General features: G+C 66.9%; 51 protein-coding genes, 2 pseudogenes and 1 riboswitch (2 of these 54 cut by a window edge). Of the genes and pseudogenes, 34 read left to right on the forward strand and 19 right to left on the reverse strand.

Annotated elements, in window-relative coordinates; genetic code table 11:
- Both mprF and KDW55_RS04475 read left to right on the forward strand, forming a co-directional pair.
- Positions 1–1,074: the end of a bifunctional lysylphosphatidylglycerol flippase/synthetase MprF gene (gene mprF / locus KDW55_RS04470; RefSeq protein WP_040139961.1), read on the forward strand. It extends 1,521 nt beyond the left edge of the window; the window shows 1,074 of its 2,595 coding nt (coding positions 1,522–2,595); its start codon lies off the left edge, out of view; its stop codon occupies positions 1,072–1,074.
- Positions 1,071–2,348, forward strand: coding sequence for an AcvB/VirJ family lysyl-phosphatidylglycerol hydrolase (locus KDW55_RS04475; protein WP_040139959.1), 1,278 nt, complete (start codon positions 1,071–1,073; stop codon positions 2,346–2,348). The genes mprF and KDW55_RS04475 overlap by 4 nt, the downstream gene beginning before the upstream one ends.
- A 368-nt stretch (positions 2,349–2,716) precedes the next feature.
- Here the strand turns inward: KDW55_RS04475 and KDW55_RS04480 are convergent, their stop codons facing one another.
- A complete protein-coding gene (locus KDW55_RS04480; RefSeq protein ID WP_059547081.1) occupies positions 2,717–3,106 on the reverse strand; it encodes a hypothetical protein in 390 nt (129 codons plus the stop codon).
- A gap of 298 nt (positions 3,107–3,404) precedes the next feature.
- On the opposite strand from KDW55_RS04480, the gene KDW55_RS04485 reads away from it, so the two are divergent.
- Positions 3,405–4,529 carry an extracellular solute-binding protein gene (locus KDW55_RS04485; RefSeq protein WP_069243036.1) on the forward strand — a complete coding sequence of 375 codons (1,125 nt, stop codon included), beginning with the start codon at positions 3,405–3,407 and terminating at the stop codon, positions 4,527–4,529.
- The gene (locus KDW55_RS04490) at positions 4,526–6,301 is read left to right on the forward strand and encodes a sensor domain-containing diguanylate cyclase (RefSeq protein ID WP_212160099.1); all 1,776 of its coding nucleotides are present in this window, start codon (positions 4,526–4,528) and stop codon (positions 6,299–6,301) included. Before KDW55_RS04485 ends, KDW55_RS04490 begins: the two co-directional genes overlap by 4 nt.
- A gap of 96 nt (positions 6,302–6,397) precedes the next feature.
- Here KDW55_RS04490 and KDW55_RS04495 read toward each other — a convergent pair whose 3' ends face one another.
- Positions 6,398–6,697 (reverse strand): DUF4148 domain-containing protein, encoded by a 300-nt coding sequence (locus KDW55_RS04495; RefSeq protein WP_069243034.1) that lies wholly within the window; start codon positions 6,695–6,697, stop codon positions 6,398–6,400.
- Positions 6,698–6,945: 248 nt separating this feature from the next.
- Entirely contained in the window at positions 6,946–7,206 is a 261-nt protein-coding gene (locus tag KDW55_RS04500; protein ID WP_006760082.1) for a hypothetical protein, read from the reverse strand.
- Between the two features lie 219 nt (positions 7,207–7,425).
- On the opposite strand from KDW55_RS04500, the gene KDW55_RS04505 reads away from it, so the two are divergent.
- Together KDW55_RS04505 and KDW55_RS04510 are read left to right on the forward strand one after the other, a co-directional pair.
- Positions 7,426–8,322, forward strand: coding sequence for a LysR family transcriptional regulator (locus KDW55_RS04505; protein WP_212197882.1), 897 nt, complete (start codon positions 7,426–7,428; stop codon positions 8,320–8,322).
- 131 nt (positions 8,323–8,453) lie between these two features.
- On the forward strand, positions 8,454–9,086 hold the full coding sequence (locus tag KDW55_RS04510; RefSeq protein ID WP_059547068.1) for a LysE family translocator: 633 nt from the start codon (positions 8,454–8,456) through the stop codon (positions 9,084–9,086).
- 95 nt (positions 9,087–9,181) lie between these two features.
- On the opposite strand, the gene KDW55_RS04515 is transcribed toward KDW55_RS04510, so the two are convergent.
- Positions 9,182–10,867, reverse strand: coding sequence for a metallophosphoesterase family protein (locus KDW55_RS04515; protein WP_069243033.1), 1,686 nt, complete (start codon positions 10,865–10,867; stop codon positions 9,182–9,184).
- A 320-nt stretch (positions 10,868–11,187) separates the two neighbouring features.
- On the opposite strand from KDW55_RS04515, the gene KDW55_RS04520 reads away from it, so the two are divergent.
- The 8 genes from KDW55_RS04520 (at position 11,188) to KDW55_RS04555 (ending at position 17,380) form a co-directional block, all read left to right on the forward strand.
- Positions 11,188–11,487: a YXWGXW repeat-containing protein gene (locus KDW55_RS04520; RefSeq protein ID WP_069243032.1), complete on the forward strand. Its 300-nt coding sequence runs from the start codon at positions 11,188–11,190 to the stop codon at positions 11,485–11,487.
- A gap of 219 nt (positions 11,488–11,706) precedes the next feature.
- Positions 11,707–12,450, forward strand: a complete 744-nt coding sequence (locus tag KDW55_RS04525; protein ID WP_080294503.1) for an RNA polymerase sigma factor — start codon at positions 11,707–11,709, stop codon at positions 12,448–12,450.
- Positions 12,447–12,866, forward strand: coding sequence for a hypothetical protein (locus KDW55_RS04530; RefSeq protein WP_059547059.1), 420 nt, complete (start codon positions 12,447–12,449; stop codon positions 12,864–12,866). Before KDW55_RS04525 ends, KDW55_RS04530 begins: the two co-directional genes overlap by 4 nt.
- Entirely contained in the window at positions 12,863–13,366 is a 504-nt protein-coding gene (locus KDW55_RS04535) for a periplasmic heavy metal sensor (protein ID WP_212160095.1), read from the forward strand. Before KDW55_RS04530 ends, KDW55_RS04535 begins: the two co-directional genes overlap by 4 nt.
- A 168-nt stretch (positions 13,367–13,534) precedes the next feature.
- Positions 13,535–14,380, forward strand: coding sequence for a GNAT family N-acetyltransferase (locus KDW55_RS04540; protein WP_212160094.1), 846 nt, complete (start codon positions 13,535–13,537; stop codon positions 14,378–14,380).
- Positions 14,381–14,528: 148 nt separating this feature from the next.
- The gene (locus tag KDW55_RS04545) at positions 14,529–15,923 is read left to right on the forward strand and encodes a DUF1800 domain-containing protein (RefSeq protein WP_209825497.1); all 1,395 of its coding nucleotides are present in this window, start codon (positions 14,529–14,531) and stop codon (positions 15,921–15,923) included.
- Positions 15,924–15,925: 2 nt separating this feature from the next.
- Positions 15,926–17,089 (forward strand): DUF1501 domain-containing protein, encoded by a 1,164-nt coding sequence (locus tag KDW55_RS04550; protein ID WP_212160093.1) that lies wholly within the window; start codon positions 15,926–15,928, stop codon positions 17,087–17,089.
- A 72-nt stretch (positions 17,090–17,161) separates the two neighbouring features.
- Positions 17,162–17,380 carry a YXWGXW repeat-containing protein gene (locus KDW55_RS04555; RefSeq protein WP_040141154.1) on the forward strand — a complete coding sequence of 73 codons (219 nt, stop codon included), beginning with the start codon at positions 17,162–17,164 and terminating at the stop codon, positions 17,378–17,380.
- A gap of 94 nt (positions 17,381–17,474) precedes the next feature.
- On the opposite strand, the gene KDW55_RS04560 is transcribed toward KDW55_RS04555, so the two are convergent.
- Positions 17,475–18,668, reverse strand: a complete 1,194-nt coding sequence (locus tag KDW55_RS04560) for a tyrosine-type recombinase/integrase (protein ID WP_209825499.1) — start codon at positions 18,666–18,668, stop codon at positions 17,475–17,477.
- 267 nt (positions 18,669–18,935) lie between these two features.
- On the opposite strand from KDW55_RS04560, the gene KDW55_RS04565 reads away from it, so the two are divergent.
- Positions 18,936–19,316 carry a DUF4377 domain-containing protein gene (locus KDW55_RS04565; protein WP_069243026.1) on the forward strand — a complete coding sequence of 127 codons (381 nt, stop codon included), beginning with the start codon at positions 18,936–18,938 and terminating at the stop codon, positions 19,314–19,316.
- A gap of 28 nt (positions 19,317–19,344) precedes the next feature.
- Here KDW55_RS04565 and KDW55_RS04570 read toward each other — a convergent pair whose 3' ends face one another.
- The gene (locus KDW55_RS04570; protein ID WP_209825501.1) at positions 19,345–20,733 is read right to left on the reverse strand and encodes a DHA2 family efflux MFS transporter permease subunit; all 1,389 of its coding nucleotides are present in this window, start codon (positions 20,731–20,733) and stop codon (positions 19,345–19,347) included.
- A 181-nt stretch (positions 20,734–20,914) separates the two neighbouring features.
- On the opposite strand from KDW55_RS04570, the pseudogene KDW55_RS04575 reads away from it, so the two are divergent.
- Positions 20,915–21,055: pseudogene (locus KDW55_RS04575) on the forward strand (LysR family transcriptional regulator); the annotation flags it as partial.
- A 155-nt stretch (positions 21,056–21,210) separates the two neighbouring features.
- The gene (locus tag KDW55_RS04580; RefSeq protein WP_040139921.1) at positions 21,211–21,594 is read left to right on the forward strand and encodes a hypothetical protein; all 384 of its coding nucleotides are present in this window, start codon (positions 21,211–21,213) and stop codon (positions 21,592–21,594) included.
- 818 nt (positions 21,595–22,412) lie between these two features.
- On the opposite strand, the pseudogene KDW55_RS29715 reads toward KDW55_RS04580, so the two are convergent.
- A pseudogene (locus KDW55_RS29715) lies at positions 22,413–23,639 on the reverse strand (acyltransferase).
- Positions 23,640–23,863: 224 nt separating this feature from the next.
- Between KDW55_RS29715 and KDW55_RS04590 the strand changes: the two are divergent.
- From KDW55_RS04590 to KDW55_RS04620, 7 genes are all read left to right on the forward strand, one after another.
- Entirely contained in the window at positions 23,864–25,102 is a 1,239-nt protein-coding gene (locus KDW55_RS04590) for a glycosyltransferase family 87 protein (protein ID WP_212160129.1), read from the forward strand.
- Between the two features lie 220 nt (positions 25,103–25,322).
- Entirely contained in the window at positions 25,323–25,559 is a 237-nt protein-coding gene (locus KDW55_RS04595; RefSeq protein WP_212148158.1) for a DNA-binding protein, read from the forward strand.
- Positions 25,546–25,962: a type II toxin-antitoxin system VapC family toxin gene (locus KDW55_RS04600; protein WP_245163598.1), complete on the forward strand. Its 417-nt coding sequence runs from the start codon at positions 25,546–25,548 to the stop codon at positions 25,960–25,962. Before KDW55_RS04595 ends, KDW55_RS04600 begins: the two co-directional genes overlap by 14 nt.
- 405 nt (positions 25,963–26,367) lie before the next feature.
- Positions 26,368–26,571 (forward strand): cold-shock protein, encoded by a 204-nt coding sequence (locus tag KDW55_RS04605; protein WP_006483056.1) that lies wholly within the window; start codon positions 26,368–26,370, stop codon positions 26,569–26,571.
- Between the two features lie 459 nt (positions 26,572–27,030).
- Positions 27,031–27,294: a translation initiation factor IF-1 gene (gene infA, locus KDW55_RS04610; RefSeq protein ID WP_006483034.1), complete on the forward strand. Its 264-nt coding sequence runs from the start codon at positions 27,031–27,033 to the stop codon at positions 27,292–27,294.
- 430 nt (positions 27,295–27,724) lie between these two features.
- Positions 27,725–28,990, forward strand: coding sequence for an alkaline phosphatase family protein (locus tag KDW55_RS04615; RefSeq protein WP_069243021.1), 1,266 nt, complete (start codon positions 27,725–27,727; stop codon positions 28,988–28,990).
- On the forward strand, positions 28,987–29,235 hold the full coding sequence (locus tag KDW55_RS04620; RefSeq protein ID WP_069243020.1) for a hypothetical protein: 249 nt from the start codon (positions 28,987–28,989) through the stop codon (positions 29,233–29,235). The genes KDW55_RS04615 and KDW55_RS04620 overlap by 4 nt, the downstream gene beginning before the upstream one ends.
- A 110-nt stretch (positions 29,236–29,345) precedes the next feature.
- Here KDW55_RS04620 and KDW55_RS04625 read toward each other — a convergent pair whose 3' ends face one another.
- Positions 29,346–30,725 carry an MFS transporter gene (locus KDW55_RS04625; protein ID WP_212160091.1) on the reverse strand — a complete coding sequence of 460 codons (1,380 nt, stop codon included), beginning with the start codon at positions 30,723–30,725 and terminating at the stop codon, positions 29,346–29,348.
- A gap of 390 nt (positions 30,726–31,115) precedes the next feature.
- Here KDW55_RS04625 and KDW55_RS04630 point away from each other — a divergent pair, with 390 nt between their 5' ends.
- The 4 genes from KDW55_RS04630 (at position 31,116) to KDW55_RS04645 (ending at position 33,401) form a co-directional block, all read left to right on the forward strand.
- On the forward strand, positions 31,116–31,364 hold the full coding sequence (locus KDW55_RS04630) for a hypothetical protein (RefSeq protein WP_040139901.1): 249 nt from the start codon (positions 31,116–31,118) through the stop codon (positions 31,362–31,364).
- A 217-nt stretch (positions 31,365–31,581) separates the two neighbouring features.
- Positions 31,582–32,226: a DUF1326 domain-containing protein gene (locus KDW55_RS04635; protein ID WP_040139899.1), complete on the forward strand. Its 645-nt coding sequence runs from the start codon at positions 31,582–31,584 to the stop codon at positions 32,224–32,226.
- On the forward strand, positions 32,223–33,014 hold the full coding sequence (locus KDW55_RS04640) for a DUF2182 domain-containing protein (RefSeq protein WP_209822649.1): 792 nt from the start codon (positions 32,223–32,225) through the stop codon (positions 33,012–33,014). Before KDW55_RS04635 ends, KDW55_RS04640 begins: the two co-directional genes overlap by 4 nt.
- Positions 33,015–33,050: 36 nt before the next feature.
- Positions 33,051–33,401: a copper-binding protein gene (locus KDW55_RS04645; RefSeq protein WP_040139894.1), complete on the forward strand. Its 351-nt coding sequence runs from the start codon at positions 33,051–33,053 to the stop codon at positions 33,399–33,401.
- Positions 33,402–33,564: 163 nt separating this feature from the next.
- Here the strand turns inward: KDW55_RS04645 and KDW55_RS04650 are convergent, their stop codons facing one another.
- Together KDW55_RS04650 and KDW55_RS04655 are read right to left on the reverse strand one after the other, a co-directional pair.
- The gene (locus KDW55_RS04650) at positions 33,565–33,975 is read right to left on the reverse strand and encodes a VOC family protein (protein WP_209822787.1); all 411 of its coding nucleotides are present in this window, start codon (positions 33,973–33,975) and stop codon (positions 33,565–33,567) included.
- Between the two features lie 64 nt (positions 33,976–34,039).
- Positions 34,040–34,501 carry an Lrp/AsnC family transcriptional regulator gene (locus tag KDW55_RS04655; protein WP_040139890.1) on the reverse strand — a complete coding sequence of 154 codons (462 nt, stop codon included), beginning with the start codon at positions 34,499–34,501 and terminating at the stop codon, positions 34,040–34,042.
- A gap of 115 nt (positions 34,502–34,616) precedes the next feature.
- On the opposite strand from KDW55_RS04655, the gene KDW55_RS04660 reads away from it, so the two are divergent.
- The gene (locus KDW55_RS04660; RefSeq protein WP_212160090.1) at positions 34,617–35,249 is read left to right on the forward strand and encodes a LysE family transporter; all 633 of its coding nucleotides are present in this window, start codon (positions 34,617–34,619) and stop codon (positions 35,247–35,249) included.
- 58 nt (positions 35,250–35,307) lie between these two features.
- On the opposite strand, the gene KDW55_RS04665 is transcribed toward KDW55_RS04660, so the two are convergent.
- The 5 genes from KDW55_RS04665 to KDW55_RS04685 form a co-directional block, all read right to left on the reverse strand.
- Positions 35,308–37,236 (reverse strand): TonB-dependent receptor, encoded by a 1,929-nt coding sequence (locus tag KDW55_RS04665; RefSeq protein WP_209822645.1) that lies wholly within the window; start codon positions 37,234–37,236, stop codon positions 35,308–35,310.
- 330 nt (positions 37,237–37,566) lie between these two features.
- Positions 37,567–37,759, reverse strand: a riboswitch (cobalamin riboswitch).
- Between the two features lie 145 nt (positions 37,760–37,904).
- Complete coding sequence (locus KDW55_RS04670; protein WP_209822644.1) at positions 37,905–38,138, reverse strand: hypothetical protein; 234 nt, start codon at positions 38,136–38,138, stop codon at positions 37,905–37,907.
- A 130-nt stretch (positions 38,139–38,268) separates the two neighbouring features.
- The gene (locus tag KDW55_RS04675; protein WP_209822643.1) at positions 38,269–39,243 is read right to left on the reverse strand and encodes a threo-3-hydroxy-L-aspartate ammonia-lyase; all 975 of its coding nucleotides are present in this window, start codon (positions 39,241–39,243) and stop codon (positions 38,269–38,271) included.
- 56 nt (positions 39,244–39,299) lie between these two features.
- Positions 39,300–39,938, reverse strand: coding sequence for a PAS domain-containing protein (locus tag KDW55_RS04680; RefSeq protein ID WP_040139882.1), 639 nt, complete (start codon positions 39,936–39,938; stop codon positions 39,300–39,302).
- Positions 39,935–40,465 (reverse strand): YbaK/prolyl-tRNA synthetase associated domain-containing protein, encoded by a 531-nt coding sequence (locus KDW55_RS04685; RefSeq protein ID WP_040139880.1) that lies wholly within the window; start codon positions 40,463–40,465, stop codon positions 39,935–39,937. The genes KDW55_RS04680 and KDW55_RS04685 overlap by 4 nt, the downstream gene beginning before the upstream one ends.
- A 405-nt stretch (positions 40,466–40,870) precedes the next feature.
- Here KDW55_RS04685 and KDW55_RS04690 point away from each other — a divergent pair, with 405 nt between their 5' ends.
- The gene (locus tag KDW55_RS04690; RefSeq protein WP_040139878.1) at positions 40,871–42,457 is read left to right on the forward strand and encodes an isocitrate lyase; all 1,587 of its coding nucleotides are present in this window, start codon (positions 40,871–40,873) and stop codon (positions 42,455–42,457) included.
- Between the two features lie 745 nt (positions 42,458–43,202).
- Complete coding sequence (locus KDW55_RS04695) at positions 43,203–45,068, forward strand: phosphoenolpyruvate carboxykinase (GTP) (protein ID WP_212160088.1); 1,866 nt, start codon at positions 43,203–43,205, stop codon at positions 45,066–45,068.
- 159 nt (positions 45,069–45,227) lie between these two features.
- Here the strand turns inward: KDW55_RS04695 and KDW55_RS04700 are convergent, their stop codons facing one another.
- Positions 45,228–46,892: an acid phosphatase gene (locus KDW55_RS04700; protein WP_212160087.1), complete on the reverse strand. Its 1,665-nt coding sequence runs from the start codon at positions 46,890–46,892 to the stop codon at positions 45,228–45,230.
- A 404-nt stretch (positions 46,893–47,296) separates the two neighbouring features.
- Between KDW55_RS04700 and ftsH the strand changes: the two genes are divergently transcribed.
- Complete coding sequence (ftsH, locus tag KDW55_RS04705) at positions 47,297–49,264, forward strand: ATP-dependent zinc metalloprotease FtsH (RefSeq protein ID WP_040139871.1); 1,968 nt, start codon at positions 47,297–47,299, stop codon at positions 49,262–49,264.
- A gap of 145 nt (positions 49,265–49,409) precedes the next feature.
- A complete protein-coding gene (locus KDW55_RS04710; protein ID WP_069243011.1) occupies positions 49,410–49,877 on the forward strand; it encodes an OsmC family protein in 468 nt (155 codons plus the stop codon).
- Between the two features lie 28 nt (positions 49,878–49,905).
- On the opposite strand, the gene otsA is transcribed toward KDW55_RS04710, so the two are convergent.
- The 3 genes from otsA to KDW55_RS04725 all read right to left on the reverse strand — a co-directional run bounded on the left by otsA (position 49,906) and on the right by KDW55_RS04725 (position 55,738).
- On the reverse strand, positions 49,906–51,312 hold the full coding sequence (gene otsA, locus KDW55_RS04715) for an alpha,alpha-trehalose-phosphate synthase (UDP-forming) (protein ID WP_040139869.1): 1,407 nt from the start codon (positions 51,310–51,312) through the stop codon (positions 49,906–49,908).
- Positions 51,313–51,602: 290 nt separating this feature from the next.
- Positions 51,603–53,228 carry a methyl-accepting chemotaxis protein gene (locus KDW55_RS04720; RefSeq protein ID WP_212160128.1) on the reverse strand — a complete coding sequence of 542 codons (1,626 nt, stop codon included), beginning with the start codon at positions 53,226–53,228 and terminating at the stop codon, positions 51,603–51,605.
- Between the two features lie 431 nt (positions 53,229–53,659).
- On the reverse strand, positions 53,660–55,738 hold the full coding sequence (locus KDW55_RS04725; RefSeq protein ID WP_212197883.1) for a TonB-dependent receptor: 2,079 nt from the start codon (positions 55,736–55,738) through the stop codon (positions 53,660–53,662).
- A 409-nt stretch (positions 55,739–56,147) separates the two neighbouring features.
- Between KDW55_RS04725 and adhP the strand changes: the two genes are divergently transcribed.
- Positions 56,148–56,836, forward strand: the 5' portion of a protein-coding gene (adhP, locus tag KDW55_RS04730) for an alcohol dehydrogenase AdhP (RefSeq protein ID WP_069243009.1). 340 nt of this gene lie beyond the right edge of the window; only the first 689 of its 1,029 coding nucleotides appear in the window; it begins with the start codon at positions 56,148–56,150; the stop codon falls past the right edge of the window.

A 56,836-nucleotide genomic window follows, 5' to 3' on the forward strand; every position in this document is an offset into this window, starting at 1 on the left:
CCCCGCGCGTTGCGGGCGACGCTGGCAGCCGGCGTGTTCGTCGCGATGTTCGCGCTGTGGCAATTGCTGCGGCCGGCGCCCGGCCGCTTCGTGAAGCCGGCCGAGCAGGATCTGCTCGACGCGGAGCGGATCATCCGCGCGCAGGAATGCAGCGATGCGGGCCTCGCGCTGATGGGCGACAAGTCGTTCCTGTTCTCCGAATCGCGCCGCGCGTTCCTGATGTACGCGAAGAACGGCCGCACGTGGGCCGCGCTGCACGATCCGGTCGGACCGCGCGAGGAATGGCCGGCGCTGATCAGCAAGTTCATCGCGCTCGCGCACGCACACAGCGGGCGCGCGGCGTTCTATCAAGTGCGTGCGAACGCGCTGCCGCTGTATCTCGATGCCGGGCTCACGCTGATGAAGCTCGGCGAGGAAGCGCACATCGCGCTCGACCGGTTCGACCTGAAGGGCTCGAACCGGTCACATCTGCGTTATGCGCTGCGCCGCGGCGACAAGGATGCGCTGTCGGTCGAGGTGATCGCGCCGGCCGACGTGCCGGCCGCGCTGCCGGCGTTGCGCGACATCTCCGACGGCTGGCTCGACAGCCGCGACGCGCGCGAAAAGAGCTTCTCCGTGGCCGCCTTCCACGAGGGCTATCTCGCGACCCAGTCGGTGATGCTGGTGCGGCAAGCCGACAAACCGATCGCGTTCGTCACGTTCATGACGACCGACCTCAACACCGAGGCGACGGTCGGCGTGATGCGTCATCTGCCGGAAGCGTCGCCGTATGCGATGGAGTATTTGTTTACGCAGCTCGCGCTGCATCTGAAGGAAGCGGGATTCCGCAAGCTGAGCCTGGGCATCGCGCCGTTCTCGGGAATGGGGGCGGCGAAGATGCCGTCGCCGTGGCACCGGTTCGGGCTGATGGTCTGGCGCTTCGGCGGCCGCTTTTACAACTTCCGTGGCTTGCGTGCTTTCAAGAGCAAGTTCGAGCCGCACTGGGAGCCGCGCTATCTCGCGGCCTCCGGCTCGGTCGGCGTGTTCGTCACGCTCGCGGATCTGTCCCTGCTGGCTGGAGGTCGGCGCTCATGATGGTGAAGAAGGGTATCGCGCGGGCGGCAGTCGCCTGCGCGGGAATGATGCTGGCCGGCGCCGCGCTCGCCGCGCAGCCGGCGACGCAACCGGAAACGGTGTCGGGCGGCCGCTACGGCCCCGTGATCGTGACGAAGCCGAACGGCCCGCTGCGCGGTTTCGTCGTGCTGTTCTCGCGTGGACGCGGGTGGGGCGCGGCCGACCAGCAGGCGGCCGACACGCTCGCGAAGGCGGGTGCTATGACGGTCGGCGTGGATTCGGAGCGCTATGCGGCGAACCTCGCCGCGAAGCAGGAAACCTGTCACCACCTCGACGGCGACGCCGAGGCGGTCAGCCATCAGCTCGAACGGCTGATGCAATCGGCACGCTATTACACGCCGATCGTCGCGGGCGTGGGCCAGGGCGGTGCGATCGCGAAGCAGATCCTGTCGATGGCGCCGGAGAACACGATTGCCGGCGTCGTATCGGTCGATCCGGCCGCGAAGCTCGATGCGCGCTTCAAGCCGTGCCCGCCCGATCCGACGATCGTGCGCCGCGCGATGCCGGGCTTCGTCGAAACGGCCGCGGCCGGCGACGGCGCGAAGCTCGTGTCGCTCGTCACGTCGCATCTGCACGACACCAGCAGCAGCGACGAACTCGACGTGTCGGATCTGCCGCTCGTCGAACTGCCGGCGAAGGGCGGCACGGAGCGTCTTGCGATCGTGATCTCGGGCGACGGCGGCTGGCGCGATCTCGACAAGACGATCGCCGAGGCGCTGCAGCGCGACGGCGTGTCGGTTGTCGGCATCGACAGCCTGCGCTACTTCTGGAGCGAGAAGCCGCCGGCGCAGGTGAGCCGCGACCTCGCGCGCGTGATGCGCACGTACATGGCGCGCTGGCATGCGAACCGTGTCGCGCTCGTCGGCTACTCGTTCGGTGCGGACGTGATGCCGTTCGCGTACAACCGGCTGCCTGCCGACCTGCGCGACAAGGTTTCGGTGATGTCGCTGCTCGGCTTCGCGCCGGCCGCGGATTTCCAGATCCGCGTGACGGGCTGGCTCGGGATGCCGGCGAGCGACAACGCGCTGAAGGTCGCGCCGGAAATCGCGAAGGTGCCGCCGCAGCTCGTGCAGTGTTTCTACGGCGCGCAAGAGAAGGACACGATGTGCCCGGCACTCGCGAATACCGGCGCCGACGTGATCAGGACCGGAGGCGACCACCACTTCGGCCGCGACTACATCGCGCTCGAGAAGAAGATCCTCGGCGCGTTCGGCAAGTCCGTCGCGGCGCGCTGAGCGGTGGCGCCCGCGGCACGGCGGGCGCCGGATGTGCGATTCATCGGACGGGCGGCCCGGGTGACGGGTCGCCCGTTTTCATTTCTCGTCCGCGCGGTGTCCGGCCGCGTTGCGCTCGCGTTTCAGCACCACGTCGTGACAGTTGCTCGCCGTGCGCTGCTCGGCCGCGCCGCCGATCGCGGTCGCGAACTTGCGCGGCCCGAACGCAAATGTCGGATGCAGGATGGTCCTGCTGTCGTCTCACGTCGGCGCACGGGCGCACATCGTCGATGCCGTCCGCGCGACGCTTGCGTGCGCGTTGCACGAAATGTCGGGGATTCATTGAATTGCGCGCGCGTGTTGCGCGGGCGCGTGCGTGCTGATAACGCTTATGCGTCGACGATCAGCGCGTGATCGAGCGCGCGGATCCGCTGGTCGATGAAGTAGCCGCCACCTTCCTGATAGCGCAGGAACAGGCGCGCGCACGATGTGCAGCGGCTGACGTTGCAGCGGTTGTACGGGAAGTGGCGTGGCGCGATCGGCGCGTCGTCGGACCAGTAGCGCGTGCCGGCCGGATGGTACTCGTCGTAGGCGGGCTCCGGCTCGCCGGGCGGCGCGAGCGTCGCCACTTCGACGAGCTGCGCGTGTTGCAACGACAGCGGCAGGCTTGTCCAGCCGGCGAGCGACGTTTTCGTGCAGACGCACGGCTGGTCGATGGCGGCGGCTTCGGCCGCGAGCGTCAGCAGCGCGGCGTGATCGAGGTAGGGCAATGCGCTCATGGATTGGGAGTACGCAGAAGGAGCAAAGGGGCTTGCAATGTAACGCGTGTAGGCGCCCGCTGCACGACGGCGCATGGCGCAACGTTGTCTCGATCGGCGTGCAAACGCTTTCACCTGATCATTGCCGGTTCGTGCGTCGGTATGCGTGCGCACGCGACGATACGCAACCGAATGCGTGCACACGCGCCGCGTTGGATGGCCGCGAACACGGTGTTCGTGCGGCTTGTTCCAATTGCGCGGCAAAATTTTTTATGGTCTTGTTGCACGATCTCGCTTCGACTCAAAAAAGGACAGTCGAATGCATTCGGGGAATTCGGCCGGGGACCGACTACTTATCGACATCCGCGCGTGTCGGCGTGCGCGCCGTGCCGTATGCGGGGTGCTCGTCGTGTTCGCACTGGGCTTGTCGGGTGCGTCCGCATGCGCCGCTTCTCCCGAGACCAACACTGACGTCGTGCTGCGTGTGCTCGCATGGCCGGGCTATGCGGATACCGACGTCGTCAATGCATTTGAGACGCAATTTCATGTGCGCGTCGAAGTGACGTTCGTCGATTCCGACGAAGCGTTGTGGACGCGCATGCATAGCGCGTCGCCGCCGCCGTATGACGTGCTCGCGGCGAACACGGCCGAGATCCAGCGCTACGCGCGCGAAGGGCTGCTCACGCCGATCGACCTGTCGCAGATCCCGAACCGGCGTCGGCAACTGCCGAACTTCCAGCAGCTCGCGACGATCGGCGGGCTCGTGCACAACGGCGCAGCGTACGGGATCCCGTTCACATATTCGTCGATGGGATTGATCTACGATCGCACGCAGGTGCCGGCCGCACCGCACTCGATGCTCGAACTCTGGAATCCCCATTACCGTGGCAAGGTGCTCGACTTCAACAGCGCGCAACATAATTTTTCGTTCACCGCGCTCGCGCTCGGCTACGCCGATCCGTTCCATCTGTCGCCCGCGCAAACGCTTGCCGTCGCACACAAGCTGATCGACCTGCGGCGCAACCTGCTTACGTATTACACGCTTCCGGAAGAAGCGACCGCGCTGTTCGTCCAGCATCGCGCGGCGCTGATGTTCGGCAACTACGGCACGCAGCAGGTCGAGCAATTGCGCCGCGCCGGCGCGGACGTCGGCTATGTGATTCCGGACGAAGGGGCGCTCGCTTGGCTCGATTGCTGGGGTGTCACGCGCGGTGCGGAGCGCCGCGCGCTCGCGTTCGCGTGGATCAACTACATGCTCGAGCCGGCGATCGGCGCGCTGCTGACCGAACGCCAGGGGCTCGCGAATACGCTCCGGTCGCCCGCCGGTCTCGACGCCGCTCGCTCGCATCTCGTATGGATCCAGCCGGTCGAGGACATCGCGCGGCGCGAATCGCTGTGGAGCCGCATCGTGTCGGGCGACCGGCCGGCGCAGTTCGGCAAATGATCAGGCTCGGGCTTACGTCGAAGCTGTCGGTGCTCTTTGCATGCATCGGCGTGATCGCGTCCGGCACGACCGGCTATTACGCGTACCGTGCGAACCGGACGATGCTCGTGCAGGAGGCGCAGCACAGCCTGTTGATGTCGACGCAATTGCTCGCGCAGCGCTTCACGACCGCGCTGTCCGACGTGGCCGACGATGCACTCGTGCTAGCGCAGTTGCCGTCATCGGCGCTTGTTGCAGGCACCGACACCCCCGATCGCGCGGCGCGTGCGCGGCTCGAGCAGGTTTATTGCAGCTTCATGCGCAACCACCCCGAGTATCTGCAGATTCGCCTGATCGCACGCGCGCACTTCGGGCTTGAACGGCTTCGAGTCGACCGTGACGCGCGCGGCATCGTCGTGCTGCCCGAGAGCGCGTTTCAGGAGAAGGGGCAGTTTCCTTACGTATTCGAGACGTTCGCGACGGCGCCCGGCCATATTTACCTGTCGCCGATCGCGATCAACCACGAAACGGGGGCGCATGCGGCCGAGGGGCTGCCGATCCTGCGCGTGGGCACGCCGGTTGTCGACGCGGCAGGCCGCGTTGTCGGCGCGCTGATCGTCGACATCGAACTGTCACGCGTATTCGATCGGCTCGAGCGCGATTTGCCGCCGGACTATGTGGTGTATCTCGCGAACAAATGGGGCGACTTCATCGTGCATCCCGATCCGTCGCAGACATTCGGTTTCGATCGCGGGCGGCGCGTGCTGATGCAGGAGAGCTTTCCCGCCACGCGGCTGCTGTTCACCGGTTCGCGCACGAACGTGACGCTCGACGGGCTGGCGCAACCCGACGATGCGCCGGGGCAGATGCTGGCGTTCGTGCGCACGCCGTTCGGCAAAAGCGAGGGCAACCGTTTCGTCGTGCTCGGCATGGCGCGCCCGCTCATCGACGTGCTGGCGCCCGGTGCGATTCTCGGCGAGCGGATCATCCGGATGGTGTTCCTGATGAGCCTGGCCGCGGTGATCCTCGCGATCCTGTTCGCTCGCGCGATCACCCGGCCGCTGCAGATGCTCGCGCGCGCGGCGACCCATGTGTTCGACGATCCGGCCGCCGAGCGGCTGCCGGTCGCGCGCGCCGACGAGATCGGCGTGCTGGCGCGCTGCTTCGACAGCATGCGCGTCGAGATTCGCACGCAGGTCGCGATGCTGCGCGCGAAGCAACTCGAGCTCACGCATCTCGCCGGCCACGATCCGCTGACCGGGTTGCCGAACCGCCTGCTGTTCATGGAGCATCTCGATGCCGCGATCCGGCATGCAGCCGCGGTGCGTGAGGGGTTGGCGGTGATGTTCGTCGATCTCGACCGCTTCAAGCAGATCAACGACCAGCACGGGCATGCGGCGGGCGACCGGACGCTCGTCGCGGTCGCGAAACGGTTGAACCAGGTGCTGCGCAGCGGCGACATGGCCGCGCGGCTCGGCGGCGACGAGTTCATCGTGCTGATTTCGGACGTGCGCTCGCCGGCCGTGATTGACGATATCGCGTCGCGCATCCAGAGCGTGATGGCCGAGCAGCTCGAGTTCGGCGAGCGGCAGCTGGCCGTCGGCGCGAGCATCGGCGTGAGCGAATATCCGGCCGATGGCGCGTCCGCGGAGGAGTTGCTCGTCAAGGCCGACGCGGCGATGTATGCGGCGAAGGCATCCGCGCAGTGCGCGTGCGTGCGTTATCAGGAATTGCTCGGCGGCGATGCTGCCGCGGACGCCGCCGCTCGGATCGCGGCGGGCGGCAGCCGGTGACGATGCGCGCCGCAAGCGTGCCGCACAAACGCCGCGAGCCCGTCGCGGGACGGGCTCGTGACAGCTGCACGGCCGCGCGCGTGCGCGGCGGCGGGCTTAGTGGCCGAAGTAGACCGAATCGCGGGCGTTCTGGACCTTGACGGCCGGCGCGCCGCCCTGGACGGCAGGAGCCGGCTGCGCACCGTAGCCGCTGTTGTCGGCCGCGTGCACGCGCGCTTGTGCGGCCTGGATGTCGGCCGGGTAGTACGGGCTCGACTGCGCCGGCGTGTAACCCGCGTTTTCAAGCTGGACGAGTTCGTTGCGCACCTGCGCACGGGTCACGGTGCTTTGTGCAAAAGCGCCGAACGAAGCGGACAGGGCGACAGCGGCAACGACTGCGGAAACGAGCGACTTCATGACGACCTCCGATGTTTTGTTGACTTCGCTGGCGACACCGTGTCGTGAGCGATTGATTTCATCGTAGGCGTCGGTGCTTCTAGGGTAAACGTGGATTCGAGCGAAAGATTCTTGCGAACGAGACAATAATTCACGAATAAATGTGGTCCGTCCCCGCTCGGCGTTGCGGAAACGGCAACCTTCGCGAACGTGCGCGAGACGGCGTCGGCACGCGCCGGCGCAGGGGTGGACGGGCTTACGGTGCGGGATCAGACGCCGTCGGCGTCGTCGATTTCCTTGCGCTCGCGGCGTTCCTCGTTGCCGCGGCGCGCGCGAAGGCGCTGGCGCGACAGGACTGCGATCACCTGCTGAGTCGGCGCACCGGACGGCAGCTCGTTGCGGATGCGATCGGGCACCATCGGCAGGCCCGCGCGCTGCCGGCGCAGTGCCTTCGCGATCGCACGGCGGCATTCGTCGCCGTGGCAATCCCATTCATCGCGGATTCTCTGGCAATAACGGCATTGTTCCATCGCGACAGTCTAACGCGTCTCGCGGATCGTGGCTGAGCGGGCGGCTGCGCCGCCGCGCGGCGTGGCGATGCGGCCCGTCTCGCCGGCGCGCGAGGCGGTGGGCGTCGCCTCGGCAATGCGCGGCGAACGTCTCCCGATACGGTTGCGTCTGTTCAATATCGTTCATGATGTGCGACGCTGTCATGTGAAAAGTACATGCGTCGAAGCAAGGAGGGGGAAATGACGCTTGCGCAGTTGCAGGCCCTGGCGGCCGTGGTCGAACTCGGCTCGTTGAGGGCCGCGGCCGAGCGGCTCAACCGCAGCCAGTCGGCGATCAGTCACGCGCTGACCGAACTGGAGGATCTCACGGAGGTCAAGCTGCTGTTGCGCGATCGCCAGCCGGTCGTGCTGACCGCTGCCGGCGAGCGCCTATGGCCGTACGTACAGAACGTCGTCCGCGAAGCGCAGACGCTGCGCCAGCAGTTCGGTTTGTCGCGGGGCAAGCTCGAAGGCCGGCTGGTCGTGGCGTCGCTGCCGAGCGTGTCGTTGGCCTTCGTCGTCCCCGCGCTCGAGGCGTTGAAAGCCGCGCATGACGGCGTGACGGCGGTGCTGCTCGAAGGCACGGACGCGGAAGTCGAAGGCTGGCTGGAAGACGGCACCGCCGATATCGGCGTCGTCGCCGGCACGAAGACGTTCGCTCACAACCTGACGCTGCTCGACGAGGATTTCGTCGCGGTGGCCGCGGACGGGATGTTCGACGGCCGCAGCAGCGTATCGCCGAAACTGCTGTCGACGCTGCCGTTCATCTTTTCGAAGGCGGGATGCGGGCCGGTGATCGCGGATTACTTCGCGCGCAACGGTGCGTTGCTGCACGCTGCGTTCAATGTGGTCGAGATGCGGACGATTCTCGCGATGGCGGAGGCGGGGATGGGCGTGTCGATCGTCCCGCGTATCACGCTCACGTACACGCGGTTCGGCGGATGCGTATTGGAGCTTTCGCCGCGGCTGCGCCGCTCCGTGCGGCTGTCGTGGAACGCGACCGGCAACGCGGTGGCCGACGCATTCGTGAAGCTGGTCGACGCGCGGCGCACGAAGGCCGGAAAAGCACACCGGCCGTGCGCGAAAAAGGACAGGTAATGCGCCGGGAGCGCAGAACGGCGCGTTGAATCCCGTGCATGCGACGCTTGCAACTTATTCATGCCGCGTGCTTCCAGCATGAAATATATTGTTCGCTACTCGTCCGACTTCATCGCCTGAAGGAGCTCGCCGTGCCTGCCTTGCCCACCCTCGTTGCCTTCGGACTCGTGTCGCTCGGCATGGTCGTCACGCCCGGCCCGAACATGATCTATCTGATTTCCCGCTCGATCTGCCAGGGCCGGCGCGCAGGGCTGATATCGCTCGGCGGCGTCGCGCTTGGGTTCGTGTTCTACATGTTCTGCGCGGCATTCGGCATCACCGCGCTGGTGCTGACGGTGCCGTACGCGTATGACGCACTGCGGGTCGCCGGTGCGCTGTATCTGCTGTACCTCGCATGGCAGGCGCTGAAGCCCGGAGGCCGTTCGGCGTTTCAGGTGCGGCAGTTGCCGCACGACAGCGGCGCGAAGCTCTTCACGATGGGCTTCGTCACGAATCTCGCGAACCCGAAGATCGCGGTGATGTACCTGTCGCTGCTGCCGCAGTTCATTTCGCCCGGGCGCGGCAGCGTGCTTGCGCAATCGCTGGCACTCGGCTGCGTGCAGATCGCGGTCAGCGTCAGCGTCAATGCGCTGATCGCGAGCATGGCCGGGTCGATTGCCGGGTTTCTTGCCGATCGGCCTGCGTGGGCGCGCGTGCAGCGCTGGTTGATGGGCACCGTGCTCGCCGGGCTGGCCGTGCGCATCGCGCTGGACTCGCGGAACTAGACGGCGCCGCCGTTCCCGCGTCATGCGTGCGCCGATCGATATCGGCCCACCGCGGCCGCCCGTGGCGCGCCGAAGCGCCGCGGGCGGCCGTCGTATCAGCGTTCGCCGCGCTTCTTGCTGAGCTCGATCGTCTCGAACAGTTCGTACTGCGCGGTCGGATGCTGATCCGCGCCCGGCGCATGGTAGTAGCGCATCGTGATCGTCGTGTGGCCGCCGGGCTTGCCGGGGTCGTGGTCGAACACGGCGATCCCGTAACCCGTGCCCGTATCGCGGCGCGCGGACCAGATCGCATCCTCCAGCGCGTCGGCCGGCTTGCGCACGAACGTGTTCGGCGCGGCGCCGGGCACCGGCCGGTTCGGTTTCGTGAAGACCTTCGCCTGCGCGTAGCCGGTCGCCGGGTTCTCGCCGTATACGTCGAGCGGCGCGCTGGTGCCGCCGCCGCCGAGTATCAGATGGATCGTACCGTGGCTCGTGTCGAACGTCGTCCGGTTCGGATCGGTTGCGCCGACCGGACGCGGCTGCAGCGTCTCGACGACTTCACCGGTCGACGCATCGACGCCCGCGCGATGATTGCAGCCGCGCACAGGGTAGCTGCGCTCGTAGTCGTGATCGTGGCCGCACAGCACGAGGTCGACGCCGTAGCGATCGAACAGCGGCAGCCAGGCCTCGCGAATGCCCTTGTCCGATCCGTTGCCCGTCTTCGACGAACTCAGCGCGTCCTGATGCATCTGCACGACGATCCAGTCGATGTCGTCATCGTGCGCCGCGTGACGCAGCGTGTGCTCGAGCCAGCGGGTCTGCTCGCCGTTGCTGTAGCCACGCACGTAGAACGACGTGCCTGGTTCGATCGGCGGCCGGCCCGTGCTCGCAGCCGGCACCAGCGGGGCGGGACCACCGACGAACGCGGCCGCGTCCTGGTACACCACATCGTCGGCATCGAGCGAGATGAACAGCACGGAGCTCACGCGAAAGCTGTACCAGCGGCCCGGAAAGCGCGTGCCGTTCTCCGGCAGCGTGTAGCGCGCAAGGTACGAGTCGAGCCCCTGCGGACCGTTGTTGAATTCGATCTCGTGGTTGCCGGGGCACGGCATCCACGGGCGGTTCGCGGCCGACGTCTGGTTGTTGTTGCCAAAGTCGCGCCACACTTCCGGCTGATGCGCCGGGTTCAGGTTTGCATAGCAGAGGTCGCCGTTCAGCAGGTGAAACAGCGGCTGGAACTGCTCGACGGCCTGCACCGCGAAGCGGCTTTGCGGCGACGACAGCACCCACGCGCCGTTCGGTGTCGCGAGGTCGCCGTAGCTCGTGAAGCGGAACGGTGCGCGGCCGCGCGGCGCCGTCGCAAACGTCGCGGTGAACGGCTGCGCGGCGTTGCTGTCGTTGTCGGCGGTAAGTTCGTAGCGATAGCGCGTGTCCGGCTTCAGGCCGTGCACGCGTGCGTGATATGTGAACACGGTCTCGCCGTTCAGGCCGTCGGTGTAGAGGCGCTGCACGCCGTGCACGGTGCGGGCCGGCTCGCCGTCGGCGACGATGCGCGCGCGCGGATTGACGGCCGGCGCGAGCGACGCCCACGAGATCACGACCTCGGACGCCGGGTCGTTGCCCCACGTCAGGTGCACCTGTTCGGGCGTGCCGTCCGGCGCCGACGCAGCGGCACGGGCGGTCGCGAGCCCGCTCGCGGCGGTCGCGAGGCCGGAGACGCCGGCCAGTTTCAGGAAGCCGCGACGCGAGACGGAAGCGGCCGGCTCGTTCGGCTCGGCAGGGAAGTTGTCCTGGTTCGACATGATCGTATTTTCGTTTGATGGTACGCGAGATGTGGAACCGCGCGGCCGCGCGCGAGCGCGTCCGGGGCGTGGGCCGGAAACGAGCGGGATCCCGGTGACGTGCATTGTCGAAGCGCAGTTTTGCCGGGTTGTGACAGACGGTAATCGGGCCGCACGCCGCGCAAGCCGTGCACGCCGCATGCAATGCGCGCGCGGTCTGCCGCCGCGCTGCGAAAATTTTCTGCCGATGCAGCGACGGATTCGGATCGCATGCGCCGTTTAACGGATGAACGGCCGCTTCCGGCCATGGACATTCGATCCACGATGCTTCGGAGTCTTTCATGAAACCTTCCATTTCATTACGGTTTGCCGCGGGATGCGCGGCCGCGCTCGCAACGTCCGCCGTGTTCGCGCAGACGATCGTCGTTGCGCCCGTCGCACCGCCGCCGCCCCGCGTCGAAGTGATGCCGGCGCCGCGCGCGGGTTATGTGTGGGACCAAGGTCACTGGCACTGGCGGCACGGCCGCTACGTATGGATTCCCGGGCATTGGCAGGCAGTGCGTGCCGGTTATCACTGGGTGCCGGGGCACTGGGTCGCGCGCGGTCCCGACTGGCGCTGGGTGCCGGGACACTGGGCGTGACACGCACGACGCCGTGCGATGCGCCGCGTTCGCGCGATCGCATGCCCTCACGTAACCTTGCGAGTCGACCCATGCCCGTCAGAACCGTGTTGATCGTGATAGCCGCAGCCGTCGCGCTGACAGGTTGCGTCGTGGTGCCGGCGCGTCCGGTGTATTACCGGCCCGCGCCGGTCGTCGTATATTGATCGCGCCGGCCGGCGCGCGATCGACGGAATCGACATGCCGCTCGGAACGGATATCGATGAGACCGACAATGCCGAGCCCGCGCGCGTCGCATCACACGCTGTCGACGCGGCGGCCCGACGCATGCAAGGAGAGTACGACGATGAGCATCAGGCGGATCGCGGACGTGTCCGCCGGCAGCCTGCCGCATGCGTGCCGCACGTTGCGGAGCCGTGCGCGTTGAGCGACGCCGATCCGGACGCGGAACTCGTCGCGCGAGTCGGTGCGCGCGATGCATCGGCCGTGCGCGTGCTCGTCGCGCGCAAGCTGCCGCGTCTGCTTGCGCTGGCAACACGCATGCTCGGCGACCGCAGCGAAGCGGAGGACGTTGCGCAGGAAACCTTTTTACGTATCTGGAATCATGCGCCGCGCTGGCGCGACGGCGAAGCCCGTTTCGACACGTGGCTGCATCGCGTCGTGCTGAATCTGTGCTACGACCGCTTGCGCGGACGGCGCGAGGAGCCGGTTGACACGCTGCCCGACGTGGCCGACACGCAACCCGAGCCGGCCGCGCACGCGGAACTGCGCTCGCGCGACGTGCGCGTGCGCGCTGCGCTTGCCGCGTTGCCGCCCCGGCAGCGGGAAGCGCTCGTGCTCCAGTACTATCAGGAGATGTCGAACGTCGAAGCGGCCAACCTGATGGGCATCACCGTCGATGCGCTGGAAAGCCTGCTCGCGCGCGCGAGGCGCAACTTGCGCGCGCAACTGGCCGGTGACTCACCTAGCGAGGACAAGCGATGACACCCGAACGATTCCGTACCATCGTCGCCGCGTACGGCTCGGATGCGCGGCGCTGGCCGCAAGCCGAACGCGCGGCGGCCGAAGCGTGGGCGCACGCGCATCCGCGCGACGCACTGGAAGCGCTCGACGAAGCCGCCGAGCTCGATGCATGGCTGATGCAGGACACGGTTGCGCCGCCCGCGCCGGCGCTGGTCGAACGCATCGTCGCAACGGCGCCGGCGCCGCAACGCGCGCGACGTCGCGGCAGAGTGTGGTGGTCGGGCGCCGCGTTCGCGGGCGTCGGGCTGGCCGGTGCGCTCGCCGGCGCGGTGGCCGTGTCGATGCTGATGCTCGGCAGCGCGCCGATCGTGCAACACGAGCCCGTCTATCTGACGACGACGTTCGGCGGCCCGAGCATCGACGGAGCGGACGAATGAGCGAACGCAACTGGAAATTCGTTCTCGTCGGCTCGGTCGTGTTGAACGTGTTCATGCTCGGCGCGATCGGCGGCGGCGCGTATCAGTGGTTCTCGACGCATCGCGACCTGCGTGCGGCCGGCGGTCCCGCGCCGCGCACGGCCCTGCGTTTCGCCGCGGACGAATTGCCCGACGCGCGTCAGCGCGAGTTCGCGGCGGCACTGAAGGCGGCGCGCAAGGACGGCCGGGATTTCGCGCGGGAAGGGCGCGACGGGCGTATCACGGTGCTGGACCTGCTCGCCGCGCCGCAACTCGATCGTACGGCGATCGACGCGGCGCTGGAACGGACGCGAGCGGCCGACAGTGCATTGCGTGCGCAGGTCGAGCGCAGTGTCGTCGACTTTGCGGCGACGCTGACACCGGACGAGCGCGTGAAATTCGTCGACGGCTTGCGGCGCAGCGGCACCTGGCGGCTGCCGGCGAAGTTGCAGCAGAAACGCGGTGCGCCGGCGAATGAGTAAGAAGCGGTCGTCGCATGGCGGCACGCCGCGTTTGCGAGCCGGGCGCGACATACGTTGCGAGCGTCGCCCCTATCGGCCTGCGGGATTATGATGACCCGATCGGCAGCAGAGGCGATGTATCGACCGTAACGCAAGCGGCAATTGCGAGCGCCGCGACAGGGGCGAACCATGAATCGCAGCGAAGAGTTTCTCGTACGCACGATGTCGGCCGACGAGATCGCGATGTCGATCGAATGGGCGGCTGCAGAAGGGTGGAACCCCGGGCGGCACGATCCGCAATGCTTCAGCGTAGCGGATCCGGCGGGTTTTTTCATCGGCGTCTGGCGTGGCGAACCGGTCGCCAGCCTGTCTGCGGTCGCCTATGACGCGCACTTCGGCTTCATCGGTCTCTATATCGTGAAGCCTGCGTTTCGCGGCCGAGGCTTCGGCATCCGAGTCTGGCAGCACGGAATGCACTACCTCGGAAACCGCAACATCGGTCTCGACGGCGTCGTTGCGCAGCAGGCGAACTACGGGAAGGCCGGGTTCCGGCTCGCGTATCGCAACATCCGCTATCAGGGGCGCGTGGACGGCATCGCGGGCGCGGACGCGGTGGCCGCGGCCGACATACCGCTCGAGCAGTTGCTCGCGTACGATCGCCGGTGCTTTCCCGCGGCGCGCGAGCGTTTCGTTTGCGCTTGGATCGCCCAGCCGGATGCCGTTGCGCTCGCAACGATCGATGCCGGGCGCGTTGTCGGATACGGCGTCGTGCGCCGCTGCAAGACGGGCTGCAAGATCGGCCCGCTATTCGCCGATCACGCGGACGTTGCCACGGCGCTGTTTCGCGCGCTCGCGGCGCGCATGCCCGGCGAGACGATCGTGCTCGACGTGCCGGAAACGAATCCGGCAGCGGTCGCGCTCGCGGAGCGGCACGGCATGTCTCGTGTCTTCGAGACTGCACGGATGTATACGAAAGAAGCGCCCGCGATCGAGATCGGCCGCGTGTTTGGCGTGACGTCATTCGAGCTGGGGTGAGCGGCGCGAACCTGGCCGCGCCGCGGTTGAAAGCAAACGGAAAGTGAAGCGGCTTCGCGGCCGCGAATCGACAATATTTCGCAGTTCGCGCGACGGATTTCCCGGCATCTCCCGTTAAACACGGGTACGCACCGCGAGAACTCTCGTCATGGACCACCCGAACGCCATCTCACCGGCCGCGATCGCGCTGAACCGCTTCGGTCTGGGCGCGCGCGCCGACGAAGCGCCGCCCGCCGATCCGCAAGCCGCGCTGCTCGGCGAATTCGACCGTTACGACGCACGGCCGGCCGCATGGGCCGGCGAACCGGACGCGATCGCGCTCGCGACGCGCTTCGCCGCTGCACGCGATGCGATGACCAGCGACGACGCATCGGCGAAGCGTGCGACCGAACAGTCGATCCGCCGCGACGGCTACGACGCGTATCGCAGCGCGGTCACGGCACGACTGAACAGTGCACTGAACACGCCCGCGCCGTTCGTCGAACGCCTCGTCCATTTCTGGGCAAACCACTTCGCGGTGTCGGTCGACAAGGGGCAGGTCGCCGCGTACGCCGGCGCATTCGAGCGCGACGCGATCCGCCCGCACGTGCTCGGCCGCTTCGAGGACATGCTCGTCGCCGTCGAGCAGCATCCGGCGATGCAGCTGTTCCTCGACCAGGCGCGCTCCGTCGGCCCCGACAGTCCGGCCGCGCTGCGCGCCGAAGCGCGCAATCCCGCCGCGCGACGCGGCCTCAACGAAAACCTCGCGCGCGAAATCATGGAGCTGCATACGCTCGGCGTACGCACCGGTTATACGCAAGCGGACGTGACGGAATTCGCGCGTGCGCTGACCGGCTGGAGCGTTGCCGGCGGCCGCGGCCGGCAGCCCGACGGTGCGGTGCCGGGCGCGTTCGTGTTTCGCCCGGCGCTGCATGAGCCGGGGACGCGTACGGTGATGAGCCGAACTTACGCGCAGCCGGGCGACGCTCAGGCGCGCGCGATCCTGAGCGACCTCGCGCGTTCGCCTGCGACGGGCCGGCATATCGCGTTCCAGCTCGCGCGCCATTTCGTCGCCGACAATCCGCCGCCTGCGCTCACCGAGCGGCTGGCCCGCGCATTCGATGCGAGCGGCGGCGATTTGCCGGCCGTCTATCGCGCGCTCGTCGATGCGCCGGACGCGTGGTCGCCGGTCAATCGCAAGTTCAAGACGCCGTGGGAGTGGGCCGTATCGTCGCTGCGCGGGCTCGGCTGGCGTGACACCGGTGATGTCAAGGCCGCGCCGCTGCTCGCGCAGCTCGGCCAGCCGGTATGGCGGCCAGGATCGCCGGCCGGTTATGACGACGTCGCCGCGAGCTGGGCCGCGCCCGACGCGCTGGTGCGCCGTGTGGAGATCGCGCAGCGGCTCGCCGCGCGCACGGGCGACCGGCTCGATGCGCGCACGCTCGGCAATGCGCTGCTCGCCGGCTCGCTGAGCGTACCGACGGCGGCCGCGCTGTCGCGCGCCGAAAGCGCGACCACGTCGCTCGCGCTGCTGCTCGTGTCGCCCGATTTTCAACGGAGATGAACATGGCCCGATCTGTTACCCGCCGGCAATTCCTGAGCATCGCCGCCGCGGGCGCTGGCGCGATCCTGGTCGCGCCGCGCATCGTGTTCGCGAACGTCGAAACCGACCGGCGCTTCGTGTTCGTGATCCAGCGCGGCGCGGCCGACGGACTGAACATCGTCGTCCCGTATGCGGAGCCTGCGTATGCGGCGCTGCGCGGCCCGCTCGCGATCGATGCGGATAAGGCCATGCGCGTCGACGGCACGTTCGCGCTGCATCCATCGCTCGTGCAGACCGCACAGCTGTATCGCGACAAGCAGGCGCTGTTCGTCCATGCGATCGCATCGCCGTATCGCGACCGCTCGCACTTCGACGGCCAGAACGTGCTCGAGACGGGCGGCCGCGCGCCATACCAGGTGAAGGACGGCTGGCTGAACCGGCTCGCCGCGATGTTGCCGGCCACGCGCGATCGTGCGATCGCATTCGCGCCTACGGTGCCGCTCGCGTTGCGCGGCAGCGTGCAGGCCGCGTCGTATGCGGCGTCCGGCTTGCCCGCCGCGCCCGACGATCTCCTCGCACGCGTGACGGCGCTTTACGAGGCCGATGCGCAGCTCGGTCCGCTATGGCAGTCGGCGATGGCCGCGCGCGGTCTCGCCGGCGATGCGCATGCGCGCCAGGATCCGGCCGGTGTCGGCAAGCTGGCGGCGACGTTTCTTGCGCGCGACGACGGCCCGCGGATCGCGATGATCGAAACCGGCGGCTGGGATACCCACAGCGCGCAGAACGCGCGGCTCGCGAACCAGCTGAAGGCGCTCGACACGATGCTCGCCGCTTTGCGCGACGGGCTCGGGCCGGCGTGGCAGCAGACCACGGTGCTGGTCGCGACCGAGTTCGGGCGCACGGCCGCGGTGAACGGCACCGGCGGCACCGATCACGGGCAGGCGTCGGTCGCGATGCTCGCGGGCGGCGCGGTTGCCGGCGGCCGCGTGATCGCGGACTGGCCCGGCTTGCGGCGAGGTGATCTGTACGAAGGGCGCGATCTCAAGCCGACCGCATCGCTCGATGCGCTGATCGCGGGCGCGGCCGCCGAAAGCCTGCGGCTCGATCCTGGCCGTACTGCGTCGGCGCTGTTTGCGGAAAGCGGCGCGACGCGTCCGATGACAGGTCTCATTCGCGCAATGGCTTGATGCGCGGCTGGCGCGAAAACGCGCATGCGTCAACGCGCAGTCGAATCGATTACAAGACAGGGAGAAATGAAGATGAAGATCCGATCCGCATCGCTTGCCGTCCTGGCAACCGCGACCGCAGCGCTGATGTCCGCATGTGTCGTCGAACCGGCGCGGCCGCCGCAGCCCGCCCCGCTCGTCGAGGTCGCGCCGCCGCCGCCCGCACCCGGATATCGCTGGGTCAAGGGCCATTACCGCTGGGCCGGCAATCACTGGGCGTGGGTGCCTGGGCATTGGGCGGCCGTGTATTGATCGGAACGCGCGCCGGCCCGTGCCGTGCGGCCCGCGGTCAACGATGGCCGAAGCGCGCCCGCAATCCGGATCGCGTTGCGCATTGCCTCTACGACTACCAACCGATCCGGTGCTTGTCCTCGGTTTCGCGGTGCCGCCAGTCGTCGTCGGCGTGGAGATACTGGCTCGTCGTCGTTAGCGACACGTGTCCGAGGTTGTCGCGCACCAGCCGTAGATCGACGCGCCCGTCGGCCATGTGAGAACCCGCGCTGTGGCGCAGCCAGTGCGCGGACGCCTGTTCGAGCACGCGTGCGTGTTCTTCGCCGCCATCCGGTTGCGCACGCAACCGATCGGCTGCGAACCGGAACACCTGCTTCACGATCCGATGCAGCGCCGCGCGCGTGAGCGGCTTGCGTGACTGACCCGCGGGCAGCACGAGCGGAGTCGCTTCCCCATTGGCCGGCAGCGCCGGAAGGCCGTGCGCGTGCCGGTAGCGCCCGAGCTCGGTCATCAGTTCCGCGGTAGCCGGCACGAGCCGCTGCCGGCCGCCTTTGCCCGTCACGTCGAGCCACCAGCGATCGCGTCCGTTCGTATCGCGTCGCGCGAAGAATTGCCCCATCGTCGTGTCGGCGGCCTCGGTGATGCGCAGGCCGCCGAGATACAGCAACGTGAACACCCAGCGCGCGCGGTCCGCATGGAACGCGGCACGCGCATCGTCGCGCGGCATCGCGGCGATCGCGTCCTTGACCGCCTGCCACAGCGGTGGCGCGAGATGGCGCGTGACGCGCGGTGCGGGCCGCCGTTGCCGCTGTCGCGACAGTGCAAGCGGATTGCCGGCCAGATAGCCGGCCTGCACGAGCCACGAGAACATCACGTTCAGGATCACCATCGCCTGCCGCTGGCTGGCCGCCGACAGCGGTCCGTAAAACGGCCGCCAGCGCGGGTCGCCGCGCGGATGCTTGCGGCCGCCGTTCGCGCACCACAGGTCGGCTGGCGCGGGTGCGAGCAGGAATTGCCGGTAGACGACGAGGTCCTCGTGCGTCAGCGACGACAGCGGCTTGCCGCACGCGATCACCGCCCACAGCAGCAACCGCTCGGCTTCCTTGCGATAATTCTGGAACGTGGTCGGCGTATCGACAAAGCGCGCGAGCCATGCGCGTACCGCATCGAGATCGTTGGTCGCGGCGATCTGCGGATGCGCGCTGGTCGAGCGGTTCGTGCCCGCGCGTCCGTCCAGCGCGGCCGGTACGGTCAGCGTATCGATCGGCAGCGGGCGCAGCGTAGCGTCGGGCGGCAAGGGTGAAGTCATGCGAGGCGGAGGGGGCGCGCGGCCGTGGCGGACGGTGCGGGCAGTGCAAAGCATACGGGGAAGCGCCGATGGTAATACACGATCGCCACGCGGTGAACCCGCGATCGATCGCAATCCATTGAACGGCGAGGGCGGCGCGTCATCGTTTCAGCTCGTGCGGGGCGTTTGTTGAACGAGCGGTGCGGCACGCGCGCTGTAAGCGATTCGTGAACTTTCGCATGCGCTGTCCGTCAAACCGCCCCGCCAACGCTTCCAAAGGAATACCCGATGAATCGCAACACCAGAACGCTGCTGGGCGCGGCCGTGATCGCGGCCGCCACGCTGCTCGCCGGATGCCAGACCGACGCCGTCGCGACCGCTGCGCGCGCGGCCCGCGCGTCCGACGGACAGCCCGTGACGAAGACGGTCTACGTCGCGCCGCAGACGGCGCGCTGCATCGGTGTTGCGCCGATGGACTGCCTGCAGGTGCGCAGCAGCCCGGCCGAGCGCTGGAGCCTGTGGTACGCGGGCATCGAGGGTTTTGCGTACCAGCCCGGCTATGACTATGTGCTGGAGGTCGATGAATATCGCGTCGCGCAGCCGCCGGCCGACGGCTCGTCGATCCGCTGGGTGCTCAGGCGCATCGTCGAACGCCGCGCGGCGAACTGACAGCCGCGCCCGTCGCTGACGAAGCCGCTTACGCGGAAGGCCGCGGCGCGACCGGTGTTGCCGGCGCGGCGGTATCGATCCGCCGGAACACGACGGACGACAGCAGCGTGACCGCGCCCATGCACAAGAACGACAGGATGAAGCCGTCCGCCGTCGAGCCCCAATGCGCGGCGAACAGGTTGACGAGTCCGCCGCCGATCGACACGCCGAGCCCCATCGCAAGCATCTGCATCATCGTGAACAGGCTGTTGCCGCTGCCTGCGTCCGCATGCGACAGCCCCTTCAGCGTCGCGGCGTTCATTGCCGCGAACTGCATCGAGTTCGCGGCGCCGAACACCACCAGCAATGCGATCTCCAGCGCCGGCGCCGGCCGTGCCGAAACCAGCGCGAACCCCGCGATCGCGCAGCCGACGATCCCTGTATTCACGACCAGAAAGTTCGCGTAGCCGAAGCGTTTCGCGAGCGGTGCGATCCAGCGTTTTGCGATGACGCCGGCAATCGCGGCCGGCAGCATCATCATCCCCGACTGCAGCGGCGTATAGCCGAGCTGCACCTGCATCAGCAGCGGAAGCATGAACGGCACCGCGCTCGTGCCAATCCGGCACAGCAGGTTGCCGAGCAGCCCCGAACCGAAATTCGGTTCGCGGAACAACCCGAGCCGGAACAACGGCTGCGCGCGGCGGCGCGCATGGGGCAGGTAAGCGAGCGCGCTCGCCGCACCCAGCATGGCCAGCCCGAGTGCCCAACCGGCGCGGTGCGCGGACATCGGCGGATCGATCGCGAGCGACAGCGCGATCATCGCGGCCGACAGCAGCGCGCAGCCGATGAAGTCGAACGGCTGCTGCTGCGTTGCCTGATCGTGCGGCAGGAAGCGCTGTACCGCGATGAAGCCGACCACGCCGACCGGTACGTTGACGATGAACACCCAGTGCCAGGAAATCGCCTGCGTGAGCCAGCCGCCGAGCGTCGGCCCGACGATCGGGCCGAGCTGGCCGGCAATCGACACGAATGCGATTGCCGCGACGTACTGTTCGCCCGGCACGCGGCGCAGCACGGCGAGTCGGCCGATCGGCAACAGCATCGATCCGCCGATACCCTGCACGGCTCGCGCGACGACGAGTTGTCCGAGCGTGTGCGACGCCGCGCAGCCGATTGATGCGAGCGAAAACACCAGGATGGCGACGGAGAACACGCGGCGCGTGCCGAAGCGGTCGGCGAGCCAGCCGGACGCCGGCGTGAGCATCGCCATCGTCAGCGTGTAGACGACCACGACCGGCTGCATCGCGAGCGGCGAAGCGTGCAGGCTTTGCGCGATCGACGGCAGCGCGGTGTTGACGATCGTCGTGTCGAGCGACTGCATGAAGAACGCGGCGGCGACGATCCACAGCAGCGCGGAGTGAGAGGGTTCGCGGGGCATGACGAAATGGAAGGGCGGGTGACCGGAGCGGCGGCATCGCGCGCGGGCCGGGGCCACGTAGGTCTACGAGCATTCGATGGTACCGATTCCGCCGGTCGTCGGGAAGCTGCCTGAACGCATTGACTGTCATCGGAAGCGCCGATGACAATGCGGGATGCTCAATCCCGTCTGGCTCAAGACGCCGCCGGTGAACGGCGCCGCGCTGCCGGCGCTGCCCGACGTCGAATTCATCGCGCTCGCCGCGAAGCGGCTCAGCCAGCCGGCCGGCACGCTGCTCGAGTTGCTGGAGACGAGCGGCCTGCGCGCGGGCGCGGCGGCATGATGCGCCGAGCGTGCTTCGCTGGCATGATGCAGCCGCTGCGGCGGATTACGTGCTAGTGGGGCCGGGAAAATTGCGTCGATTGCCCCGTCCGGATCTCCCGCGCAATGCAGGCAGGACCCGTGCGATGATGCGCGACCACCAACATGAGGGATGCCATGACCATGACATTCGATGACGCGACGACGGCGGCGATCGACGCGTTTGCGCACCTGGATTTCTACACGGCCGTGCAGGCGATGCGCGCCGAGGCGGATTACGACCGCGAACTGGACCAGTGGATCTCGCGCTATATCGACGAGCACGGCGGCGGCGAGGACGACGCCGCATACGACGCGTTGCACGCGCAAGCGCAGGCAACACCGGAATACGCGCAGTTCGTCGACACGGTTCGCCGGGAGATTCGGGAATACTTCGGCGTGACCGACGATCAACTGGATTGGATGGTCGTGCTGCGCAATGACGACAGTGACGAGCTTTGGGCCGAAGTCAACCGGCGGCGCAGCGCGCTTGGAACCGGCGAAGTGCGCGGCGATCTCTGATCGGTTGCTTGCGGTCGGCCGCGCGGCCGCTCGATCGGGAGCAATGGGCCGATCCGCGGCGTGGATCATCCCGCATCGTCTGCATCAAAGCGCACGGGCATCCCGCTCGCTGGACACTGCGCGCACATCGTCCCCGGATTTACGCTGATACGCACACCGCAAGATCGAACATTCCGATCCGGCTTGAGCGACGCGTCGTCACGCCGATGAAACATTTGTCTCCGGGCGGCAGGCTGCACGCGTGGCCGATTGTCCCGATCCGCGCATGCAGGCGGCCGCGCGCCTGTGCCCGCGTGCGAGTCATGCCGACGAGACACGCGTTCGTATCGTGCCCGGCGCAACGTCCCGAAAAAAGATGCGTTCGTGAATCATTTCCGCCGATTTCCCCGCGCCTAGTCGCAGTCGTTCGATCGCGCCCGTTGTCCGGCGCGGGTCCGTGGCGCATGGCACACGCTTTGCGATTATGCCCGTGCCGCTCGACACGATCGCATGCAGGACGACGACGATTCGTGCAAGCGGCACGCAACGACATCGAAATATCGGGGATCGGAGCGAGCCGCGGGAGCGCGGCCCGTCGCGTCGGACGCACCGCGTCGTATCGGCGACACGAATGGGCATCGCATGTTCGCTCCGTCAAACAGCAAGCGTGCTTGCATGGTGTCGTGCCGGGGGACCCGCTGCGTGTGGCGGCAGGTGCTGCACGCGGCGGGTCGCTGCGTTCGTTTCGATGAGCCGGTTCGCACGACGTCGCGGCATCGCCGTTATCCGGTGCTGCGGTTCGGGATCTCGCAGCGAAACGGTTCCGGGTCGTGCGCGCGTCACATCACGGCTGTGCGATGCTCGCGCGCGGGTTCGAGGGCTCGGCGTGCAGGCCGTGGCGCGTTGCGCTTCGCGATGAACGGATGTTCGATGTAGCGGTACGTCATCAGCGAGCAAAACACGACGACCAGCGCGCATGCCAGCGACAACGTCCATACACCCGCGTCGTCGATCGAATCGATCGGGATCACGAACTTGTTCAACGCGCGTACGATCGTGTACACGATCACCATGTGGATCATGTAGATGCTGAAGCTGGCGGTGCCGAGCAGCGCGAGCGGTCGGGTCGTGAGCAGGCCGTAGAACGTGTTGCCGCATGCGACGCAAAGGAATACGGGAAGCAGCGGGAGCGCGCCCTCGATCGAATAGCGTTCGGCCGGGTACGGGCAGACGGCGAGTATCAGCAGCGCGACGGTGGCCGCCGCTTTCGTGCCGAGCAGCGCGCGTATCGCCGGATGCCGCGATACTTAGAACGCGAGCGCGCCGCAGGCGAACAGCAGCGCCATCGCGCCTGGCGGCCCGAACAACGCGGCACAGAGCGTGACGATCGCGAGCGCGACGAGCTTGCGCCATGCTCGTGTGGCGACAAACCACGCGAGGAGCGGAATGGCGACGTAGAACCGCCATTCGTATGCGAGTGTCCACCACACACCGCTCAACTGGCTGGTGTGCGGCGCGCCGTTCACCGGGAACGCGCCGAACCAGCCGAGCGAAGCCGCCTTGAGCAGATCGACGAGCAACCGGATCGGCGCGTGGACGACATTGCCTGGGAACCAGTACAGCGTGCACGCAACGATGATTGTCGCGTAGAAAAGGTAGAGCGGCGCGACGCGCCGCACGCGCGCGACGAGGAACGCGCGCACGTCGAGCGAGCCCTTGCACGCGCGCTCCCAGAACAGGAAGCCCGTCACCATGAAGAACATCGCGACGGGAATCGTGCCGAGATTGCGTTGAAAGTCGGAAGTCGGGCCCCACACGCCAGTCGACAGCAAGCCGAGGTTGCATGCGAAGTGATGGAACACGACGGAGGTCGCCAGCACGCCGCGGAAGCCGTCGAGATTGCGATAGCGCATCGACAGGGACTTGTCGACGGCAGCACGATAGAACGGTACGGGCCGGGCCGCGAGCCACGCGATGATCGCGACCGCCGCGACGCATGCGGGGAAGTAGAGCTGATCCGGAGTCGGGGAAAACAGGATATCGGGAGAAGGAACTGTCAGGTCCACTGGAGGGCGTCTCGTGTCTTGGATCGCTCGGATCGGGATTTCAGGCACGGATGGTCCGCGTCGATGCAAGGTCTTCCACGCGTCTGGTGCGGCGTTCGATCGCCGGTCTTGTCGATTGATGTTATCAAACGGTTGCGGCTGCAGGGCATGCGGAGATGCAACATGATGTTTCGTTGCACCCCGGCGCAGGGACTTCACCGAGACGGAAAAGGGCGGGCTTGTCGATGGAGACACCGGGTGAACCGGCAGCGGGACGAGTCGATGCGGCGCGCGTCGCGACGTACGCGATCGCGGTGCTCGTGTTGCAGATCGCTTTTGTCGCCGTATGGGCGATTCGCTACTACGGATTGGACGACCGCTCCGCGCCGATGGTCGGATCGGACTTCGCGGTGTTCTGGGCTGCCGCGCGGGTCGCGCTCGAGCACGGCGCGACGGCGATCTTTTCGCCGCAATGGATGCAGCCGATCGAGGCAGCGCTTCGGCCCGTGAGGGACTTCTCGCCATGGCCGTACCCGCCCACGTTCCTGCTGGTCGTGGTTCCGTTCGGTCTGGTGTCGTTCGGAAGCGCGATCGTGCTGTTCGGCGTGCTTGCGACAGCCTGTTACGCAGCGGTAGTCGCGCCGCTGACGCGTTCGCTCGCCGGTCACTGGCGGATCGCGGCCGCGGCATTTCCGGGTCTGATCGGCGCCACGGTGCAGATGCAGAATGCGTTTCTGACGGTGGCGGCCGCCGGTGCGGCGTTGCTGTTGCTGCGGTCGCGGCCGGTCGCGGCGGGGGCGTGCATTGCGATGCTGTCCGTAAAACCGCAGTACGGCGTGCTGTTTCCGCTGGCGCTGATCTGCGCCGGCCACTGGAAAACGCTGATCTCGGCCGGCGTGTTCAGCGCCGCGATTGTCGCGATATCGGTAGCTGCGTTCGGTTGGCAGGCGTGGGCAGCATTTTTGACGTTCATGCCCACCTTCAACCGCGGGGTGATCGAGTACGGCGACGCGCTGTGGCGCGGCATGCCGTCGATATGCGGACTCGCGCGGGCCGCCGGCCTGTCGGTATCGATGGCGTACGTGATACAGGCGGCCATCGCCGTGCCGGCCGCGGCGGCGTGCATGTACGTGTGGACGCGTGCCGCGCGCTTCGAATTGCGTGCGGCGACGCTCGCTGCGGCGACACTGCTGGTACAGCCGTACTACATGTATTACGACCTGCTGTGGCTCGTGCTGCCGTTCGTGTTCCTGATGATCGACTTCCGGACCGTCAAGCCGAACCGGTTCGAGGCGATCGTGGTGGCGCTGGTTTGGATGGCGCCGGCGCAGGCCTTCGTCGCGATGATCAGCGGCGCGACCTGGCCGGCGGCGTCGGCGATCCTCGTCGCGGTGCTTGTCGTGGCCGTGCTGCGCGCGTCGCAACCGGCGGCGCGACCGCTGGACGGCGGACGGCGTGGTCCGGTCGTGGCTGTCCGTCGCTGAATGGCCATTCGGCCGCCTTTTCCGTTCCGTGGATCCGGCTTACCTTGCTTACCAGTAATTCGACGCGTCGGCCCGTCGGCGCCCGATCGGCCGAAGCCTGTCGCCGCCTGTGCTGCCGGGCTGCCGCCGACCCGCCCTTCATTCGATCATGACGGTGATAGCAATGATTGCAGTTCACCTTCGTGGTGCTATCATTGATAGCAATTGGATGGAGGTACTCATGGCAAATCTTCTGGTGCGTAACGTGGATGACAGTATCGTTCAGTGCCTGCGCGAGCAGGCCGCAGCCAACGGCAGGAGCGCCGAGGCCGAACATCGGGCCATTCTGGCCAATGCGCTCGGACGGCCCAAGCGACGGACATTTGCGCAAGTGCTGATGAGCATGCCGGATGTCGGAGAAGACGCGGATTTTCAACGTGTTCAGGATTCCGGCGAGGGCAGGCGTGTTTTTGATTGATACGAACGTCATCAGCGAGATCAGGAAGGGCAACCGGGCGAATCGCGGCGTGCGCGCATTCTTCAGGCAGGCCGAGGAAGCCGGGAACCCGCTTTACCTGTCGGTCGTGACGGTGGCCGAACTGCGGCGCGGCGTCGATCTGGTCCGCCGTCGCGGCGATCATCCGCAGGCATCGGCGCTGGATGCATGGGTGGCGATGATCCTGTCCGACTATGCATCGAACATTCTGCCGGTCGATATCGACACCGGTCAGATGTGGGGCCATTTGCGAGTGGCCGACCCGGCGCACGCACTCGACAAACTGATTGCCGCCACCGCGCTGATCAACGATCTCATTGTCGTCACTCGCAATGTCGACGATTTTGCCGGCACCGGCGTCCGGCTGTTGAATCCGTTCGATTGACGGTTGCGCCGCATCGTGGCAACTGGCCGGGTGCGACGTGCTTTTCATCGGGCGTCGGCGCGCAGTGAGTTCGACGGGACGCTGCGCGACCGCGCGGCGGGCTCTGGCGGGCATTTCGTGTCCGAATCGCAGCAACGCACGCCGTTGCCAGCCCAAAAGCAGCGCACATTGCAGCACGGGCGCGCGGGCAGGCCGATGCCCGCCGAAGCACGCGCGCACGCACGCTTCACCGAAAGAGCTTGACGGATCGACGCGCAACGCGTAGTGTCTGAATTCTTCAAGAAGTCCGATTGCTCATCATTCGCCGCCCGTCACGCCGTGCGGCAGTCGTTGGTCTCTCCCTCTTTGATTCTCTCTGTGCCCGCCACGGGCGCATGTTCATTCATTCGTATTAAGGAAGTATTTGTGGATACCGGTACCGTCAAGTGGTTCAACGAAACCAAGGGCTTTGGTTTCATCTCCCCGGACAACGGCGGCGACGATCTGTTCGCCCATTTCTCGGAAATTCGCGGCACGGGCTTCAAGACCCTCGCCGAAGGCCAGAAGGTCAGCTTCGAAGTGAAGCGCGGCCCGAAGGGTCTGCAAGCGTCGAACATCACGCCGCAATAAGCCGTATCGGCACCGGCCGCCGATCGCGGTCGCTGCCCAGTGGAGTTTGCGCGGATGCCGGCCCTGGCCGGCGTTCCGCGTTTCGACGCACACGACCGATGCATCGCGGTCGTCACGATGCATCGGTCGTGTGCTTCCCTCATCCATCGCGAGTCCGTACGACCCGCGATTCAACGCCCTCGCGAAGCGCCCGCCGCTTCGCAAGCGGCCTGCGTTGCAACCCGAGTAGACCGTCGCCATGCCGCACGCGGCGCGGTCCCGATTGCGCGGTGCGGATCGCACCGTCGCTGCCACCGACCGCCCTAACGCGCATGGCGCCGGGCTCCGATTGAAGGACGGGCGCATTGTCCGTCCGAACGAATGGATACCCGGCATTGCGCCGGCCGCCGTCCCGCTGCAGGGCCTGGCGCCGGCGAACCCGCCGCGGCCGCGGTCATCACCTTGTCTGGAGGAATTGATTTGGCAAAGGAAGAACTGCTGGAACTGGACGGAATCGTCGACGAAGTGCTGCCGGACAGCAAATACCGCGTCACGCTGGAAAACGGCGTCGTGGTCGGCGCGTACGCGTCGGGCCGCATGCGCAAGAACCACATCCGCATTCTCGCGGGCGATCGCGTGACGCTCGAACTGTCGGTGTACGACTTGACGAAGGGCCGTATCAATTTCCGTCACAAGGACGCAAATTCGCCGCGTCCGCCGCGCAGCGGCCAACCGCGTCGCTAAGCTGACACGATCGGGCGCGCGATGCGCTCCGATCGACAAACTACCGTCCGGCCCCCGCCGTATGGACGGACATACCGGACGGGCGGCGCGATCCGCGCCATTCGTCGGTGGCCGGCCGCCCAGCATGGCCGCAATGGCCAAGATCGCACCGGGTCAAGCCGGTCGGCCCATCCGGATCTTCATTTTCCCGCCCCCGTTTCATTGACACGCTTCGATGCGCTTCGACGCGCAGCGTCGATCAACGCCTCAATGGGGCTACCATGCCGCGCGCCGTATCGTGCTTTACGCGTCGCCCAGCATAGCCGTACACTCGTCGGCAATTCGCGGGCCGGCTACGTCGGAGCGTCTTCGCTTCAGTCGCTTTCAACGGCATTCGTTGCCGCCGCGATGTTGCCAGCCGGACATCCGTCGCGCGACGCCAGGAGGCGCCATGAGTGCAGACGCAGCCCCCGCATCTTCTTCGGTTCCCGCGGCGCCACCGGTTCAGGACCGGATCAAGCACGTGTTCGTGCTGATGCTCGAGAACCGCTCGTTCGATCATCTGTTCGCTCTGTCTGGCATCGCGAACATCACGGCCGCGTCGCCGCACGACAGCAACGCGTACGGCGGCGCCGTCTATCCGTTCGGCGGCGGCGCGCCCGACCGGATGCCCACCGATCCATGCCACGAATTCGACGACGTGCTCGAACAGTTGTGCGGCGCCGGTGTGCCGTTCGTGAAAGGGCGGCCTTATCCGCGCGTCGACAACTCCGGATTCGTGTCGAATTACGCGACGTCGCATTCCGAAGGCGCGCCGCCGCAGCCGGGTGCGCTCGGCACGATCATGCAGGGCGCCGACGTCCGCACGCAGGCGCCGTCACTCTATGCGCTCGCGAACGCGTTCGTGTTGTGCGACCGCTGGCATGCATCGATGCCGGGGCCGACGTGGCCGAACCGCTTCTTCCTGCACGGTGCGTCGTCGGCCGGGCTCGACCATTCGCCGACGAAGGAAGAAATGGCGGGATGGGATGCGTTTGACGGTTTCCGCTATCCGAACGGCTCGATCTTCGCGGCGCTCGGCGACGACAACTGGCGCATCTACCAGGACCAGTCCGGCGATCCACTCGGCCACGTGCCGCAGGTCGCATCGTTGAAGGGGGTGAGCTTCTTCGACGTCGACGACCTGTCCCACTTCGAAGCCGACCTCGCGGCCGGCTATACCGCGCGCTACACGTTCATCGAACCGGGCTACGGCGACATCGTGCACGGCACTTACCGGAACGGCAGCTCGCATCATCCGATGGACGGCCTCGCCGGCGGCGACCAGCTCGTCGCACGCGTGTACGACGCGATTCGCAATTCACCGGTGTGGGACAGCAGCCTGTTCGTGGTCGTCTACGACGAGCACGGCGGCTTCTACGATTCGGTCGCGCCCGGCGCAGCGCCGCCGCCCAACGATGGCGCGGGCGCGACGCTGAACGCGAGCGGATTCGAATTCGACGTGTATGGGGTGCGCGTGCCGGCGATCGTCGTGTCGCCGTGGGTCGCTGCCGCTCACGTCGATCACACGCCGTACGATCACAGCTCGATCGTCGCGACGCTCGGGCGGTTGTTCGGTCTCGCGCCGCTGACGGAGCGCGATCGGGCGGCGAACGACCTGCTGTCGCTCGTCACCGCGACGTGCCGCACCGACTGTCCCGCGAGGATCGGATCATGACGACGCCACCGACTGCCGACCCGCGCGATGCGCTGCCCGTGCGCGACGGCACGAGCCTGATCGCGTATCTGCACATTCTGAAGAAGGCGCATGCGGCGCTCGTCGGGCACGCGAAGGCACATCAGCGCTTCAGCGAGATCGTCACGCGCGGACAGGCGCGGCAGTACATCGCGGAACTGATGCCCGTGCTGCGGCAGGAGCGCGATGCACATCGGCGGCGCAGACACGGCGGGAAGCATAGCTGACGACGCAACTCGCTGCGTGTTGAGGCTCGATGATCGGCGGCGAATGGCCGACTGTTGACCGCCGCCCCCCGCAAACGACATACGCCAAAGGCGCATCCGCTCTCAACGGATCATGCGGACTGCCGCGCGCGCTGCACGCTGACGGCGGAGCTTGCCGCACCGGCGAGCTGAACCGCCGCACCGGTGAACATCGCGGCGCGCAAACCGGTGGCGCCGCCGTGCGCGACCGCGAACAGCGTGCCGAGCACGGCGATTCCGAGCGTCGCGCCGATCATCCGCGCGACGTTGACGAGCGCGCTCGCTGTGCCCGAGCGCGCCGAGTCCACCGAGCCGACCGCGACGGTCATCAACGGACCCGTCGCCACGCCCATACCGAGTCCGGTCAACGCGAGGCCGATTTCTGCGCCGAACAGGCTCCGAGACGCAGCCGACGCGCCGATCACCGCAAGCCCGCTCGCGATCACGGCGACGCCGCCGGCCGTCGTCGCCCGCGTGCCGACTCGCTCCGACAGCCACCCCGAACACGGCGACACCGAGACGAACACGAGCGCCATCGGGAGCAGCGCAAGGCCCGCGCCGGTGGGATCGAGCCGGCCGGTGCTTTGCCACGTCAACGGCAGCAGAAACAGCACGCCGTACATCCCGAATGTCATGCCGGTCGTCGCGGCGATCACGCCGCGAAATGCGCCGAGCCGGAAAAGCTCGAGCGGCACCAGGGCGGCGTCGCGGTGGTGCCGCTCGATCGCGATGAACGCGCCTAGCGACGCGATCGAGGCTCCGCCCGCGATCGCGCTGGCGAGCGGCGACTCGCGGAACACGATCGCCGCATACGCGAGCGTGCCGAGCGCGACCGCGCCCGCAACCTGCGCGCCGCCGTCGAAATGCCGGCCGCGCGGGTCGGACGACTCGGGCACGGCCGGCATCGCGAGCAGCATCGCCGCAATGCTCAGCGGGACCACGACGAAGAAGATGCTGCGCCAGCCGAAGTGCCGGATCAGCAGGCCGCCGAGTGTCGGACCGATCGCCATCGCGACGCCGTTGCAAGCGGCCCAGACGCCGAGCGCGCGGCCGCGCTCGACCGGGTCGTACCACACGACGCGGATGATCGCGAGCGACGCCGGCAGCAACAGCGCCGCGCCGACGCCGGCCAGCGCGCGTGCGGCGATCAGCACCGGCACCGACGGGGCGAGCGCGCATGCCAGCGACGCAGTCGTAAACACGGCCGTACCCGCGATGAAGATGCGGCGCCGGCCGTACAGGTCGGCGAGCAGCCCTCCGGTGAGCAGCAGAACGGCATACGTGAGGTTGTAGCCGTCGACGACCCATTGCAGCGCGCCGACGCCTGCATGGAAATATGAGCCTATTGCGCGCGTCGCGAGATTGACGACGGCCGTGTCGATCTGCGCGACGAGCACGGCGATGCACAGCGTCAGCAATGTCACGTTTCGGCGTTCGAAGACAGGGTCCACGCGGTCTCGGGTACGGGTCATGGCGACATTCCTCGTCGGGCAATCCTGCAACCTTGCGCGTCGGCTGCTGCCAGCGTCGTGTCAGCAGGAGAGGGCAGCACGCGGTGCAAACGTCATGCCCGCGCGGCCGGGCCGATGCACACGGATGCTGGCCGGCGCGAAAGCCGTCGTCCGTCATGCCGCACGTATGCCGGACGCCGACGGCTATCTCCGGAATGCATGGCGCATGCGGAATCGACGACGAGCGCGATCGTGTGAGGATATGGGATGGGTTTTCATCGGGTTTATGCCGATGGCGCGGCGCGCGCATGGTTGTGTGTCCGATGATTTGCGCGCGACCGATTGCGTGATGCGACGTCGCTGTCATAAGATCGGCGTCAGCCCAGCTCCGTCCATCACCTTCGACGCCGAATGAAAACGCCCGTACGCTTGCGCGTCGCCATCATCGCTTCGACTTTCGCGTTCTATCACGTGTTCATGCACGTCCAGTGGATCGTCAGCGGTTGCATCGAATTTCACGGCAGCCGGTATTGCAGCTTCGAGAACACCGCCAATTTCGAAGGGATGATGGATTTCGACCTGCTGCTCACCTGCGCGTGGGTCGCGGGCGCATTGATGGCATGGTTTGCCGTCGCACGCGCGCCGAAGAAACAAGGTTGATCGCGAGGCGGCCAGCCATTGCGAGAGCGCCGGCGCGACGGTGCAGGACGCAAGACGGCAGCGCCGCGAGCCCGCACGTCTCAATCCGCATGGGCAACACGCCCGTGCCTGCGCGAACCATCGCCCGCTGACCGGCACGGAAGGCGTACTTTGCTTTCGGCTGTGCGGTGCACTAGATTCGAAGCGTTACGTGCCACCGATCGCGCGAGGTGATGCCATGACACCGTGGGAGATTCAGGGAACCGAGCTGATCAACTGCAATTGTTCATACGGTTGTCCCTGCCAGTTCAATTCGCTGCCGACGCATGGCCACTGCGAAGCGATGGGTGCGATTTCGATCGACAGCGGCCATTACGGCGACGTGGTGCTCGACGGCGTGCGGATCGCCGTCGTGTTCCAGTGGCCGGGCGCGATTCACGAAGGCCGCGGCCGTTGCCAGCCGATCGTCGACGAACGCGCGAGCCCCGCGCAATGCGACGCCGTGCTGAAGATCATGACCGGTCAGGATACCGATCCATTTGCGACGATGTTCGCCGTGTTCGCGTCGACGCTCGAACAGGCCTACGAGCCGATCTTCGCGAAGATCGACTTCGACGTCGATGTCGATGCGCGGCGCGGCCGGATCAGCGTCGACGGCGTGTTCGACCTCGTCGGCGAACCGATCCGCAATCCGGTGACGGGCGCCGAGCATCGCGCACGCATCGACCTGCCGCACGGCTTCGAATACGAGCTGGCGGAGATCGGTTCGGGCACCGGCCGCTCGCGCGGCCACATCGAACTGGATCTCGAGCGCACTTATGCGCAGTTCGCACGGCTGCACATGAACAACCACGGGCTGATCCGGCATCGCGCCGTCGCGTGATCGTGCTCGACGACGTTCTGCGGCGTGAGCGTATCGTCACGCTGCTCGGCATGGCGGCGCTGGTCGGCGTGTGCTTCGCATACCTTTGGACGGGCGCCGGCACCGGCATGTCGGCGACGGACATGACGGCGCTCGCGTTGTTCCCGCATCGGCTCGCCGACGACGCAGGCGCGATGGATCCGTCACCGGCCACCGTGGTCATGATGTGGTGGGTGATGATGATCGCGATGATGACACCCGGCGCGGCGCCGCTCGTGCTGCTGTACCGGCGTGTGCTGCGGTATCGCGGTACGGACGGATCGCGCGCGGCGATCGCGTCGACGTTGTTGCTGGCCGGATATCTGGTCGCATGGCTCGCGTTCTCTGCCGGCGCGGCCGCGATGCAGATGCTGCTGCAGCCGGCCGGCCTGATCTCCGGGATGATGCTGTGGTCGAAGAGCGCCGCGCTTTCCGCGTTCGTCCTCGCGCTGGCCGGCGTCTATCAGTTTTCTCCGTTGAAACGCGCATGCCTGCGGCAGTGCCGGTCGCCGGTGCGGTTTCTTACCATGTATGCGCGCCCGGGTGCGACCGGTAGCTTCGTGCTCGGCGTGCGTCACGGCGCCTATTGCGTCGGCTGTTGCTGGCTGCTGATGGCGCTGTTGTTCGTCGGCGGCGTGATGAACGTGGTGTGGATCGTTGCGTTATCGCTTATCGTGCTCGTCGAAAAAGTGCTGCCTGGCGGCGAGCAGGTCGGCCGTGCGCTGGGCAGCGTGCTGATTGTGTGGGCGATCGCGACGTTGCTGGTTTGACGATCGCGTTCGTCATTGCCAGGTCGGGATGACTCCATGAAGATTCGCTGCGTTGCTGTCGCCGTGCTCGGCATGATGGCCGTTGCGCTGGCCATGCCCGTGCGCGCGGCCGGCGGCATGTCCGACATGAACATGGGCGACATGAAGGCATCGGCGCCCGATGCTGCGTTGACCGATGCGGAAGTCAAACGGATCGATGCGGTGCAGCGGACGCTGACGCTGAAACACGGTCCGCTCGCGAACGTCGGCATGGGGCCGATGACGATGACGTTCAAGGCCGGCGACCCGGCGATGATCGAGTCGCTGCATGCGGGTGACAAGGTCAAGGTGCGGATCGAGCGCGTGAACGGCGCGCTGACGATCGTGAAGCTCGTGAAGCAACGGTGATTTGATCGGCGTCGCGGCCGCCGTGCGTGTGCACGCGGAGTCGAGTCGCCGCATACGGCGGCATCGCTTCGGCTCGGGCCGGCCGCCGCGATATTCGCGGGCCGTCCTGCAGCCCGCGCAAGCGCGGCATGTGACCGCGACCGATATACGCGAGGCGGCGGCGCTAACCCGCATCGTCGCCGGAAATGTCTTCCGGCCGCGCAAAATTCAACTCGATACCATTCCCGGCCGGGTCGGTGAAAAAGAGCTGGAGCTGTCGCGTGAGCGGCACGTAGGTGCGCGAGTACCGGACCCGCGCGTCGGCGAGCCGCCGTTCCATCGCCGCCGCGTTTTCGCATGAAAACGCCATATGGTCGAACGTATTGACCGCGTGCGACGGCCGCACCTCGCCGGGCCGCGCTTCCGACAGATGCAGAATGGCGTGCTCGCCCGCATACAGCCAGTAGCCCGCGCTCTGGAACGGCGGCCGATAGCCGGGTTCAAGGCCGACGACATCCACGTAGAAATCGCGCAGCGTGTCGAGCGTCGCCCGGTCCGCGCGCAGGTTGTAATGATTGAGTCCGATGACTGGCATGGCAAGGGTATCCGGTTCGTGCAAGGTGCGCATTGCACAGCATCGCGCAGAGCGGGGCGTCCTGTCACGCCCGCGATGCTTTGCCCGCCGCGGCCGGACGCACGAGCCCGCGCGCGGGAAGCGGCGTCGACATGACGATCGACGTGCGCGTTTCGCCGTACAGGTTGATGCGTTCGATCAGTTGCTCCAGATGCGTCATGCTGACGGCGACGAAGCGCATCACGTACGAATCCGCGCCGGTCACGTGATGGCACTCGACCACTTCGGGGATCGTTTCCAGCAGTTTCAGGAATTTGGCCTTCGCCGGTTGCGGCACCGTGATGCCGATCAGCGCGCTCACCGGGTAGCCGGCCGCGGCCGGATTGACGCGCGCCGTGTAGCCGTCGATCACGCCGGCCGCTTCGAGACGCTTCACACGCTCCGTCACCGCCGGCACCGACAGGTGGACCTGGCGTGCCAGTTCCGTATAGCTGATGCGGCCGTTGGTCTGCAATTGCGCGAGTATCTTCCAGTCGAGTTCGTCCATCGTGGCGGAGCTTTTAAGGTGAAGCGGCCATTTTTCCTTAAAAACCGCGTTCAGCGGCGACCGGACTTTCCCTACGATAACGGTTCGAGTCATTGCATGTCGCGAGGAGCCGGCCATGCTGTTCATCAAGTCCGTCGTGATCGGGTTGTCGATCGCAGTACCGGTCGGGCCGATCGGCATGCTGTGCATCCAGCGCAGCCTGAGCCGCGGTTTCCAGGCGGGCTTTGCGACCGGCATCGGCGCCGCGTGCGCCGACGCGATCTACGGGCTGCTCGGCGCGCTCGGCGTCGCGGGCATCGTCACGGCGTTTCCGATGTTGACCGTCGTGCTGAAGATCGGCGGCGGTGCGTTTCTCGTGTGGCTGGCCGCGGGCATCGCACGACAGGCGCCGGCGGCAGCGCGGCGCGACGTGGCGCGCACCACCGTGCTGCGCGATTTCTTCACGACGTTCGGCCTGACGCTGTCGAACCCGATGACGATCCTGTCGTTCGTCGGGATCTTCGCGGCGCTTGGCCCGCTGGCGGGCCCGCAGCACGGCACGATCGGGCCGACCGTCGCGCTGATGGTCGCCGGCGTGTTCGTGGGGTCGGCCACGTGGTGGCTGTGCCTGAGCAGTGCGACCGCCGCATTGCGCATGAAGATGTCGCTGGCGTTCATGCACGGGCTGTCGCGCGCCTCGGCCGTCGTGATTGCGGGGTTCGGCGCGATCCAGCTGGTCGCGGGCGTGCGCGGCGTCGTGGGCGCCTGATGCACCGGTGCGGCGTCGACGCCCGTGATGGCGGGCGCCGACGCGTGCGCGGCGCGCGTCAGAACGTGTAGCTGACCTTGCCGAATGCGGTGCGGCCGAGCGTGTTGTACCCGTACGCGGTCATGTACTGACGGTCGAACAGGTTCGACAGCGACGCGGACACCGTCAGACGCGAGTTGATCCGGTACGACGCGCGCAGGTTCACGGTCAGGTACGACGGCAGATACATCGTGTTGGCCGGGTTGTCGAACGTCGTGCCGCCGTAGGTCAGCGACGCGCCCGTGCTCAGCGCGTGCAGCTTCAGCTCGTCCCACGTGTGGTCGATGTTGACGCTGACGGTCTGCCGCGGCCGGCGGCTCAACCAGCTGTCGTTGGTTTCGTCCTGCGGATTCAGGATCCCGATCGCGACGCTGACGGGCGTCGAACGGCCGATCGCGCCCTTGTACGACAGATCGATTCCGCGGATATGCGCGCGGCCGATGTTGATCGGCGAGAACGTCGCGGGGTTGTACGCGATCAGGTTGCTCACGCGCGTGTCGTAGATCGCGGCGCTGAACGTGCCGTACGCGGTGTTCGCGTCGAGCGCGGCCTCGACCGTATTGCTGCGCTCCGGATTCAGGTCCGGATTGCCATAGCCGGGGTAGTACAGGTCGTTGAATGACGGCAGGCGGAACGCGTTGCCATAAGACACGCGCGCCGTGTACACCGGCGTGATCGCCCACGAAAGCGCCGCGTTGCCGGTGTTTACAGCTTTCCCCGCGATGATTTCGTGACGGCCCGCGACGAACATCGTCACGCTGCCGAGCGTGGCCGATTGATGCAGCGAGAATGCGGAATCGTTGCGGGTCGGCACGCCGTCCGGCACGTCGACCGGCAGGAACGCCTGTTCGCGCGTGAAGTCGTACGCGAGCTTCGTCTCACCCGACAGCGGCAGGCCGAACAGATGGAAGCCGCGCTCCTGGTGCGTGAGCGACGTCGACGTGCTGATGCGCTGCGAGTTGATCTGGTCGGTCGGGATGGCCGGATCGCTCGCGTACAGGAACTGGCGGTCGTTCGCAAAACCGAACGACTGGTCGAACTGCGTGTCGGGCGTGATGTCGAGATGGAACGCGATGCCGGTCGTCAGCTGATGATCGAGCTCGCGGTTCGCAAAGCCGGCATTGTCGAACGACAGGTCGGAGCGGTGATACAGCGCGAACGTCGACACCGACCAGTTGTCGCGCGCGTAGCCGAGACGCGCGTCGAGATCCTGTGCGTGATACGGGTTGCGGCCGTTCTCGTGGTACGGCAGCACGGGCCGCGTCGAATCGATGCCGGCCGTGTTGTAGTCGTGCAGGCCGAGCGCATACGTGAGCCCGCCGAGCGCGGCGAGCGGCCCGGTCGACGGCACGGTGCCCGACGTGCGCAGCTGCGTGTCGAAGGTCTTGTTCGAGCCGCCGCCGAACGACGCCGTGGTCTGGTTCGGCTGGCCGGCCGCGCGGCGCGTGAACAACTGCACGACGCCGCCCATCGCGTTCGCGCCGAACGATGCGGCCGCCGGCCCCGAAATCACCTCGACGCGCTCGAATGCTTCGGTCGGCAGGTCTGCCCATGGCGCGACGCCGGTGGTCGGCGAGCCGATCCGGATTCCGTCGATGAATACGGCAACCTGGCTCGCGGACGAGCCGCGGATGCTCACCGACGCGGACGAGCCCGGGCCGCCGCTCTGCGATACGGTCACGCCCGGCAACGTCGCCAGCGCCTGCGTGATGCTCGGATCGCTCGGCGACAGCCGCTCGAGATCGGCGCGCGTGAGCACCTGCGTCGTCGCATAGCGCTGATCGAACGACTCTGGCAGGTGCCGCGTGTCGGTCACGCTGATCGTCGGCAGGGTGGGGGCGTCCGCGGACGGCGACGGCTGTGCGGGCGCCGCGTCGCCGGCGGCGTGGGCAAGCGGAGCCAGCAGCGCGGTGGCGGCGGACGTGGCGAGAAAGTGGCGAAGGTTCATGAGGCAGCGAAACGTGATCGTGTTGCGGGTACGGCGAGCGTAAGCGGGGCGCGCGGCGGGCTGGCGCATCATCGCGGAATGGGACGGCGTGGGCGCCGCGTGTCGTCATCGTGCGTGGGCCACGCGCCGGGCGACGCCGGTGCCGCGGGGCCGAACATGGGCGCGCCCCGGCCGCGTTGGCGGGCGACGCGCCGGTGCAACGCCTGCGGCGCGCAAGCGATTACGGAAAGAATGGACATCTGAGGGTCCTGAGGTCGGGCCGTCCATGCAACGGGGGCAACCGCCAAAGGCGGTGCCTGGCGCGCCGGGACACCCCGCCCGGTGCGGCTGCTTGGACCTCGGGTCGATGGCAGGTCTCCTGGCTCGCGGGTCGTTATGCGCGCCTGCCTTCCCGGTATCCCAGTGGCGTGCGGTGGCGCGGATTCGCCGCTTACAGTTGCGGGGGCAGCCGCAGATTCGAGGCATGGCCTCCCTGCGTTCCCTTTTAATCCCGTTGTCGGGAACCATCAGCGCGCAAGCGTAATGGCGAGCGCTTGCGCGCGTCAATTGCCGGCGGGAACGGGGTGCGAAAAAACGTCAGTGTGCGGGCAACGCTTCCCACAACCGTTCTTTTGCGCGTGTAGCGCGCGTTTCATGTCTGATGAAACGGCGCGTCGGCGGCTGCAGCACTACATATGCATGCCGGCGTGAGCGCGGCCGCCCGGCTCGCCGCCGCGATCGGGCGGCGAATTGTTCTGATCGATCTTCGCGAGCACGAAGCCTGCGGATGAGTGACCGGCAGCCTGCTCGACGTGGTCGCGCGGCGCCGCGGCGGAAAAACCGGATGACGCGACATGCGGTTGAGCGAACGTCGGCATGGACGCTGTCGCGAGAGCGGCGGCGACGATCGCGTGCGTGTTCATGATGGCTCCTTCTTCACGACCGACTGCGGGATGATGCAATCAGTGTAGGGCGCGAAACTTAACGCGGCGTAAAGGAGCGGCGGCGCACGGACGACGCGGGCTTCATCGCGTCATCGGCGCGCCGCGCCGGTCATGCGTGCGCCGAGACGAGCGCGCAGAAGTTCTCGAGATCGACGTTGCCGCCGCTGATCACGATGCCCACGCGCTTGCCTTTCAGTTCGTCCTTCATCCGGCGCGCGGCCGCGAACGACAGGCAGCCGGTCGGCTCGACGACCAGCTTCATGCGGGTTGCGAAAAAGCGCATGCAGTCGACGAGTTCCGCGTCGGTCGCGGTCAGGATGTCGTCGACGTCGCGGCGCAGGATCGGGAACGTCAGGTTGCCGAGGTGCTGCGTTTGCGCGCCGTCGGCGATCGTGCGCGGCGTGTCGATGTGGACAATGGCCCCGGACCGGAACGATTGCTGCCCGTCGTTGCCGGCTTCCGGCTCGACGCCGTACAGCTTCGCGTGCGGCGACAGCGCGCGCGTCGCGAGCGCCGTGCCGGACAGCAGGCCGCCGCCGCCAAGCGGCGTGAACACGGCGTCGAGCGGACCGGCTTCATCGAACAACTCCTTCGCGGCCGTCCCCTGGCCCGCAATTACGTCAGGGTGGTCGTACGGCGGGATCAACGTGAGCCCGTGCCGCTCCGCGAGTTCGCGGCCGATCTGCTCGCGGTCCTCGGTATAGCGGTCGTATGTGACGACGTTGCCGCCGTAGCCGCGTGTTGCGGCCATTTTCGCGGCCGGCGCGTCCTGCGGCATCACGATCGTCGCCGGGATGCCGAGGATGCGCGCCGACAGCGCGATCGCCTGCGCATGGTTGCCCGACGAGAACGCGACGACGCCATGTCGGCGCTGCGCTGCGTCGAAGCGCGACAGCGCGTTGAATGCGCCGCGGAACTTGAACGCACCCATGCGCTGCAGGTTTTCGCACTTGAAGAAAACCTTCGCGCCGAGCGCTTCGTCGATCGTCCGCGACGTCATCACGGGCGTGCGGTGCGCGTGGCCTTCGAGCCGTGTCGCGGCGGCCGCGACGTCGTCATAGGTAGGGAGGGGCGGAGTGTGCATGAGTCGCTCGTCGGAAGGTCAGTCAACAGGTAAGCGGGGCGGCCCGAGGGCACGCGTCATTTTGCATCGTTGTATACGGTGGCGCGCGATACGCCGAGATGCTGCGACACGATCTCCATCGCGCGGCGCACGTCGAGGAAACCGTCCGCCTTCAGCGTCTGCATCAGCGCACGGCGCTGGTCGGTCTTCAATTCGCGCGGCGTGGTCGCGAGGCGCGTAGCGAATGCGTCGATGCGTTGCCGGATCGCATCCGCGCCGGCCGGATCGAGCGTTTCCGCGACCGGCACGCCGTCGATGCTGCAGAACTGGTTCAGCATTCCCTGGAAGCCGCGGAACAGCGTGATGTCCGCGTTCAGGCACAACGCGGCCACGTAGCGGCCGCTCGAATCCTTGATCCCGACCGACGTGCTCTTCGCGGTGCGGCCGTCCGCGAAGCGGTTCGCGTAGTTCGCGAGCACCTGCGGAAAGTTGTCGTCGGCGATGCGCGCGAGCCCGAGTTCGGTCGCCGGGTCGCCGATCGCTCGGCCAGACAGGTTGTTGTGGATCGCGAGGATCGCGTGCTCGGGCGTGCGCAGGTCGTGCACGACCACCTCGGTGAACGGCGCGAGCATCGCACCGAGGCCTTCGGCGATGCGCAGCACCTGCTCGATCAGCGACGCCTGTTCCGATTGCGGCGTCGGGCTGGGCGCGGTCATGCGTCGGCCTCGAGCGCGCGCGTGGGGTTCGCGTCGACGGCTTGCGGCCGGGTGATGCCGGCCAGCAGCGGGCGCGCGATCCGCACGTAGTCGGATGCATCGAGCACGATTGAACGATCGAGCCGGCCCGCGTTGAACGCTATTTCGTCATTGAGTTCGATCAGCGCGGGATCGACGACGAGCGTCACGTTCGCGTCGAACACGAACGGCGGCACGGCGCCCATCACGCAGCCCGTGACCGCGGCCGCGAGTTCCGGCGGCGCGAGCGTCGCCTTGCGGCGGCCCACCGCGTCGGCGACCTTGCGGAAATCGATCTTCAGATGGCCGGGGATCACCGCGAGCGCGGTGGCGTCGCCGCCGTCCTTGAACGTGCAGAGCATCGCTTTCGCGCCTTGCTCGGGACGCGTGCCGCGGATCGCGGCGATCACGTCGGATTTGCCTTCGGCCGGGTGCTCGAGCACCCGGAAGCGCGCGCTGGCGGTCGCCAGCAGGTCGCACAGCGCATCGAAAACGGGGTAGTCGCTCATCGGGAGGCCTCGCGGGAGGAGCGGCGCCTCGCAATGCGCGGCGGACCGGTTTGGGTTCGAAGAATTGTCCAAGTATAGACGTTTTGTCATGACCGTGGCAAAGACAATGCCGGGGCCGCGAAAGCTGTCGTTTCTTCGAGTGCCGAAAGGCCGTTTCATATCGCGGAATGCAGCGGCGATTCGCGACGCACGGCCTTTCCGCCGCTTGAAAACCTGTTTTGCATCGCAAAAAGGCGCGCTTATCTCATTGAAAAACAAGAGAAATTTATATCTTATGTCTTATATAAGACTCGTTCGAAACCGCGATGACCGGCGTTAGTATTGAGTCCATGCAGTTCGCCTCGTCACACGCGGCGGGCACGCTGAACTCTTTACCCAAATGCGCTTCGTTCCCAGGAGATAGACATGTCCCAATATCAAGACGACATCAACGCAGTGGCTGCTTTGAAGGAAACCTACGGCAGCGCGTGGAATGCGATCAATCCCGAGTATGCGGCGCGCATGCGTGCGCAGAACAAGTTCAAGACGGGCCTCGACATCGCGCGCTACACCGCGAAAATCATGCGCGCGGACATGGCCGCCTACGACGCCGATCCTTCCAAGTACACGCAGTCGCTCGGCTGCTGGCACGGCTTCATCGGTCAGCAGAAGATGATCTCCATCAAGAAGCACTTCAACAGCACCGAACGCCGCTACCTGTACCTGTCGGGCTGGATGGTCGCCGCGCTGCGCTCGGAGTTCGGCCCGCTGCCGGACCAGTCGATGCACGAGAAGACCTCGGTGAGCGCACTGATTCGCGAGCTGTACACGTTCCTGCGCCAGGCCGACGCACGCGAGCTGGGCGGGCTGTTCCGCGAGCTCGATGCGGCGAAGGACGCTGCCGCGAAGGCCGCGATCCAGGAAAAGATCGACAACCACGTGACGCACGTCGTGCCGATCATCGCCGACATCGACGCCGGCTTCGGCAACGCCGAAGCAACCTACCTGCTCGCGAAGCAGTTCATCGAAGCGGGCGCATGCTGCATCCAGATCGAGAACCAGGTGTCCGACGAGAAGCAGTGCGGCCACCAGGACGGCAAGGTCACGGTGCCGCACGAGGACTTCCTCGCGAAGATCCGCGCGATCCGCTACGCATTCCTGGAGCTGGGCGTGGACGACGGCATCATCGTCGCACGTACCGACTCGCTCGGCGCCGGCCTGACCAAGCAGATCGCCGTGACGAACACGCCGGGCGACCTGGGCGATCAATACAACTCGTTCCTCGATTGCGAAGAACTGTCGGCCGATCAACTGGGCAACGGCGACGTCGTGATCAAGCGCGACGGCAAGCTGCTGCGTCCGAAGCGCCTGCCTAGCAACCTGTATCAGTTCCGCGCGGGCACGGGCGAGGCGCGTTGCGTGCTGGATTGCATCACGTCGCTGCAGAACGGCGCCGACTTGCTGTGGATCGAAACCGAGAAACCGCACATCGCGCAGATCGGCGGCATGGTTCGCGAAATCCGCAAGGTGATTCCGAACGCGAAGCTGGTGTACAACAACAGCCCGTCGTTCAACTGGACGCTGAACTTCCGTCAGCAGGCTTACGATGCGATGAAGGCCGAGGGCAAGGACGTGTCGGCGTACGACCGCGCACGCCTGATGAGCGTCGAGTACGACGACACGGAACTCGCGAAGATCGCCGACGAGAAGATCCGCACGTTCCAGGCCGATGCGTCGCGTGAAGCAGGCATCTTCCATCACCTGATCACGCTGCCGACGTATCACACGGCCGCATTGTCGACCGACAACCTCGCGAAGGAATACTTCGGCGACCAGGGCATGCTCGGCTACGTGGCCGGCGTGCAGCGCAAGGAAATCCGTCAGGGCATCGCGTGCGTGAAGCACCAGAACATGTCCGGCTCGGATATCGGCGACGACCACAAGGAATACTTCAGCGGCGAAGCAGCGCTGAAGGCGGCTGGCAAGGACAACACGATGAATCAGTTCGCGTAATCGTCCGACCTGCGGCACGACGCCAATCCGTTCATCACGGGTTGGCGTTTTTCCATCCGGGCAGTCGCGGCGGCGTTACGACGTGCCGGCTCGTCGCCGTCACGGAGGTCGCGTCGAAATCGACCGCACGTGTAGTGCTCCGCGCGAGCGCGCGACGCCGTTCATCGACGTTGAAATCGCCGAGCGCGTATTACCCCGGATTGCCCGGTGCGCCGTTTTGAGCGGTGCCGTACGCGGTGCTTCGCGACAGATGTTTGTGTACGCAACCTAATTCAGGGTTTGCCTGAGTAGCGAAAACGCCAATTCGCTCCGCACGCATTCGCGTGTGTCGCGTGCGCATCCATGACGCCAATTTTTCCGTCGCCCCGAAAGCCTTGCCGCACGGCCGTCCCGCCGGATTCGTCCCCAAAGCGTGCGCGTGGATGCAGTAAAAAGGACTTGTCTGCAACGCGCGTGCCGATACGTCGTCACAGTTGTTTCTTGTTGCAACGCAACGCCCGCCCAATAACGGCGATGGTATGCTGGCCGGCATGGCGTTGTACGGCAGGTTGCTTGCATGGCGAAACTCGCGTTCGCTCGCTTATACGAGACATCACATTCTCTCGCCCGCATCGCGGCATCGACACGCGCACCGTTCGCGCGTCCCGTGTTGCGCGTCGCTTCAACCTGCGCTCCGACCGCATTCCGCATCTTGCGGGCCCGCCCCGCATCCTCCATCCCCGCCCAATAATCTGGAGACATTTCCATGTCGCAAATCTCTTTGGCCGAAGCGACGCACGGCCCGCTGATCGCTCCCCCGGCATTCGTCAAACATCGCAAGCTCATCGATTGGGTGTCGCGCATCGCGGCGCTCACCGAGCCCGAGCGCGTCGTCTGGTGTGACGGTTCGCAGGAAGAATACGACGCGCTGTGCCAGGCGATGGTCGATCAGGGCACGCTGATTCGCCTGAACCCGGCGAAGCGCCCGAACTCGTATCTCGCGCAGTCCGATCCGTCCGACGTCGCGCGTGTCGAAGATCGCACGTTCATCTGCACCGACTCGCCCGACGACGTCGGCCCGACCAACAACTGGATCGCGCCGGGCGAAATGCGCGACACGCTGAACGGCTTGTTCCGCGGCTCGATGCGCGGTCGCACGCTGTACGTCGTGCCGTTTTCGATGGGGCCGCTCGGCTCGCCGATCGCGCATATCGGCGTCGAGCTGTCCGACAGCCCGTACGTGGCCGTGAACATGCGGATCATGACGCGCATGGGCCGCGACGTGTACGACGTGCTCGGCGAGGACGGCGATTTCGTGCCGTGCGTGCACAGCGTCGGTCATCCGCTCGAACCGGGCCAGCAGGACGTGCGGTGGCCGAGCAATCCGGTGAAATACATCGTGCACTTCCCCGACACCCGCGAAATCTGGAGCTTCGGGTCGGGCTACGGCGGCAACGCGCTGCTCGGCAAGAAGTGCTTCGCACTGCGCATCGCGTCGACGATGGGCCGCGACGAGGGCTGGCTTGCCGAACACATGCTGATCCTCGGCGTGACGTCGCCGGCCGGCAAGAAATATCACGTCGCGGCGGCGTTCCCGTCCGCGTGCGGCAAGACCAACTTCGCGATGCTGATTCCGCCGCAGGGCTTCGACGGCTGGAAGGTCACGACGATCGGCGACGACATCGCATGGCTGAAACCGGGCCGCGACGGCCGCCTGTATGCGATCAACCCGGAAGCGGGCTTCTTCGGCGTCGCGCCGGGGACCGGCGTGAAGACCAACCCGAACGCAATCGCGACGCTGAAGGAGAACGTGATCTTCACGAACGTCGCGCTCACCGAAGACGGCGACGTGTGGTGGGAAGGCCTGACCGACACGCCGCCCGCGAAGCTCACCGACTGGCAGGGCAACCCGTGGACACCTGACATCGGCAAGGAGACCGGCCGCAAGGCCGCGCATCCGAACTCGCGTTTCACCGCGCCTGCGTCGCAATGCCCGTCCATCGACGCGGACTGGGAGAATCCCGCGGGCGTGCCGATCGACGCGTTCATCTTCGGCGGACGCCGCTCGACGACGGTGCCGCTCGTGACCGAAGCGCGCGACTGGGTCGAAGGCGTGTACATGGCCGCGACGATGGGCTCGGAGACGACCGCCGCGGCCGTCGGCCAGCAGGGCATCGTGCGTCGCGACCCGTTTGCGATGCTGCCGTTCTGCGGCTACAACGTCAGCGACTATTTCGCGCACTGGCTGAAGCTCGGCAAGCAGCTCGAAGCCGCGGGCGCGAAACTGCCGAAGATCTATTGCGTGAACTGGTTCCGCAAGGGCGCGAACGGCAAGTTCGTCTGGCCGGGCTTCGGCGAGAACATGCGCGTGCTGAAGTGGATGCTCGATCGTCTCGAAGGCAATGGCGGCGGTGGCGAACACGCGTTCGGCGTGTCGCCCGCGTATGACGACCTGCACTGGGACGGGCTCGACTTCACGCGCGAGCAGTTCGATGCGGTCACGTCGATGAATGCCGACGAATGGCGCGACGAACTGAAGCTGCACTCAGCGCTGTTCGACACGCTGAAGCTGCGTTTGCCGACCGAGCTTACCGATACGATGAAGAAGATCGAACAGCGTATCGGCGCGTGACGGGCAGTATCGGGCTCACGACCTGAACGCGGCGGGGCCGTCCCGCGCCGGCTTCGATGGCCGGCGCGGGACGTTTTCGCTTGCGCGATGCGCAGGGGCGGCCGCGTTGCACCGCGGCGGCGCCCTTGCCGTTGAAGGCGAGCGTACGCCCGTCGTGCGTCAGCCGAGGTCGAGCGCGTTCGTCAGGTCGCCCGGCGGCGTCGCACCGCGCGATGCGAATGCCTTGTCGCGCGCGGCCACACCGTCGAGCGGCGCGAGCCCGTGCACGCGGCTGATGAAGCGCAGGATCGAGTTCGTGTCGTACATCGTGTGATCGACGTAACCCTTCTTCGCGAACGGCGAGATCACGAGTGCCGGAATCCGCGAGCCTGGGCCCCAGCGATCGCCAACCGGCGGCGCGACGTGATCCCACCAGCCGCCGTTCTCGTCGTGCGTCATCACGATCACGGTGTTCGCCCACTGCGGGCCGCGTCGAATCCGCTCGATCACGTGCGCGATGTGGCGATCGCCGGATTCGACGTCCGCGTACCCGGCATGCATGTTCAGGTTGCCTTGCGGCTTGTAGAACGCGACGGCCGGCAGGCGGCCCGCGTCGATGTCCGCGATGAAGCGATTGGTCGACGGCTCGCCGCCGAGGCCTGCATCGCGCAGGTGCCTGCGACGCGCTTCGGTGCCAGGTGCATAGTTCGCGAAGTAGTTGAACGGCTGATGGTGGTACTGGAAATCCGGCACCGTGCCCGTGTCGCGATGCTCGAGCGCGTATTGCCACGCGCCGCTGTACCACGCCCAGTCGACGTTCTTTTCCGACAGGCGATCGCCGATCGTTGCGTGGACTTGCGGCGGGATCACGCGGTGGTCGGACGGATCCGCATAGGCGGCGTTGCCGGGATCGGGCGGCGGCACGTAGCTCGGCTGATACGGCGGCGCCATCGTGTTCACGCCGTAACCGTCCGGTGTGAGCGGCCCGTCCACCGCGAACTTCGGCGGGCCGTCGAGCGCGGACGCGGGCGAATCGGCGGCGAGCGCGAGGCGCGTGCCGGCCGGATCGTCGCCGTCGACCTTCGACAACAGCTTCGCCGCGTGCGGATGCTTGTGCGCGTCGGGATAGATCGGCGGCTGCGCCGAGATCAGGAACATGTGGTTCAGCCACGAACCGCCGAAGGCCGCCATGAAGAAGTTGTCGCACAGCGTGTACTGCCGCGCGAGATTCCACAGTCGCAGCGTGTCGGCGGAATTGCGGTAGTGACCCATCACGAGGCCGCCCGAATCGGCCCATGCGGCGAACTGGTTGTTGCGGCCTCCGGCGATCTGCATCTGGTTCTGGTAGAAGCGATGCCACAGATCGCGCGTGATCACGCCGTTCGGCAGCGGCTTGCCCTGCGCGTCGGCGATCCGGAACGGCGCGTTCGGCAGCTTGTCGATGTCGCGCTCCGCGATCGCGTAGCGCTTGCCGTCCACTTCCTGCGCCTGCGGCACCAGACCGCCCCAGATCTTCGGCAGCACCGGCAGCGGCGTCTTGCCGTCGCGATCCAGCTGCTGCGCATGCTCGGGCCGCACGTCGCTCAACGGATACTGGACGCCCGGAAAGTCGCCGTACAGGTTCGCGAAACTGCGATTCTCCGCATAGATCACGACGATGTGGCGCACCTGCCGCCGCAGCGCTTCGTCGAGCCGCAGGTCGGCAGCGGACCGCGGCGCGCTGCCGGGCGTGGTCTCGCAGCCGCCCAGCGCGACGCCCGCGCCGAGCGCGGCGAGGCCGCCGAGCATGCGGCGGCGGTCGGGATCGGCGGGCAGGTCGTCGGGGCGATCGGGGGTGTCGTTCACGTCGTGTGCTCCTCGAATGGGCGGTTGTCGTTCGATGCGCGGCAGCGTGTTCGCGCGTGCCGGGACCGGAACGGGGCGCAACAACCGGCGGCGCGAGCGATGCGATGCCCGGCGCGGCGCCGCTTGTCACAAAACTGTCACGAACGCGACTATAACGCGGGCCGCAGTGCCGATCAAAGCCGTTGGTCAGACGATGCGCGACGCACACGCGCGAACTAGACTGAAGGCGTGGGCTGCGCGTCGCAGTGCACGGTCCGCCGCGAACGGCGCGCCGGTCGCACGTTCGCGCTGTCATTCATGCGATGAAACGCGGCAGCGGCAGTGTGCAGCCATTGCGTGCGCGCGCGGCGGGCGCTGCCGCGCGCCGCCACCCGCGCGTGTACGGGCCGGCCCGATGTCATGCCATGGACAGGAAATTCGACTACGCAGGATTGCTGATCGCCGCGGGCTTCTTCGTGCTGTTCGCCGCGCAGTTGCTGATGCTGCGTCCGGCGTCGACGATGATCGCGTACAGCGATTTCCATCGGCTCGTCGCCGCGCGGCTCGTCGACGATCTCGAGATTGGTTCGACGGCGATCACCGGCACGCTGAAGATGCCGCAAGCCGGCGCGCTGCTGCCGGCGTCCGAAGTTGCGGCCGTGAAGCACGACGGCGCGCCGCCGCGCTTTGCGACCAATCGCGTGACGGACCCGCAACTGATCGACTCGCTGAGCGCCGCCGGAATTCGTTTTCACGGCACGTCCGATACCGGCTGGATCACGGCGCTCGCGTCGTGGCTCGTGCCGCTCGTCGCGTTCGTGTTCATCTGGAACCTGATGGTGCGCCGGCGCGGCGGGCTGCAGGACTTTACCGGGATGGGCAAGAGCCGGGCGCGCGTGTACGTGCAGCAGGAAACCGGCATCACGTTCGACGACATCGCGGGCATCGACGAAGCGAAGGCCGAGCTGCAGCAGCTCGTCGCGTTCCTGCGCAATCCCGATCGCTATCAGCGGCTCGGCGGCAAGATTCCGAAGGGCGTGCTCGTCGTCGGCGCGCCGGGTACCGGCAAGACGCTGCTCGCGCGCGCGGTGGCCGGCGAGGCGGCCGTGCCGTTCTTCACGATCAGCGGCTCGGCGTTCGTCGAGATGTTCGTCGGCGTCGGCGCGGCGCGGGTGCGCGACCTGTTCGAGCAGGCGCAGCAGAAGGCGCCGTGCATCGTGTTCGTCGACGAGCTCGATGCGCTCGGCAAGGTGCGCGGCATCGGCCCGATGTCGGGCAACGACGAGCGCGAGCAGACGCTCAACCAGTTGCTCGTCGAAATGGACGGCTTCCAGGCCGGCTCCGGCGTGATCATCATGGCCGCGACGAACCGGCCCGAAATCCTCGATCCGGCGCTGCTGCGTCCGGGCCGCTTCGACCGCCACATCGCGATCGACCGTCCCGACGTGAACGGCCGCCGTCAGATTCTCGGCGTGCACGTAAAGCGCGTGAAGCTCGCGGCCGACGTCGATCTCGGCGAGCTCGCGTCGCGCACGCCGGGATTCGTCGGCGCCGATCTCGCGAACGTCGTCAACGAAGCCGCGCTGCATGCGGCCGAACTCGGCAAGCCGGCGGTCGGGATGGACGACTTCGACGAGGCGATCGATCGTGCGCTGACGGGCCTCGAACGCAAGAGCCGCGTGATGAACGCGCAGGAGAAACTGACGATCGCGTATCACGAAGCCGGCCATGCACTCGTTGCGGAAAGCCGCGTGCACTGCGATCCGGTGAAGAAGGTATCGATCATTCCGCGCGGCGTCGCGGCGCTCGGCTACACGCAGCAGGTGCCGATCGAGGATCGTTACGTACTGCGTCGCAGCGAGCTGCTCGACCGGATCGACGCGCTGCTAGGTGGACGCGTCGCCGAAGAGCTCGTGTTCGGCGACGTGTCGACGGGCGCGCAGAACGATCTCGAACGTGCAACCGCGCTGGCGCGCCACATGGTCATGCAGTACGGGATGAGCGAGAAGATCGGCCTGGTAAGCATTGACGACGGCGATGCGCGCACCGGCATGCCTGGCGTGTGGCATCCGGGCGAGGGCCGCTGCAGCGAGCACACCGCGCGGATGATCGACGACGAGGTGCGCACGCTGCTGACGGACGCGCATGCACGCGTCGCGGCGACGCTGGGCGAACGCCGCGACGTGCTCGAACGGCTCGCGCGGCGGCTGCTCGCGTGCGAGGTGCTCGAACGCGATGCGTTGCAGGCGCTGATCGACGGGCGTGTCGAGCCGGAATCCGCGCGCTCGCCGGCCGATCCCGTAGCCTGCACGAGTGCGAATGCGCCGGAACGGGCGTCGGCGGTCGAGCGCGATTTCGCCGCATACGGACGGCCGCACGAGCCCGAGCGCTGAAGCGCGAAGCTTCCGGCAGCCACGGGGTGGGGCCGCGATCCCGATATCGATCGCATCGCACCGGCGCCCGGCGCTGCGAATGATGTTCGCCGGCGCGGCGTCACGCCGGCTTTTCCTGTGCTCTTTTGCCAGTCACGGAGTCGCCATGAGCGAGGCGCACGTATCGGTCGATGTCGCGCAGCATGCGCGTTTCAGTTTCGAAGTCACGTTTGCCGGCACCGATCTGTCGCCGGTACTGACCGACGAACCGCCGCCGCTCGGAGCGGGCCGCGGGCCGAACCCGGTGCGGCTGCTGGCCGCTTCGGTCGCGAGCTGCCTCGCGGCGAGCCTGCTGTTCGCGCTGGAAAAACAGCGCGTCGATCCGCAGCCGGTCGCCGCGCATATCGACGTGGACATGGTGCAGAACGACGCGGGCAGGGTGCGGGTCGGCGCGATGGCCGTGACGCTGTCGGTCGGCAAGGCGTGGTCCGATCTCGCGGCCGCGACGCGCTTGCTCGACCGGTTTGACGCGTATTGCGTGGTGACCGAGAGCATGCGCGAAGGCATACCGATCTCGGTGGCGGTGCAGGACGTGAACGGCGCGGTGCTCGATCGCGAGACGACCGGCGTGTGACTGCGCGCGACGCGCAACAGCCGGGGCGTCAGGACGCCGTCGCGGCGGCGACTTCCGCAGCTTCGGCGAGCGCGTCGAGAAAGCGGCCGCGCCACCAGTGCACGTCGGTCTTGCGCACGATCGCCATCAGCGCGTCATGGCGCTGGCGGCGCTCTTCGAGCGGCATCGTCAGCGCGCGCTGGATTGCCTGCGCGGTGCCTTGCGTGTCGTACGGATTCACGAGCAGCGCAGGCTTCAGCTGTTCGGCGGCGCCGGCGAAACGCGACAGCACGAGCACCCCGGGATCGGCGTCGTCCTGCGCGGCCAGAAACTCCTTCGCGACCAGGTTCATCCCGTCGCGCAGCGGCGTGACGAGCGCGACGCGGCTCGCGCGATAGAGGCCCGGCAAGCGCTTGCGCGCGACCGTTCGGTGGATGTAGCGCATCGGCATCCATTCGAGTTCGCCGTAGTCGCCGTTGATCGCGCCGCACAGGCTGTCCATTTCGCGCCGCAGGTCGTCGTATGCGCCGAGATCCTCGCGGCTCGGCGCGGCGATCTGGATCAGCGTCGCGCGGTCGCGGTTCTCCGGATACTGTTCGAGCAGCTGGCGGAACGCGTGCACACGCTGCGGCAACCCCTTCGTGTAATCGAGCCGATCGACGCCGACGAGCAGCTGGCGGCGCGAATACTCGTCGCGCATCCGCTCGAACATGTCGATGCCGTCGCGATTCTCGGCGAGCGCGGCGAATTCGTCGACGTTGATGCCGATCGGGAACGCGTCGGCCGACAACGTGCGGCCGAACGCGCGCAGTCGGCCGTCGGGCAGCCGCGCGGCACCGGCTTCGGCCTCGACGTAGTGCTCGAAGTGCAGCAGGTCCGATTCGGTCTGGAAGCCGACGAGGTCGTACGCGAACAGCGAACGCATCAGCCACTCATGCTCCGGGATCGCGGCCATGATCGGCGGCGGCGGCATCGGAATGTGCAGGAAGAAGCCGATCGGATTCCTGCAGCCCATCGCGCGCAACTCGGCCGCGAGCGGAATCAGCTGGTAGTCGTGGACCCAGACCGTATCGTCGGGGCGCAGCAGCGTGCTCAGCTTGCGCGCGAACAGCTGGTTCACGCGCCGGTAACCGTCCGCGAAGCGGCGGTCGAACTGCGCGAGATCGAGCCGGTAGTGGAACACCGGCCACAGCACGTTGTTCGAGTAGCCGAGGTAATACGCGTCGTAATCCTGCGGATCGAGATCGATCGTCGCGAGCTGAATGCCGCCGACGTTCTGGATCTGCACGTCGTCTCCGTGCGCGGGACGCTCGCCTTCACCGCGCAGCCTGCCGCTCCATCCGAACCAGACGCCGCCTGTTTCCTGCAGGCTGTCTTTCACGGCCACGGCCAGGCCGCCGGCGGCGGCTTTACGGGGATCTGCAATGCGATTGGATACGACGACGAGTCGGCTCACCAGCTCTCCTGCGAATGGTTGGGGAAAGTTCGTGCGGCCAGGGCGCGAGGCGGACGCCGCCATCGACGCGAGGCGCGATGGGGCCGCAATACGATCGGACGGGAATCAGGGGCATGCGATTCGCCGTTCGAACGCGGAGTGCTTTTTAAGCATACTCGTCATTCGAATGATTTAAAAGTGCGAGTCTGCGTTTGAAGCGGTCGCGAATGGCCTCCAATGCGCGGGATGCCCGACATCGTGCGGCCGGGACCGAAAATTGCGCACGCGCGTGAAGGCCGCGCGTGTAGGCGTTACGCCGCAGCGGTTTGCCAGTGCGACACGGAGGCGGCCCGATGCGCGGAGACTGCGTGGTCGCCGGCCGGCATCCTGAACGCGGACACCGTTTCCGACAGCTCGCGACCTTGCGCCTCCAGCGATTTCGACGCGGCCGCCGCTTGCTCGACGAGCGCGGCGTTTTGCTGCGTCGTCTCGTCCATCTGCGTGATCGTCAGGTTCACCTGGTCGATGCCGCGGCTCTGCTCGGCCGAGGCTGCCGCGATTTCGCCCATGATGTCGGTGACGCGCGCGACCGCCTGCGTCACGTCCGCCATGGTCTTGCCCGCTTCGCCCGCGAGTGCGGAGCCGTCCCGGATCGTCTGCACCGACGCGGAGATCAGCTCCTTGATTTCCTTCGCAGCGGTCGACGAACGTTGCGCGAGGCTGCGCACCTCGCTCGCGACGACCGCGAAGCCGCGGCCTTGTTCGCCCGCGCGCGCCGCTTCGACCGCAGCGTTCAGCGCGAGGATGTTGGTCTGGAACGCGATGCCCTCGATGATGCCGGTGATGTCGGCGATCTTCGACGAGCTGTGGCCGATTTCCGTCATCGTATCGACGACGCGGCCGACCACCGAACTGCCGCGCAGCGCGACGTCCGATGCATTCGCGGCGAGCGCGCTCGCCTGCTGCGCGTTCTCGGCGTTCAACCGCACCGTCGACGTGAATTCCTCCATCGTCGCAGCCGTTTCCTGCAGCGACGCTGCCTGTTCCTCGGTGCGCTGGCTCAGGTCGAGATTGCCCGATGCGATTTCGCCGACCGCGTGTGCGATGCTGTTCGACGAATCGCGCACACGGCCGACGATGTCGATCAGCCGCACATTCATCGTGCGCAGTGCGTCGAGCAGGTCGCGCGTCTCGTCGTTGCCGCTCACGTCGATGCGGCTGCCGAGATCGCCGTTGGCCACCGTGCGCGCGACGTCGACCGCCGTGACGATCGGCGCCGTGATCTTGCGCGTGAGCCACAGGCCGCCACCCGCGGCGACCGCGATCGCGGCTACGCAAATTGCCAGCAGCACGTTGCGCTCGGCCGCGTATCGATCCGCAAATTGCTGCGCGATCGCGACTTCGCGCTCGTGCGTATAGGTTGCGTACGCATCGGTCGCGCGAACCAGTTGCGCGAGCAACGGACGGCAGCGGCTATTGATATCGGCAGTCGCTTCGTCCTTCTTGCCGGCCTGCGCGAGGCCGACGATATTGAGCGCGACCGGCCCGTAGCTCGCTTCGACGCGGACGATTTCGGCGACCAGTTCGCGCGCACGGTCGGTGGTATCGATCGCATTCGCCATCATCGTCTTCAGCTGCGCGAGACGGTCCTGCACGTCCTTGTGCGCCTGCTGGACTTCGGCCAGCTCGGCCTGGATATCAGAGGGCGCGCTTACGAGCACGAGATTGCGCGCGGCGATCGCGCGCCGGTCCACGGCCGTGCGGATTTGCGCGGCCAGGTTCGCTCGCGCGTTGATGCCGTTCATGTAGCGGGAAAACTCGTCGTTGGTGTCGGACAGCGCTTTTAGCGCCATGCCCGACACGATCACGACCACCGCGGCAAGCAAACCGAAGCCGCCAAGCAGTTTGGCCTTGATGGTTATTCTGGTGATTTTCACGATGCGCCCCTGTGCGAGTGTGGTTGGCGATGGGATTTGTTCTTCGATCGGGTACGGGCTCGTGCCGGTATTAACGGGCATTCAGAAAATTTTCTTTACCCTTCGAAAACCCTGATATCGATTTATTTTTTTGCCGAAATCCCTGGCGGGGCGGGCATTTTTGATCCATGTCAAAAACGCAAAATCATCCATGGCGCGGCGCATTCAAATGCGGATTAAATGGCCGGTCCAGCCGGTGAATTTAAAATGAACGCTCTAATTCCCGGCATTGGAATATTCATGATTTATCGATGAATACCGGCACGCGCGTACGAAACTGGGCCCGGGAAACGGTGCGCGCCAGCGGAATGAGCGCCGTTGGGAAAATAAAGCCGGCACCGGCCATTGGCGGTGCCGGAGAGTCGCGCAGCGAGCGCAACGGCGCCGGGAAATCAGAACGTGGTGCGCAGGCCGGCCATCACGCTGCGCCCGCCTTGCGGCGCGAAGCCCCGCACGACCGAGGTCGCATAACGGATCTCCTGGTTCGTCAGGTTGTCGCCGCGCAGATACGCGAGCCAGTGCGTCGCGCCGACGCGGAACTTGTACGTGAGCAGCACGCCGAGCGACGTGTAGCCGCCGGTCGGCACGTCGTTGTCGGGCACGCGGTGCTGCGACCACGCGTGCGTGACCTGTGCGCGCGCACCGAAAGGACCGTACCCGTAATCTGCCGCAACCGTCGCGCGCAGCGGCGCAATGCGGGGCAGCGGCTCGCCGGTGTCGACGTTGCGCGCGTGTGTGTAGTCGGCGGTCAACTCGAGGTCGACCGTATGACCGCGGCGCGAGAACGCGCGCCATTTGCCGTCGAGCTCGACGCCGTAAAACTCGGCGCGCACGCCGCGATAGACCGCTTCCGCGAGCGTATCGCCGGCGCCGGGCGCGACCGGCTCGCCGTCGCCGTCGACGACGCGGCCGGTGTTGTACTCGGTCAGATAGTTCGAGAAACGGTTGTAGAACACGCCGACGCTGCCGCGATTCGGGCCGCTCGCATAGCGCAGCGACAGGTCGGTCGACACGGCTTTTTCCTTCGACGCATTCGGGTTGCCGATCAGGAACTGGCCGGTCGCGTCGTGCGGGCCGTTGGAGTACAACTCGTAAAAGGTCGGCGCGCGTTCCGTATACGCGACGTTCGCCGCGACCGACCAGACGGGCGTGAGCGAGAACAGCGCGCCGGCCGATACGCTGCCCGCATTGAAGTCGCGCGGCCGCGCGCTGGCGAATTTCTCGACGCCGGCCGGATCGGGATCGACCTTCACGTGCTCGATGCGACCGCCGACGCTCAACTTCAGCGCCGGATCGACCTGCCATTCCTCGAGGCCGAACAATGCGACGCTGTTCGTGCGCGTGGACGGCACGAGCGTTTCGTCGCCGAGCGCCGAGAACGTGTTTTGCCCGAACTGCACGCCGATCGCGCCTTCGAACGGGCCGATCCTGCGATGCCGCGCCTCGATGCGCGCCTCGTAGCCGCGGTTGCGGAACGTGGTCGCCGTCTCGCCGTTGTCGACTTCCTTGTGCCGATAGTCGGTGTACGCGAAATCGAACTTCAGCTTCGTGAACGGGCCGCTGAGATTGCGCACCTCGGACGCGAACGCGAGGCGTTCCTGACGCATCCGCAGGCGTACGTCGTCCTCGGCGACGGAGCCGTAGTTGGATTCGTAGCCGCTGTAGGACAGGCCCGCGAAGCCGTCGGCCCATGTGTACGACGCGCCGACTGCGCCGCCATGCACGCGGCCGTCGCTGTTCGGCACGCTGCCGACCGGCTGCGGCGTGTCGGGGTCGTCGGTCGCACGCTGCGCGCTGCTGCGCGCATAGCCGGGAATCCGCAGCTTGCTTGTTTCGCGGTCGAATGCATCGACATGGAACGCGAAGCGGCCGTTGCCGGCTTCGACCTGCGCGGCCCCCGCGCGCATCGAATTGGCCCCGCCGTAGCGCGCGTCGAGCGCGCCGGTCACGCCTTCGATCGCGTCGCGCGGAATCCGGTTGTCGATCGTGTTGACGACTCCGCCTACCGCGTTGCCGCCGTACAGCAGCGCGGCCGGCCCGCGCACGATCTCGACGCGCTCGATCGACAGCGGGTCCTCCGGCACCGCGTGGTCGTACGACAGCGACGACGCGTCGTACGCGGCGACACCGTCCTGCAGCAGCCGGATCCGGTCGCCGTCCATCCCGCGGATGATCGGACGGCCGACCATCGGCCCGTACGTGGTGGTCGACACACCGGGCAGGCCGTTGAGGGTCTCGCCGACCGAATCGGCCTGGCGCAGCGTGAGCGCGTCGCCGGACAGTTGTGCGGTCGGCGCGATGAGCTCGGCGTCGCCGAGCGGGTTCGCGGTCACGAAGATCGGCGCGAGCGACGTGCTCCGTGCCGGCGCCGGTGTGGTCGGCGTGTCGGCCTGCGCGTGTGCGACGGCGGCGAACAGCAGCAACGGAACGGGGGACAGCGGGCGAAGCGGTAGACGAGGGAGGTCGCGCATGGTCGTTGGATCGGTTGGAGTGGGATTGGCGAACGAGCGCTGCGGGAGCTGACGTCGGATACGATATATTGTTGCATTTCGCGGACGCAGAAACCCGTTCGGATAGCGCTCGGCGCAGCCGGGCCACCCGGACGGAAAGCATGGGATGAGGGCCGCGGTTGCGAAACGATATGTTATATCATTTCGCAACCGAAACGAAACGGTGGTGTGCAAGGGCGTGCGTGTAATCGGCCATGGCCGCGGCGACAGCGGCGCGCTGTCAGGCCGGCCCCGCGACCCGCGTCGGCCCTGCGATGCTTCGCGACGCAGCGGCCGCCGTCGCGCGCGTTTTCTGCCCGTTGATGCGTATCAAGGCGTCGCTGCTTCGAGCCCGGATACTTGGCGGTCATCGACCAGACAGGAGCGACGCATGACACAAACCATGAAAGCGGCCGTGGTACACGCGTTCGGCGAACCGTTGCGCATCGAGGAAGTGCCGGTTCCGACACCGGGCCCGGGGCAGATCCTCGTCAACATCAAGGCGTCGGGCGTCTGTCACACCGATCTGCATGCGGCCGACGGCGACTGGCCCGTGAAGCCGACGCTGCCGTTCATTCCCGGGCACGAGGGCGTGGGCGTCGTCGCGGCGGTTGGCCCCGGCGTCACGCACGTGCGCGAAGGCGACCGTGTGGGCGTGCCCTGGCTGTACACCGCATGCGGTCACTGCGAGTACTGTCACACCGGCTGGGAAACGCTTTGTCACGGGCAGCAGAACACCGGCTATTCGGTCAACGGCAGCTACGCCGAATACGTGCTGGCCGATCCCGACTATGTCGGCCATCTGCCCGCGCAGGTCGCGTTCGACGAGATCGCGCCGATCCTGTGCGCCGGCGTGACCGTCTACAAGGGGATTCGCGTGACCGACACGCGTCCGGGCCAGTGGCTCGCGATTTCAGGCATCGGCGGGCTGGGCCACGTGGCCGTGCAATATGCGCGCGCGATGGGGCTGCACGTCGCCGCGATCGACGTGTCCGCAGCGAAGCTCGCACTTGCGCGGGAACTCGGCGCACAGCTGACGATCGATGCGTCGGTCGACGATCCGGCGACGGTCATCCAGAA

Source organism: Burkholderia sp. AU19243, from assembly GCF_018148075.1.
Taxonomy (GTDB): domain Bacteria; phylum Pseudomonadota; class Gammaproteobacteria; order Burkholderiales; family Burkholderiaceae; genus Burkholderia; species Burkholderia latens_A.

Bases quoted from the DNA above. Each gene is read 5' to 3' on its own strand.
- KDW55_RS04675 (WP_209822643.1), bottom strand. From the start codon at position 39,243: ATGCACACTCCGCCCCTCCCTACCTATGACGACGTCGCGGCCGCCGCG.
- KDW55_RS04580 (WP_040139921.1), top strand. From the start codon at position 21,211: ATGACCATGACATTCGATGACGCGACGACGGCGGCGATCGACGCGTTT.
- KDW55_RS04690 (WP_040139878.1), top strand. From the start codon at position 40,871: ATGTCCCAATATCAAGACGACATCAACGCAGTGGCTGCTTTGAAGGAA.
- KDW55_RS04595 (WP_212148158.1), top strand. From the start codon at position 25,323: ATGGCAAATCTTCTGGTGCGTAACGTGGATGACAGTATCGTTCAGTGC.
- KDW55_RS04635 (WP_040139899.1), top strand. From the start codon at position 31,582: ATGACACCGTGGGAGATTCAGGGAACCGAGCTGATCAACTGCAATTGT.
- KDW55_RS04665 (WP_209822645.1), bottom strand. From the start codon at position 37,236: ATGAACCTTCGCCACTTTCTCGCCACGTCCGCCGCCACCGCGCTGCTG.
- KDW55_RS04620 (WP_069243020.1), top strand. From the start codon at position 28,987: ATGACGACGCCACCGACTGCCGACCCGCGCGATGCGCTGCCCGTGCGC.
- KDW55_RS04695 (WP_212160088.1), top strand. From the start codon at position 43,203: ATGTCGCAAATCTCTTTGGCCGAAGCGACGCACGGCCCGCTGATCGCT.
- KDW55_RS04480 (WP_059547081.1), bottom strand. From the start codon at position 3,106: ATGAGCGCATTGCCCTACCTCGATCACGCCGCGCTGCTGACGCTCGCG.
- KDW55_RS04680 (WP_040139882.1), bottom strand. From the start codon at position 39,938: ATGACCGCGCCCAGCCCGACGCCGCAATCGGAACAGGCGTCGCTGATC.
- ftsH (WP_040139871.1), top strand. From the start codon at position 47,297: ATGGACAGGAAATTCGACTACGCAGGATTGCTGATCGCCGCGGGCTTC.
- KDW55_RS04710 (WP_069243011.1), top strand. From the start codon at position 49,410: ATGAGCGAGGCGCACGTATCGGTCGATGTCGCGCAGCATGCGCGTTTC.
- KDW55_RS04590 (WP_212160129.1), top strand. From the start codon at position 23,864: ATGGAGACACCGGGTGAACCGGCAGCGGGACGAGTCGATGCGGCGCGC.
- KDW55_RS04625 (WP_212160091.1), bottom strand. From the start codon at position 30,725: ATGACCCGTACCCGAGACCGCGTGGACCCTGTCTTCGAACGCCGAAAC.
- KDW55_RS04630 (WP_040139901.1), top strand. From the start codon at position 31,116: ATGAAAACGCCCGTACGCTTGCGCGTCGCCATCATCGCTTCGACTTTC.
- KDW55_RS04655 (WP_040139890.1), bottom strand. From the start codon at position 34,501: ATGGACGAACTCGACTGGAAGATACTCGCGCAATTGCAGACCAACGGC.
- KDW55_RS04540 (WP_212160094.1), top strand. From the start codon at position 13,535: ATGAATCGCAGCGAAGAGTTTCTCGTACGCACGATGTCGGCCGACGAG.
- KDW55_RS04570 (WP_209825501.1), bottom strand. From the start codon at position 20,733: ATGCCCCGCGAACCCTCTCACTCCGCGCTGCTGTGGATCGTCGCCGCC.
- KDW55_RS04670 (WP_209822644.1), bottom strand. From the start codon at position 38,138: ATGAACACGCACGCGATCGTCGCCGCCGCTCTCGCGACAGCGTCCATG.
- KDW55_RS04500 (WP_006760082.1), bottom strand. From the start codon at position 7,206: ATGGAACAATGCCGTTATTGCCAGAGAATCCGCGATGAATGGGATTGC.
- KDW55_RS04565 (WP_069243026.1), top strand. From the start codon at position 18,936: ATGAATCGCAACACCAGAACGCTGCTGGGCGCGGCCGTGATCGCGGCC.
- KDW55_RS04550 (WP_212160093.1), top strand. From the start codon at position 15,926: ATGGCCCGATCTGTTACCCGCCGGCAATTCCTGAGCATCGCCGCCGCG.
- KDW55_RS04560 (WP_209825499.1), bottom strand. From the start codon at position 18,668: ATGACTTCACCCTTGCCGCCCGACGCTACGCTGCGCCCGCTGCCGATC.
- KDW55_RS04530 (WP_059547059.1), top strand. From the start codon at position 12,447: ATGACACCCGAACGATTCCGTACCATCGTCGCCGCGTACGGCTCGGAT.
- KDW55_RS04535 (WP_212160095.1), top strand. From the start codon at position 12,863: ATGAGCGAACGCAACTGGAAATTCGTTCTCGTCGGCTCGGTCGTGTTG.
- KDW55_RS04520 (WP_069243032.1), top strand. From the start codon at position 11,188: ATGAAACCTTCCATTTCATTACGGTTTGCCGCGGGATGCGCGGCCGCG.
- KDW55_RS04495 (WP_069243034.1), bottom strand. From the start codon at position 6,697: ATGAAGTCGCTCGTTTCCGCAGTCGTTGCCGCTGTCGCCCTGTCCGCT.
- KDW55_RS04485 (WP_069243036.1), top strand. From the start codon at position 3,405: ATGCATTCGGGGAATTCGGCCGGGGACCGACTACTTATCGACATCCGC.
- KDW55_RS04505 (WP_212197882.1), top strand. From the start codon at position 7,426: ATGACGCTTGCGCAGTTGCAGGCCCTGGCGGCCGTGGTCGAACTCGGC.
- KDW55_RS04490 (WP_212160099.1), top strand. From the start codon at position 4,526: ATGATCAGGCTCGGGCTTACGTCGAAGCTGTCGGTGCTCTTTGCATGC.
- KDW55_RS04555 (WP_040141154.1), top strand. From the start codon at position 17,162: ATGAAGATCCGATCCGCATCGCTTGCCGTCCTGGCAACCGCGACCGCA.
- KDW55_RS04660 (WP_212160090.1), top strand. From the start codon at position 34,617: ATGCTGTTCATCAAGTCCGTCGTGATCGGGTTGTCGATCGCAGTACCG.
- KDW55_RS04475 (WP_040139959.1), top strand. From the start codon at position 1,071: ATGATGGTGAAGAAGGGTATCGCGCGGGCGGCAGTCGCCTGCGCGGGA.
- KDW55_RS04725 (WP_212197883.1), bottom strand. From the start codon at position 55,738: ATGCGCGACCTCCCTCGTCTACCGCTTCGCCCGCTGTCCCCCGTTCCG.
- KDW55_RS04545 (WP_209825497.1), top strand. From the start codon at position 14,529: ATGGACCACCCGAACGCCATCTCACCGGCCGCGATCGCGCTGAACCGC.
- KDW55_RS04525 (WP_080294503.1), top strand. From the start codon at position 11,707: ATGCCGCTCGGAACGGATATCGATGAGACCGACAATGCCGAGCCCGCG.
- KDW55_RS04645 (WP_040139894.1), top strand. From the start codon at position 33,051: ATGAAGATTCGCTGCGTTGCTGTCGCCGTGCTCGGCATGATGGCCGTT.
- KDW55_RS04685 (WP_040139880.1), bottom strand. From the start codon at position 40,465: ATGAGCGACTACCCCGTTTTCGATGCGCTGTGCGACCTGCTGGCGACC.
- KDW55_RS04650 (WP_209822787.1), bottom strand. From the start codon at position 33,975: ATGCCAGTCATCGGACTCAATCATTACAACCTGCGCGCGGACCGGGCG.
- KDW55_RS04515 (WP_069243033.1), bottom strand. From the start codon at position 10,867: ATGTCGAACCAGGACAACTTCCCTGCCGAGCCGAACGAGCCGGCCGCT.
- KDW55_RS04615 (WP_069243021.1), top strand. From the start codon at position 27,725: ATGAGTGCAGACGCAGCCCCCGCATCTTCTTCGGTTCCCGCGGCGCCA.